61 protein-coding genes and 1 tRNA gene (2 of these 62 only partly in view) are annotated in these 57,671 nt (G+C 43.4%); 45 read left to right on the top strand and 17 right to left on the bottom strand.

Annotated elements, in window-relative coordinates:
- The 7 genes from mnmG to MHH52_RS28790 all read left to right on the top strand — a co-directional run.
- On the top strand, window positions 1–118 hold the end of the coding sequence (gene mnmG, locus MHH52_RS28820; RefSeq protein ID WP_313639745.1) for a tRNA uridine-5-carboxymethylaminomethyl(34) synthesis enzyme MnmG. The gene continues 1,769 nt to the left of window position 1, outside the view; 118 of the gene's 1,887 nt are visible here — the last part of the coding sequence; its start codon lies beyond the left edge, outside the window; its stop codon occupies window positions 116–118.
- A gap of 3 nt (window positions 119–121) precedes the next feature.
- A complete protein-coding gene (gene rsmG / locus MHH52_RS28815) occupies window positions 122–847 on the top strand; it encodes a 16S rRNA (guanine(527)-N(7))-methyltransferase RsmG (RefSeq protein ID WP_340005909.1) in 726 nt (241 codons plus the stop codon).
- A 415-nt stretch (window positions 848–1,262) separates the two neighbouring features.
- A complete protein-coding gene (gene noc / locus MHH52_RS28810) occupies window positions 1,263–2,078 on the top strand; it encodes a nucleoid occlusion protein (RefSeq protein WP_340009871.1) in 816 nt (271 codons plus the stop codon).
- 213 nt (window positions 2,079–2,291) lie between these two features.
- The gene (locus tag MHH52_RS28805) at window positions 2,292–3,053 is read left to right on the top strand and encodes an AAA family ATPase (protein WP_094869725.1); all 762 of its coding nucleotides are present in this window, start codon (window positions 2,292–2,294) and stop codon (window positions 3,051–3,053) included.
- Window positions 3,046–3,888, top strand: coding sequence for a ParB/RepB/Spo0J family partition protein (locus tag MHH52_RS28800; protein ID WP_313639748.1), 843 nt, complete (start codon window positions 3,046–3,048; stop codon window positions 3,886–3,888). Before MHH52_RS28805 ends, MHH52_RS28800 begins: the two co-directional genes overlap by 8 nt.
- A 198-nt stretch (window positions 3,889–4,086) precedes the next feature.
- Entirely contained in the window at window positions 4,087–5,247 is a 1,161-nt protein-coding gene (locus MHH52_RS28795) for an aminotransferase class V-fold PLP-dependent enzyme (protein WP_340005908.1), read from the top strand.
- Window positions 5,248–5,267: 20 nt separating this feature from the next.
- A complete protein-coding gene (locus tag MHH52_RS28790) occupies window positions 5,268–5,768 on the top strand; it encodes a DUF4446 family protein (RefSeq protein ID WP_340005906.1) in 501 nt (166 codons plus the stop codon).
- Here the strand turns inward: MHH52_RS28790 and yyaC are convergent.
- A complete protein-coding gene (gene yyaC, locus MHH52_RS28785) occupies window positions 5,743–6,348 on the bottom strand; it encodes a spore protease YyaC (protein ID WP_340005905.1) in 606 nt (201 codons plus the stop codon). The two genes, MHH52_RS28790 and yyaC, sit on opposite strands and share 26 nt — an antisense overlap.
- Before the next feature lie 118 nt (window positions 6,349–6,466).
- Here yyaC and MHH52_RS28780 point away from each other — a divergent pair, with 118 nt between their 5' ends.
- The 4 genes from MHH52_RS28780 to MHH52_RS28765 all read left to right on the top strand — a co-directional run bounded on the left by MHH52_RS28780 (window position 6,467) and on the right by MHH52_RS28765 (window position 8,108).
- Window positions 6,467–6,718 (top strand): DUF3343 domain-containing protein, encoded by a 252-nt coding sequence (locus MHH52_RS28780; protein WP_340005903.1) that lies wholly within the window; start codon window positions 6,467–6,469, stop codon window positions 6,716–6,718.
- A 15-nt stretch (window positions 6,719–6,733) separates the two neighbouring features.
- The gene (locus MHH52_RS28775) at window positions 6,734–7,762 is read left to right on the top strand and encodes a mechanosensitive ion channel family protein (RefSeq protein ID WP_340005901.1); all 1,029 of its coding nucleotides are present in this window, start codon (window positions 6,734–6,736) and stop codon (window positions 7,760–7,762) included.
- Window positions 7,762–7,974 (top strand): DUF951 domain-containing protein, encoded by a 213-nt coding sequence (locus MHH52_RS28770; RefSeq protein WP_076132917.1) that lies wholly within the window; start codon window positions 7,762–7,764, stop codon window positions 7,972–7,974. Before MHH52_RS28775 ends, MHH52_RS28770 begins: the two co-directional genes overlap by 1 nt.
- A 43-nt stretch (window positions 7,975–8,017) precedes the next feature.
- Window positions 8,018–8,108 (top strand) — tRNA-Ser (locus MHH52_RS28765).
- Between the two features lie 467 nt (window positions 8,109–8,575).
- Here MHH52_RS28765 and MHH52_RS28760 read toward each other — a convergent pair.
- Complete coding sequence (locus MHH52_RS28760) at window positions 8,576–8,773, bottom strand: YjzC family protein (RefSeq protein WP_042131720.1); 198 nt, start codon at window positions 8,771–8,773, stop codon at window positions 8,576–8,578.
- A gap of 216 nt (window positions 8,774–8,989) precedes the next feature.
- Between MHH52_RS28760 and rpsF the strand changes: the two genes are divergently transcribed.
- From rpsF to MHH52_RS28655, 21 genes are all read left to right on the top strand, one after another.
- The gene (gene rpsF / locus MHH52_RS28755; RefSeq protein ID WP_036677776.1) at window positions 8,990–9,274 is read left to right on the top strand and encodes a 30S ribosomal protein S6; all 285 of its coding nucleotides are present in this window, start codon (window positions 8,990–8,992) and stop codon (window positions 9,272–9,274) included.
- A gap of 48 nt (window positions 9,275–9,322) precedes the next feature.
- Entirely contained in the window at window positions 9,323–9,829 is a 507-nt protein-coding gene (gene ssb / locus MHH52_RS28750) for a single-stranded DNA-binding protein (protein ID WP_313639754.1), read from the top strand.
- 21 nt (window positions 9,830–9,850) lie between these two features.
- Window positions 9,851–10,123 carry a 30S ribosomal protein S18 gene (gene rpsR / locus MHH52_RS28745; RefSeq protein ID WP_036651767.1) on the top strand — a complete coding sequence of 91 codons (273 nt, stop codon included), beginning with the start codon at window positions 9,851–9,853 and terminating at the stop codon, window positions 10,121–10,123.
- A gap of 563 nt (window positions 10,124–10,686) precedes the next feature.
- Complete coding sequence (locus MHH52_RS28740) at window positions 10,687–12,639, top strand: DNA mismatch repair protein MutS (RefSeq protein WP_340005898.1); 1,953 nt, start codon at window positions 10,687–10,689, stop codon at window positions 12,637–12,639.
- A 191-nt stretch (window positions 12,640–12,830) separates the two neighbouring features.
- Window positions 12,831–14,561 carry an oligopeptide ABC transporter substrate-binding protein gene (gene opp4A / locus MHH52_RS28735; RefSeq protein WP_340005896.1) on the top strand — a complete coding sequence of 577 codons (1,731 nt, stop codon included), beginning with the start codon at window positions 12,831–12,833 and terminating at the stop codon, window positions 14,559–14,561.
- Between the two features lie 74 nt (window positions 14,562–14,635).
- Window positions 14,636–15,541 carry a D-alanyl-D-alanine carboxypeptidase family protein gene (locus MHH52_RS28730; protein ID WP_313639757.1) on the top strand — a complete coding sequence of 302 codons (906 nt, stop codon included), beginning with the start codon at window positions 14,636–14,638 and terminating at the stop codon, window positions 15,539–15,541.
- Between the two features lie 354 nt (window positions 15,542–15,895).
- Window positions 15,896–16,921, top strand: a complete 1,026-nt coding sequence (locus MHH52_RS28725) for an LCP family protein (RefSeq protein WP_340005894.1) — start codon at window positions 15,896–15,898, stop codon at window positions 16,919–16,921.
- Between the two features lie 193 nt (window positions 16,922–17,114).
- Window positions 17,115–17,540, top strand: a complete 426-nt coding sequence (locus MHH52_RS28720; protein WP_042131716.1) for a CBS domain-containing protein — start codon at window positions 17,115–17,117, stop codon at window positions 17,538–17,540.
- 213 nt (window positions 17,541–17,753) lie between these two features.
- The gene (locus tag MHH52_RS28715) at window positions 17,754–18,056 is read left to right on the top strand and encodes a MazG-like family protein (protein WP_170880353.1); all 303 of its coding nucleotides are present in this window, start codon (window positions 17,754–17,756) and stop codon (window positions 18,054–18,056) included.
- Between the two features lie 6 nt (window positions 18,057–18,062).
- Window positions 18,063–18,980, top strand: a complete 918-nt coding sequence (locus tag MHH52_RS28710; protein ID WP_340005892.1) for a DUF2232 domain-containing protein — start codon at window positions 18,063–18,065, stop codon at window positions 18,978–18,980.
- 11 nt (window positions 18,981–18,991) lie between these two features.
- The gene (locus MHH52_RS28705; protein WP_340005890.1) at window positions 18,992–20,998 is read left to right on the top strand and encodes a DHH family phosphoesterase; all 2,007 of its coding nucleotides are present in this window, start codon (window positions 18,992–18,994) and stop codon (window positions 20,996–20,998) included.
- On the top strand, window positions 20,995–21,441 hold the full coding sequence (rplI, locus tag MHH52_RS28700) for a 50S ribosomal protein L9 (protein WP_313639761.1): 447 nt from the start codon (window positions 20,995–20,997) through the stop codon (window positions 21,439–21,441). The genes MHH52_RS28705 and rplI overlap by 4 nt, the downstream gene beginning before the upstream one ends.
- A gap of 1 nt (window position 21,442) precedes the next feature.
- Window positions 21,443–22,804 (top strand): replicative DNA helicase, encoded by a 1,362-nt coding sequence (gene dnaB, locus MHH52_RS28695; RefSeq protein WP_313639762.1) that lies wholly within the window; start codon window positions 21,443–21,445, stop codon window positions 22,802–22,804.
- Between the two features lie 211 nt (window positions 22,805–23,015).
- On the top strand, window positions 23,016–24,302 hold the full coding sequence (locus MHH52_RS28690) for an adenylosuccinate synthase (protein WP_060626292.1): 1,287 nt from the start codon (window positions 23,016–23,018) through the stop codon (window positions 24,300–24,302).
- Between the two features lie 165 nt (window positions 24,303–24,467).
- The gene (locus tag MHH52_RS28685; protein ID WP_340005888.1) at window positions 24,468–25,118 is read left to right on the top strand and encodes a hypothetical protein; all 651 of its coding nucleotides are present in this window, start codon (window positions 24,468–24,470) and stop codon (window positions 25,116–25,118) included.
- 314 nt (window positions 25,119–25,432) lie between these two features.
- A complete protein-coding gene (locus tag MHH52_RS28680) occupies window positions 25,433–26,983 on the top strand; it encodes a M23 family metallopeptidase (RefSeq protein WP_340005886.1) in 1,551 nt (516 codons plus the stop codon).
- A 190-nt stretch (window positions 26,984–27,173) separates the two neighbouring features.
- Window positions 27,174–27,905 (top strand): response regulator YycF, encoded by a 732-nt coding sequence (yycF, locus tag MHH52_RS28675; RefSeq protein WP_313639765.1) that lies wholly within the window; start codon window positions 27,174–27,176, stop codon window positions 27,903–27,905.
- Entirely contained in the window at window positions 27,905–29,734 is a 1,830-nt protein-coding gene (walK, locus tag MHH52_RS28670) for a cell wall metabolism sensor histidine kinase WalK (protein WP_340005884.1), read from the top strand. Before yycF ends, walK begins: the two co-directional genes overlap by 1 nt.
- Complete coding sequence (gene yycH, locus MHH52_RS28665) at window positions 29,731–31,023, top strand: two-component system activity regulator YycH (RefSeq protein ID WP_340005882.1); 1,293 nt, start codon at window positions 29,731–29,733, stop codon at window positions 31,021–31,023. Before walK ends, yycH begins: the two co-directional genes overlap by 4 nt.
- 38 nt (window positions 31,024–31,061) lie before the next feature.
- Window positions 31,062–31,802 (top strand): two-component system regulatory protein YycI, encoded by a 741-nt coding sequence (yycI, locus tag MHH52_RS28660; RefSeq protein WP_313639768.1) that lies wholly within the window; start codon window positions 31,062–31,064, stop codon window positions 31,800–31,802.
- Between the two features lie 14 nt (window positions 31,803–31,816).
- Entirely contained in the window at window positions 31,817–32,626 is an 810-nt protein-coding gene (locus MHH52_RS28655; protein WP_340005879.1) for an MBL fold metallo-hydrolase, read from the top strand.
- Here the strand turns inward: MHH52_RS28655 and MHH52_RS28650 are convergent.
- Complete coding sequence (locus tag MHH52_RS28650) at window positions 32,592–32,801, bottom strand: hypothetical protein (RefSeq protein WP_313639770.1); 210 nt, start codon at window positions 32,799–32,801, stop codon at window positions 32,592–32,594. The genes MHH52_RS28655 and MHH52_RS28650 overlap by 35 nt on opposite strands.
- Window positions 32,802–33,270: 469 nt before the next feature.
- On the opposite strand from MHH52_RS28650, the gene MHH52_RS28645 reads away from it, so the two are divergent.
- The 11 genes from MHH52_RS28645 to MHH52_RS28595 all read left to right on the top strand — a co-directional run bounded on the left by MHH52_RS28645 (window position 33,271) and on the right by MHH52_RS28595 (window position 44,834).
- Window positions 33,271–34,515, top strand: coding sequence for a trypsin-like peptidase domain-containing protein (locus MHH52_RS28645; RefSeq protein ID WP_340005878.1), 1,245 nt, complete (start codon window positions 33,271–33,273; stop codon window positions 34,513–34,515).
- 418 nt (window positions 34,516–34,933) lie between these two features.
- Window positions 34,934–35,134, top strand: a complete 201-nt coding sequence (locus MHH52_RS28640; RefSeq protein ID WP_019914582.1) for a cold-shock protein — start codon at window positions 34,934–34,936, stop codon at window positions 35,132–35,134.
- 92 nt (window positions 35,135–35,226) lie between these two features.
- Window positions 35,227–35,457 (top strand): cold-shock protein, encoded by a 231-nt coding sequence (locus tag MHH52_RS28635; protein ID WP_042131698.1) that lies wholly within the window; start codon window positions 35,227–35,229, stop codon window positions 35,455–35,457.
- Window positions 35,458–35,680: 223 nt separating this feature from the next.
- Window positions 35,681–37,084 (top strand): cytochrome ubiquinol oxidase subunit I, encoded by a 1,404-nt coding sequence (locus MHH52_RS28630; protein ID WP_340005877.1) that lies wholly within the window; start codon window positions 35,681–35,683, stop codon window positions 37,082–37,084.
- Window positions 37,071–38,087, top strand: coding sequence for a cytochrome d ubiquinol oxidase subunit II (gene cydB, locus MHH52_RS28625; protein WP_340005876.1), 1,017 nt, complete (start codon window positions 37,071–37,073; stop codon window positions 38,085–38,087). Before MHH52_RS28630 ends, cydB begins: the two co-directional genes overlap by 14 nt.
- Window positions 38,087–39,829: a thiol reductant ABC exporter subunit CydD gene (gene cydD / locus MHH52_RS28620; protein ID WP_340005874.1), complete on the top strand. Its 1,743-nt coding sequence runs from the start codon at window positions 38,087–38,089 to the stop codon at window positions 39,827–39,829. Before cydB ends, cydD begins: the two co-directional genes overlap by 1 nt.
- Entirely contained in the window at window positions 39,826–41,577 is a 1,752-nt protein-coding gene (gene cydC / locus MHH52_RS28615) for a thiol reductant ABC exporter subunit CydC (RefSeq protein ID WP_340005873.1), read from the top strand. The genes cydD and cydC overlap by 4 nt, the downstream gene beginning before the upstream one ends.
- A gap of 230 nt (window positions 41,578–41,807) precedes the next feature.
- Window positions 41,808–41,975 carry a CxxH/CxxC protein gene (locus tag MHH52_RS28610; RefSeq protein WP_076120603.1) on the top strand — a complete coding sequence of 56 codons (168 nt, stop codon included), beginning with the start codon at window positions 41,808–41,810 and terminating at the stop codon, window positions 41,973–41,975.
- The gene (locus MHH52_RS28605) at window positions 41,953–42,093 is read left to right on the top strand and encodes a hypothetical protein (protein ID WP_340005871.1); all 141 of its coding nucleotides are present in this window, start codon (window positions 41,953–41,955) and stop codon (window positions 42,091–42,093) included. Before MHH52_RS28610 ends, MHH52_RS28605 begins: the two co-directional genes overlap by 23 nt.
- Window positions 42,094–42,205: 112 nt before the next feature.
- Entirely contained in the window at window positions 42,206–42,685 is a 480-nt protein-coding gene (gene rlmH, locus MHH52_RS28600; protein WP_340005870.1) for a 23S rRNA (pseudouridine(1915)-N(3))-methyltransferase RlmH, read from the top strand.
- 136 nt (window positions 42,686–42,821) lie between these two features.
- A complete protein-coding gene (locus MHH52_RS28595; protein WP_340005869.1) occupies window positions 42,822–44,834 on the top strand; it encodes an AAA family ATPase in 2,013 nt (670 codons plus the stop codon).
- Between the two features lie 61 nt (window positions 44,835–44,895).
- Here the strand turns inward: MHH52_RS28595 and MHH52_RS28590 are convergent, their stop codons facing one another.
- The 12 genes from MHH52_RS28590 to MHH52_RS28535 form a co-directional block, all read right to left on the bottom strand.
- The gene (locus MHH52_RS28590) at window positions 44,896–46,551 is read right to left on the bottom strand and encodes a recombinase family protein (RefSeq protein WP_340005868.1); all 1,656 of its coding nucleotides are present in this window, start codon (window positions 46,549–46,551) and stop codon (window positions 44,896–44,898) included.
- A gap of 4 nt (window positions 46,552–46,555) precedes the next feature.
- A complete protein-coding gene (locus tag MHH52_RS28585; RefSeq protein ID WP_340005866.1) occupies window positions 46,556–48,109 on the bottom strand; it encodes a recombinase family protein in 1,554 nt (517 codons plus the stop codon).
- Window positions 48,110–48,117: 8 nt separating this feature from the next.
- The gene (locus MHH52_RS28580) at window positions 48,118–48,273 is read right to left on the bottom strand and encodes a hypothetical protein (protein WP_340005864.1); all 156 of its coding nucleotides are present in this window, start codon (window positions 48,271–48,273) and stop codon (window positions 48,118–48,120) included.
- A 60-nt stretch (window positions 48,274–48,333) separates the two neighbouring features.
- Entirely contained in the window at window positions 48,334–48,744 is a 411-nt protein-coding gene (locus MHH52_RS28575) for a JAB domain-containing protein (protein WP_340009869.1), read from the bottom strand.
- A 53-nt stretch (window positions 48,745–48,797) separates the two neighbouring features.
- On the bottom strand, window positions 48,798–49,199 hold the full coding sequence (locus MHH52_RS28570; RefSeq protein WP_340005862.1) for a hypothetical protein: 402 nt from the start codon (window positions 49,197–49,199) through the stop codon (window positions 48,798–48,800).
- Between the two features lie 192 nt (window positions 49,200–49,391).
- Window positions 49,392–50,972, bottom strand: a complete 1,581-nt coding sequence (locus tag MHH52_RS28565; RefSeq protein WP_340005859.1) for a hypothetical protein — start codon at window positions 50,970–50,972, stop codon at window positions 49,392–49,394.
- A gap of 48 nt (window positions 50,973–51,020) precedes the next feature.
- Window positions 51,021–51,560, bottom strand: a complete 540-nt coding sequence (locus MHH52_RS28560) for a hypothetical protein (protein WP_340005856.1) — start codon at window positions 51,558–51,560, stop codon at window positions 51,021–51,023.
- Between the two features lie 155 nt (window positions 51,561–51,715).
- Window positions 51,716–51,922 (bottom strand): hypothetical protein, encoded by a 207-nt coding sequence (locus MHH52_RS28555; protein WP_340005854.1) that lies wholly within the window; start codon window positions 51,920–51,922, stop codon window positions 51,716–51,718.
- 409 nt (window positions 51,923–52,331) lie between these two features.
- On the bottom strand, window positions 52,332–52,958 hold the full coding sequence (locus tag MHH52_RS28550) for a hypothetical protein (RefSeq protein WP_340005852.1): 627 nt from the start codon (window positions 52,956–52,958) through the stop codon (window positions 52,332–52,334).
- 139 nt (window positions 52,959–53,097) lie between these two features.
- On the bottom strand, window positions 53,098–53,244 hold the full coding sequence (locus MHH52_RS28545) for a hypothetical protein (RefSeq protein WP_340005851.1): 147 nt from the start codon (window positions 53,242–53,244) through the stop codon (window positions 53,098–53,100).
- Between the two features lie 30 nt (window positions 53,245–53,274).
- On the bottom strand, window positions 53,275–53,565 hold the full coding sequence (locus MHH52_RS28540) for a hypothetical protein (protein ID WP_340005850.1): 291 nt from the start codon (window positions 53,563–53,565) through the stop codon (window positions 53,275–53,277).
- A 25-nt stretch (window positions 53,566–53,590) separates the two neighbouring features.
- Entirely contained in the window at window positions 53,591–54,103 is a 513-nt protein-coding gene (locus tag MHH52_RS28535) for a hypothetical protein (protein WP_340005848.1), read from the bottom strand.
- A 179-nt stretch (window positions 54,104–54,282) separates the two neighbouring features.
- On the opposite strand from MHH52_RS28535, the gene MHH52_RS28530 reads away from it, so the two are divergent.
- Window positions 54,283–54,654, top strand: a complete 372-nt coding sequence (locus MHH52_RS28530) for a helix-turn-helix domain-containing protein (RefSeq protein WP_340005846.1) — start codon at window positions 54,283–54,285, stop codon at window positions 54,652–54,654.
- A 409-nt stretch (window positions 54,655–55,063) separates the two neighbouring features.
- Here the strand turns inward: MHH52_RS28530 and MHH52_RS28525 are convergent, their stop codons facing one another.
- Both MHH52_RS28525 and MHH52_RS28520 read right to left on the bottom strand, forming a co-directional pair.
- Window positions 55,064–56,101, bottom strand: a complete 1,038-nt coding sequence (locus tag MHH52_RS28525; RefSeq protein WP_340005844.1) for a hypothetical protein — start codon at window positions 56,099–56,101, stop codon at window positions 55,064–55,066.
- Between the two features lie 148 nt (window positions 56,102–56,249).
- Window positions 56,250–56,576: a hypothetical protein gene (locus MHH52_RS28520; protein ID WP_340005843.1), complete on the bottom strand. Its 327-nt coding sequence runs from the start codon at window positions 56,574–56,576 to the stop codon at window positions 56,250–56,252.
- A gap of 394 nt (window positions 56,577–56,970) precedes the next feature.
- Here MHH52_RS28520 and MHH52_RS28515 point away from each other — a divergent pair, with 394 nt between their 5' ends.
- Window positions 56,971–57,671, top strand: the 5' portion of a protein-coding gene (locus tag MHH52_RS28515; protein WP_340005842.1) for a hypothetical protein. 418 nt of this gene lie beyond the right edge of the window; 701 of the gene's 1,119 nt are visible here — the first part of the coding sequence; it begins with the start codon at window positions 56,971–56,973; the stop codon falls past the right edge of the window.

The raw sequence follows: 57,671 nt of genomic DNA, 5'->3' as shown, positions 1-57,671 counted from the left end.
AATACGTCCTATCTCCATAGGTCAGGCTTCCCGGATTTCCGGAGTAACACCTGCTGATATTTCCATTCTTCTCGTATATCTCGAGCATTACAACCGGGTAACTGCGGCGAAAGGATAATCTATGGATAATACGGAAGTTCAATTCACACAGCTTTTACAGGAACGAGGCATTACACTTACAGCAGAACAATTAGAGCAATTCGATCTCTACTATAAAGAACTCGTATCCTGGAATGAAAAAATGAATCTCACTGGAATAACTGAGCGCGAGCAGGTATATACCAAACATTTTTATGATTCGATCTCACTAGCTTTTTTTCTTAATATCAATGAGATAAACAATCTAGCTGATATCGGTTCGGGAGCTGGGTTTCCAGGGATACCTCTTAAAATTTGTTTTCCACATTTGAAGCTGACGATCATTGATTCACTGAGTAAAAGAATCTCTTTTCTGCAGCATGTCTGTACTAAATTAAAGTTAACTGATGTTCAATTGATTCATGGTCGTGCGGAGGATATTGCCCGGCAGTTCACTCATCGCGACGCCTATGACTTGGTTACTGCACGTGCAGTGGCTAGATTATCCTTGCTAAACGAGTTTTGTCTTCCTTTTACACGTAAAGATGGAGTTTTTGCTGCCATGAAGGGAAACGATCCTTCTGAAGAATTAAGTGAGGCAAAGTACAGTTTGAAGGAACTTCGTGCTCAACTTGGTAAAGTAGAGTCGTTCAGTTTGCCTGTGGAAGAGTCGGCTCGACATATTGTCATTATTCGTAAGACAGGTGCAACTCCTGCTAAGTATCCACGAAAAGCGGGAATTCCTTCCAAAACACCGCTAATCAAATAATGTTTCACGTGAAACATTATAGATAGGCAAACATATTAAAGATCATCCTCTATGTTTAAGGAGGGTGATCTTTTTTTGAGAAAAATCACGATGACGATCACAACTAAACGTTAATTTAATGATAAACTAGATTCATATGATTATAGAGCGAGTATGTCCATGAAAATGCAGGAAAAATAGGTCTTTACGGAGAATATGATTATGTACAGAAAAGTGATAGAATAGCATAGTAGACTTTTAATTTTGTATATAACTCCTTCTCTGTACTCTTGTTCGAAAGAAGGAGAGATTATGATGCCTGATAGCATCAGGTGATTTCATAATATCAGAATGTTTTTTATTGCTGTACGATACGCTTTCCGAGAAGAAGGTCAAGAAGATCGTACTATAACGAAATTAGGTGGTTATGAACGGAATGAAAGAACAATTCACCAAGCTATTTGGATTTAACGAGCGGAGCAGCGGAGAAGAAATTAAACAAATACCAGTTCATGATGTCATTAGCAGTCCTTACCAACCACGGACTATATTCGATGACGACAAGATCGATGAATTGTGCCAGACGATTAAAACTCATGGGGTCATTCAACCCATAGTTGTACGTATGCGCGATTCCGTGTATGAGATCATCGCAGGCGAACGGCGCTGGCGCGCGGTTAAAAAGCTTGGTTTAGAGACGATCCCAGCTATTGTTCGTGAATTCAATGATTCGCAGGCCGCATCTATAGCGCTTATAGAAAACTTACAGCGTGAAGGATTGACCTCCATTGAAGAAGCTGTTGCATATCAAAAGTTAATTGATCTTCATCAATTGACTCAAGAGAGCTTGGCGCAACGATTAGGTAAGAGTCAGTCCACCATAGCTAATAAGATTCGCTTACTCCACTTGCCTGAAGAGGTTAAGCAGGCATTGATGGAGCGTCAGATTTCCGAAAGACATGCACGTTCACTATTATCACTAGATAGTGTGGAAATGCAACTGAAGGTCTTGGCAGAGATCATTGCAAAAGGACTGAATGTTAAACAGACGGAAGCTCGCATTGCTTTCTACAAACAAGTCTCACAAACTAAAAAATCCAAACGGGTCTCCTATACCAAGGATGTTCGTCTAGCTCTTAATACAATTCGTCAATCTATTGATATGGTGTCAGGCTCAGGTATGGAAATCAAAACGTCAGAAAATGACCGCGGTGACCATTACGAGATTGTAATCCAAATCCCCAAAAGATAAATTGTTTCAAAAGCTGAAGGCGGCCTTGAGGTGATTGGCCGCCTTTTGTGTGACTAGAACCGGGATGAGTTGGCCAGACCTATAATTGAAAGTTCCAGTATAATAGTCGTCTGTATTTTTCACAAAGTGTGACGCTATAATAAAAAAAGCGTCAGGAATATTTGTACTTGCGATCTACGAGAAGATTCTTCCTAACTATTCGAGGTGAAATAAGTGTCCAAGATTATTGCCATAGCAAATCAAAAAGGCGGTGTCGGTAAAACAACAACCTCCGTGAACCTAGGTGCCGGTATGGCTACATTAGGAAAAAGAGTGCTTCTAGTTGATATCGATCCTCAAGGTAACACTACTAGCGGCGTTGGCATCAACAAGGCGGACGTGGCGAATTGTATATATGACATTCTTATAAATGAGGTAAATCCTCTAGAAACAATACTGGAAACTCAAAATGAAGGACTGCATATCATTCCGGCGACGATTCAATTGGCAGGTGCGGAGATCGAATTGGTATCGACGATTTCCAGAGAACTAAAGCTAAAGAAGGCGCTGAATGCGGTTAAAAACAATTATGATTATATTATCATTGATTGTCCTCCTTCACTTGGGATTTTGACAATCAATTCCCTTACAGCAGCTGATTCTGTAATCATCCCGATCCAGTGTGAGTATTATGCGCTTGAGGGTTTGAGTCAACTTTTAAACACCGTTCGTCTAGTGCAAAAAAATCTCAACCCGCATCTGAAGATAGAGGGAGTACTATTAACTATGCTTGATGCCCGGACCAACCTGGGAATTCAAGTGATTGAAGAGGTTAAGAAGTATTTCCAAGAAAAAGTGTATAGAACCATTATTCCTCGGAATGTCCGGTTAAGTGAAGCGCCGTCACATGGGCAATCCATTATTACTTATGATCCTCGCTCTAAAGGAGCAGAAGTGTATTTAGAGTTGGCAAAGGAAGTGATTTCTTATGAGTAAACGTTTAGGAAAGGGTCTGGATGCGCTGATTCCATCTTTATCTATTAACGAAGATGATAAGGTAGTTGAGATCCCTTTAGGTCAACTACGTGCTAATCCATATCAACCACGCAAAGATTTTAATGAAGAGGCGATCCAAGAACTGGCTGAATCTATCAGACAACACGGTGTGATTCAACCGATCATTGTACGTAGCGTATTGAAGGGATATGAGATCATTGCCGGCGAGCGTAGATTCCGAGCTTCGCAATATTGTGGCAAAGCTACAATTCCAGCAGTCGTTAGAAATCTCAGTGATCAACAGGTCATGGAGATTGCCTTAATTGAGAACTTGCAACGGGAAAACTTAAATGCGATGGAAATCGCAGTGGCTTATCAAGGTCTGATGGATCAATTTTCGCTTACACAGGAAGAACTATCGCTTAAGGTGGGAAAGTCCAGATCGCATATTGCCAATTTCCTAAGATTACTTGCTTTACCTGAAGAAGTAAAAGAACATGTTTCACGTGGAACAATGTCGATGGGGCATGCGCGGGCAATTGTTGCTTTGAAGGATCCGGAAGTGATTAAACAACTGGCTGAACAATGTGTGGAACAACAGTGGAGTGTAAGAGAGCTAGAAGAAACGGTGAAGAACCTGGACCGAAAACCCACAAACGGAGTTAAGGTTAAAGTTGTTAAACGTGATCCCTATATTAATAATGTAGAGGAAGTATTACGTGAACGTTTCAAAACCACGGTGAAGATAAAGCAAGGTAAGGAAAAAGGGAAGATCGAACTGAATTACTACAGTGCTCAGGACTTAGAAAGATTGTTGGAATTATTGGGTAACTAAATGGGTATCTATGCCAAGAACATATCCTGAGATATCCTTAATCGGATAAGCAAGGGTATGTTTTTTTGGAATATAAGAATGTATAAGTTACACGCTATACATTATCCTTATATTTTTGCGAGAAACGGTTGTCATCAATAAAGGATGATATCGTCGTTTCATTTTAACGAAAAAGAGTGTTAGACGAGGAGCGGGGTTATGGAAGACTTCGTATATCTAGATCATGCGGCTACCTCGTGGCCTAAACCTCCGGAGGTTGCAGCTGCGATGATGAATGCTCTACAGTCAGGAGCAAATGCTGGCAGAGGTAATTACTCGCTGGCAATGGGAAGTGGCCGAGTGTTAGTAAGGACGCGGAGTGCGCTGGCTGAATTGTTCGGTGTATCTAATGCGCAGGATATAGCTTTTACCCATAATACTACGATGAGTTTGAATATGGCGATAAGAGGGACGCTTAAAGCTGGAGATCACGTGATTTCAACAATGACAGAACATAATTCTGTGCGGCGGCCACTGGAATATCTGCGTAAGACTCTTGGGATAAACGTCGATTATCTGAAAGTAGATCAAGAAGGACAATTGGATTTACACGAACTCGAAAAAACTTTTCGACCAAATACCAAAATGTTGATCTGTAATCACAGCTCCAATTTACTTGGGAGTATACTACCTATTGGTGATATTGGCGATATCGTTAAATCGCATGGTGCTGTATTTCTGGTGGATGCTGCTCAAAGCGCAGGTTCACTTGATATTGATGTTAAAAAAATGAATATCGACTTGTTGGCTTTCCCGGGGCATAAAGGGCTGCTTGGACCACAAGGTACCGGTGGACTTTATATATCGCCAGAATTGGATCTCGAACCCTTAATGCATGGAGGAACTGGCAGTCAGTCAGAAAATAGTGATCAACCCTCTGTTCGTCCAGATCGGTATGAGGCGGGAACACAAAATACGGTAGGGATTGCCGGTTTACTAGCAGGTGTTCAAAAGGTAAAATCTTTAGGGACGAGTATTATCCATGAAAGAGAGTGGGCATTAACTCAAAGACTGATAGAGGGGTTGTCCCACATCTCAGGCGTTAGATTATTAGGACCCTCACTAGGGGCTCCGAGAACCGGGATTGTATCGTTTGTAGTGGATGGAGAAGAATCGGCGAATATTGCTCACCGTCTAGATCGTGATTATAAAATAGCAGTCAGAGCGGGTATGCATTGTACCCCTTTGGCACATAAGGCTGTTGATACGTTAGAGAGTGGTGCTGTTCGGGCGAGTGTAGGCGTAGATACGACAGAGCATAATATAAGCAGAATGCTGGCTGCTATGGATGAGTTATATGGCGATGCCCGCGGCAGATAAATAAAAAGGATGGTCCATTCATGTCTGAAATGAATCAATTAATTAGTGAGCAGTTGCAGTGGTTTGTGTTTGCTTTTACAGTAATTATGTTGGTACTGGTAATCACTGTGATCGCCCAGGGGGCTAAGCTACGTGCTATGCGGCGTAAATATGAGGCCATGATGGCTGGGAGCGGTGTGGAGGATCTGGAAGGCCTTCTGATTGATCTGAAGAACCAAAGCGACATGCTGGAAGAAGAACAACGTGAACAAAAGGTCGTATTGGAAGCTACTCAAACTAGAATGCGTGGCATGAAGTCCAATATCGCTCTGAAGCGTTATAATGCCTTTGGAGAACGTGGCAATGATCTGAGTTTCTCAGTTGCTATACTGGATGCCAACAGCAGTGGTATTGTATTAACCAGTCTTCATAATCGTGAGAATTCTTACATTTACTCAAAACCTATGCAGAACGGGGAGTCACAATATGTCCTATCACCTGAAGAAAAAGAAGTTGTTACTCTCGCGTTGCAGCGGACCTAGCATGAAGATTCCATTGCTTTAAGGCAGAATATAGACTCGTAGCAATAATATCAGATAATCGCATGACTAAACTTAATCGCGTGTTCTGCAATACGAAATACTCCATAAAGCCGCCGACATTAACGATTCCAGTCAAGTGGATATCACCTACCGGCGGCAATTGTTTATTTACGCCAGCTCCTGGTCTCAAAGGCCCTTCAACGACTTGGATGCAGCCGACACTAGTAGAATGACCTAAGCAAGCATCTATACCGATGATGAAGGGGCTACTATATCTTTCATTGATTAGAGATAAAGTTTCTTCAAGGTTAACGGCATGGACAGGCTCTTCAAGAGTGCCGTATAAATGAAAAAGTGGACTATGAAAACGAGATAATGCAGTACCAACAAGAGGACCAAGAGAGTCTCCTGTGGATCGATCCGTACCTACACAAATGACGACAATCTGAGTCTCCGGGCGTGTGCGTGAAAAGTGGAAAAGTAGACGGTGGGTAATCGCGGAATAGATATCGGGATCTGTATGTGATATTTTTAAACAGGACGTTTCTTGCGCTGATGTAGCTTTGGATGAAAAGTTCATACCATCTTCCTTTCTGAAGCTGATTCTATTTGATGGTATCTAGTATATGGATAGAAGAGGGGTTTTATACTACCGCAGCAAGAGATAGGACGATAAACCTATGGGAGGCGTAACGTATATGCAGGAAGAGATGTTAATCGCGTTTGACTCTACCCAGCAGGCGCTTCGTGCTGAAATGCTGCTTGAGTATGCGGGAATTGAAATTGATATATTTCCAACTCCGAAAGAGATTACGGCAGGTTGCGCGATATCGATTCAGTTTTATCAAAGTGCGCTGGGAGAGGTACAGAAGATTGTAACTGAGCAGAATATCGAAATACGTGGCATTTACGGAAAAAACAACGAGAATTACATACTGATAGAGGGATAGGGAGGATTACATGATATGAACATGTGGATATTGGAGGTTACTACAGCCGCTGATGCAGTTAAGGGCGCCCTACGATTCAAAGATACAGTGTGGAATTGGGTTACTGATACAGCGATGTGGGCTGACGTACTATTCTCGGGTCTGCGGATTCTTCTTATTTTTCTCTTAACCCGGATTGTTATTAAGGTCGTCTACAATGTAATTGATCGTTCGCTTGAACGCAAAACTGGTGGTAGATTAATGTCTAATACAAGAAGGTTTACCACAGTAGGTGAATTGATGAAGAATGTAGTGACTTTTATCTGCAATTTTGTAATGATCATGCTCATCTTATCTGAGTTTAATTTCGATTTGGCACCTTTGTTAGCGGGTGCAGGCGTACTAGGACTTGCGGTAGGTTTTGGGGCTCAGAGTTTGGTGAAGGATGTTATTACAGGGTTCTTTATTATTTTGGAGGACCAATTTGCGGTTGGTGATGTGATTCAGACGGGTACTTATAAAGGAACTGTAGAATTAATCGGATTGCGAACAACCAGATTGCTAAGTACTACTGGTGAGGTATTTATTATCCCTAATGGCTTAATTACGAACGTGACCAACTATTCTCTTTCCAACGCTTTGGCTGTAGTTGATGTTCCGGTGAAAATGGAGCGAAGCCTAGAGGCTACACTTGGATTAATTGGAGAGGCGCTAAAAGGGATAGAAGAGCGTAACTCCAATGTGCTTGCTTACCCCAATGTGCTCGGCATACAGTCCATGAGTACTTCGGAATATGTGATTCGTATAGCGGCCAGCTGTTCACCTAATGCAAGAGATGCAGCGGAAAGACAAATTCAAAATGACATTAAACAGGCATTAGAGAAACAGAGCATGCTGGAACAGGCCCAAGCTGAAGAGGAAGTGCGTAAGAAGGCAGAAGCAGAGGCAAAGGCTGAATTGGATCTTGAAAAGATAGAAAATGCACTAGAAGTGACTGAGTCGCCAAACACTGGATCAAGACGGCAGATCGCAGCTACACAAGAAGGAGAAGAGGGGGAAGAATAGTGGAACGTAAAGTTTTTCAGCTTGGGGATATTGTGCAGATGAAGAAGCAACATCCTTGCGGATCTAATGAGATGGAGATTATTCGTATGGGAATGGATATTCGAATTAAGTGTACAGGCTGTCAGCATAGTGTTCTGATTCCCCGTGCCAAATTCGAGAAGAATATGAAGAAGGTACTGCGTTCTGTAGAGGGAAATACAGACAATAATTAAGCTTGCAAATGGCATGTCTGCATGATACAATTATTTTTGCTGCGGAGAGGTACCCAAGAGGCCCAAGGGGGCTGACTCGAAATCAGTTAGGCGTGTCACAGCGTGCGTGGGTTCGAATCCCACCCTCTCCGCCACTTCAGCATAATATAACTTTTAATGAATCCTTCGTTCCTGTAACGGAGGTTTTTTTGTGTCTATAATAGCCGTTGAACGGAATATACAACGCAAAAAGAAGGGCCCTTTCGGGTCCTTCTTCAGGAGGCAGTACATCAATGATGTTGGAATTTCTCTGTAAATAGCGACTAAAGTGATTTAGGCGTTGCTGAGGTTAATGCTTTTTTAAGGCAATAACCCACTACTCTTCCCAGCTTACAATAGATGCTGAATCAGATCTCCTGTGATTGTGTTCGTCTACGACGGCCAACGGAACCACACCTCTCTTTTGTACTGCCTAAGTATAGTATGTGCAGTGTCATTTTTTTTATACACATCTTATTTTAAAATATAAGGATTTATATGTTTCACTTCATCAATCATCCTTATATTTCTCGTTTAAAGGCTTTCCATCCATATAAGGACGCCGAAAGCGTTTATGCTTGAATTAATGTACACGTGCTTTTTCAACCTTTTTCCACTTTCGATTTTTGTTGGTGGTTTCGGGGAAGGTGTCCCCTTTTTCCATCTTGATGTGCTGTGGATTCGAAATCTCAGTATGGAAGCTTCGCGCTTCGCCTACCTCTGTGTACATGCCTGGATTGGGAGCCTTGTCGCCTTCTTCATATTCCGTCTTCTCACCCATCATTATTCCTCCTTTTTTAGTGTAGATGAATTCGTTAATTATTGTGCTCAGGTAGTGATTTTTTCATGTAAAAAGAGGGCGAAGAGTTGTCCTGTATTAATATTGCTTGCACTCTGCTGTTCATTTTGGTATATTAATCAGGTGCGAGTCTATGTTTGTGCTCGTTCCTTGCTCCTGACGTGATTAGGGGCCTCAGACCATAAGGAGGTGAAAATTATGCGCAAATATGAAGTGATGTACATTATTCGTCCTGACATTGAACAAGAAGCCGTTCAAGCAGCAGTCGATAAATTCCAAGGCATCATCTCCAATGGCGGGGAAATTACAAAGCACGAAGTGCAAGGTAAACGCCGTCTTGCGTATGAGATCAAGAAATTCCGTGATGGCGTTTATGTTTTGGTTAACTTCAATGCAGAACCTGCAGTAGTTACTGAATTAGAACGTCTTATGAAGATTTCTGACGAAGTTATTCGTTATCTCATTACGAACGACGTTGCTTAAGATCTTGACAAGCTTTGTAATGAATCGCTCTAAAGGAGGGGACCAGAATTGTTGAACCGTATCATTTTGATCGGACGGTTGACCCGTGACCCGGAACTTCGTTATACTCCCGCTGGTGTTGCCGTAACGCAATTTACGCTAGCCGTAGATCGTAACTTTACGGGCCAGAACGGTGAACGTGAGGCAGACTTCATCCCGGTTGTTACCTGGAGACAGCTAGCAGAAACCTGTGCCAATTACTTGCGCAAAGGTCGTCTGGCAGCAGTGGAAGGACGCATCCAAGTGCGGAATTATGAGAATAACGAAGGCAAACGTGTATACGTAACTGAAGTTATTGCTGATAATGTTCGTTTCCTGGAATCTTCACAGAGCCGTGAAGGTGGAAATACCTCAAGTGGTGCAAGTAGTATGCCTGAAGAGCCAGCATATGGTGGCGGTGGTAACGCTGGACGCGGAAATAACAACAATAATTTCTCGCGTAACAACAATACTCAAGATCCTTTTTCGGGCGATGGTAAACCGATTGATATATCGGATGATGATTTGCCATTTTAATTAGGAAGGACTGAAAAGAATATGGCTTTTAAACCAAGAGAAGGCGCCGACAACGACAAAAGACCGGCACGTCGTGGTGGACGCAACAAGCGTAAAAAAGTTTGCTTTTTCACTGTGAACAAGATTACTCACATTGATTATAAAGATACCGAACTTCTTAAGAAGTTCATCAGCGAACGTGGAAAGATTTTGCCACGTCGTGTAACAGGTACTAGTGCAAAATACCAACGCGCTCTTACCATTGCTGTAAAACGCTCGCGTCAAATCGCGTTGCTTCCTTACACAACGGAATAGGACGTTTTATAAAAGCAGTCGGGAAACCGGCTGCTTTTTTTGTATAGAAAAGGAAGCACCAATTGATGGATAAGTAGTAAAGTCGAATCACTTGGGTGTGAAGTGCTTTTTTACCGTTTGACGCCAGATCTGTAATGTGTTAAATTACAGCTATCCTATAACTAAAGGGGAAATTTTGATGTTGGTGACCGTTCTTAACTAGCAATTTCATAACACTTGATTAGGAAGGCTTTATCAGGCTCGTCTTTTGGCGTTTACGTGCTCTATTTGAGTCCGTCTCGCGCAGAAGTCTGTTATTCCTAACGGTGGATGATTTAGTTAAGAACACACGAAGCGTCATATGGCCTCTTTACGGCTATTGTTCTCTTTGTAATTAACCGTGCTCTTAGAGCACGGTTTTTTTGTTTTTTGGCCATCCTGGCTTTTTTGGGGGCCCATAAAACGTCAGAGAGCATTAGCGTAAAAAGAAGGGCAAGGACTGCCATAGTGGCATTCTTTGCCCTTCTTTGCGTTAGGGAGAATTAGATCTAAAGAATAGTTAGATAATTGAAGGAGGATTTGCTGTGAATTTACAAAGTCTGAACACACTGGAATACGAGATCATTAAAGCCGAACTTGGGCGTCACGCAGTATCTTATGTGGGAAAGAAGGCTGTAGAAGAGCTTACGCCTATGAACAATTTGTCGACGATTCAAAGAGCAATGGAGGAAACCTCTGAAGCTAAAGAACTGCTAGAACGAGGATCAAGTGTACCTATTCCTTCATTAGAGGGTATTGAATGGATCATGTCGTTAATGGGGACTGGATATTTGTACAGTGAGCAAGATTTCACTGCGGTTGCTACATTCCTTAAGAGCTGTAGTCAATTGCGCAAATATATGGCCTCTAAAGAACAAAGTGCTCCACGGATTGCTGCCTATGCTTCCTCACTACTGGAATTAAATCATGTGAGGGAGACTATTGATCGTTGTATTCGTTTTGGTGCGATTGATGATGGGGCTAGCAAGGGGCTAGAGCGAGTTCGTAAAAGGATAGGGGTGGCTAAAGAACGTCTTCATAAAAAAATTGACGGGATCATGTCACGTCATCAGTCGATTCTACAAGAGAATATTTATAGTCAGCGAGGTGGGCGTTACGTTATCCCCGTAAAACGGGAATATCATAAGCAAATAAAGGGATCGGTGCTGGATCAATCCACAAGTGGACAGACGGTGTTTATCGAACCAGATGAGATCGCTGCCCTCCAGATTGAGCTTGATTTGCTATTAGGAGAAGAGGCGCGAGAAGAAGCTGTAATCCTCAGCATGCTGACCAGCTTGGTAGAACAGGAACAGACCGCGCTGCGCCTTAATATCGAAGTTACGGGCACGTATGATTTTATTTTTGCTAAAGCTAAATTTGCACGAACGCTGGGAGCAACTGCTGTTACTCTGAATGCGAGGGGCTTTCTAAGGATGAACGGAGGCAGGCATCCTATGCTGAAGGGCATGATTCCGATAAGTCTGGAGATTGGTAAGGGCTATAAATCCCTCATCATTACAGGCCCGAATACGGGCGGTAAAACTGTGGTTCTCAAAACGCTTGGGCTGCTGACGATCATGGCTCAATCTGGGCTGTTGATTCCGGTCGAGGAGGGTAGCGAGTTTACTGTTTTTACGGATGTGATCAGTGTAATCGGTGACGGGCAAAGTCTGGCACAATCACTGAGTACTTTCTCAGCGCAAATGAAGAGTATAGAGGGGATGCTGAGAGATGCGTCTAAGGGGGTGCTGCTGCTCATTGACGAGCTGGCGGCAGGTACAGATCCCGGGGAGGGCATTGCGCTCTCTATCGCGATTCTGGAAGAGCTGAACCGTAAAGGGGCGAATATTATTGTTACAACACATTTTAATGAGCTAAAAGCTTTTGCAGCTGCGACAACTGGCTTTCAAAACGCACGAATGGAGTTCGATAAAGAGACTCTGCAGCCGTTATACCGCCTGACTATCGGAGAAGCGGGGGAAAGTTATGCACTGCAAATCGCTAAGAAGCTAGGTATCCAGGATGACGTTATAAAGCGATCGTGGCAAATTGTTGAGGCGCAGCAGGAAAGGTTGCAGAAAGGTAGCGGCGAGGCATGGGGGAGCCTTTTTAATAAAGATGTAGAGAAAGGGAATGCTACACTTACAGCAAAGGAACATGAGAATGTAGAAATCGATGCTACTGAATCCATCCGCAACAAGGAGAAGCTGGCCCAATTTGAAATTGGAGATGCAGTCGTTGTAACTTCACTGGGACGAATAGGAATCGTGTATGAGAAGAGAGATAACTTAGGAATGGTCGGAGTAATGATCCAGAAGCAAAAAATGAAAATTAACCATAAGCGTTTGAAGCCTTACCTTTCAAAAGAAGAGCTATATCCGGAGGAATATGACTTTGATATTATTTTTGAGAGTAAGGATACTCGTAAAAAGCGAAAACTGATGCAGCGTAAACATGTTGAGGGTCTGAGGATCACGCATAGGGATGAAGAATAAATTCTAAGGAGGATCTGCCCACGAGGCAGGTCTTTTTTATAGATAAAACGAATTATGTGAATTTCAAGCAGGAGTAAAGGCCTAGAGCTTAGAAGTTATTGTAACCACCGTAAAACTTTGTTACAGTAAAAATATTTATATTCCATAACTTATATGTAGATATATGTTCAACTAGAGAAGGGAAGAAACACATGAATAATAAGAAGATGTGCAGGTTGTTATTAACGCTGCTCGTGATGGCGACCCTATTGTCAGCATGTAGTAGATCAACTTCCAGCAGTAATTCATTATCTTTTCGCCATAATTTGAAAGACAATAAGCCACAGGCTGGTGGAGTAGTTACTTACGGATACTCCTCACCGTTTACAGGCTTGTTTGAACCTGCTTTTTATGAAGGTGAAGATGATTTTCGTGTGCTGGAGTTTATTACTGAGCCTATGTTTACGTTAAATGATGATTTATCGATAATTCCTAGTATCGCCTCTTGGCAGGAATCTGACGATCATAAAATATTTACCTTTAAAATCAAACCGGGAGTCCGTTGGCATAACGGTGATGAATTAACGGTGGAGGATTGGAAATTTGCGATTGAAACTATCGCTAGTCCAGATTATACGGGCTCGCATTATTATAGTGTTGAAATGATTCAAGGGGCAGAAGCCTATCATAAGGGAGAAGCAAAGACCATATCAGGCCTGAAGGTCATAGATCCTTATACTTTAAAAATAACAGTAACTGCTGCACGGGTAAATACAATCGATAATCTGTGGCCCTATCCGATGAATAAAAAATATTATACTGGTGTCGCCGTTAAAGATATGCCTCAGAGTGATCAGATGCGAAAATCCCCTATTGGTATTGGCCCTTTTGTGGTTGAATATATTCAGCCTGGCGAGAGGGTAGAAATGAAACGCTTTGACCAATACTATAAGGGCAAAGCGTTATTGGATGGCGTACTGTATAAGGTATTTGACGACAAAGAAGTGACCAAACGCTTTGAACAAGGAGAAATTGATATAGAGACAGCCCCTCGGGATGCTTATGATGATCTAAATAAACTGGGGAATGTAAACATTCTGCAAACAGCTGAGCTTGGCTATGAATATATAGGTTTCAAATTCGGGCATTGGGATACGAAAACCGAGACAATCGTAATGGATAACCCTAAATTTGAAGACAAAAGATTACGCCAAGCTATGTACTATGCTTTAGATCGTGAAGGTATCATTAAAGCATATTCCTATGGTCTAGCTGAGCCTGTAGAGACCCCAATATCTAGTACAAGCTGGGCGAAGATCCCTGACGCTGAGATTAATACTTATCCATATAATCCTGTTAAGGCCAAGGAGTTGCTGGATGAGGCTGGATTTCTGGATCTTGACGGTGATGGATTACGGGAAGATTCAAAGGGACAAAAACTGGTTATTAATTTTGATTCTATGCTGGGTAGTCAAACGTCAGAGCTACGTACGGAGGCTATTCTAGGGAATTGGCGTGATGTTGGACTCGATGTACAGCTAAACGGGGGAGCATTAAAGGAAGTCCACACCTTCTACGACGCTGTGGAATCTGACGATCCGTCCATCGAACTATTCTATGGAGTATGGGGACTAGCGAGTGACCCCGATCCAACGGGTCTGTGGAGAGAAAATGATCTATGGAACTATCCACGTTGGTCCTCAGAGCGAAACGAAGAGTTGATTCGTGAAGGAGTAAGTATGAAGGCATACGATAGGGAATATCGTAAAGAAATATATTATGAGTGGCAGAAGCTGGTCAATGAAGAGGTACCTATGATCTTTTTGGCTGAGCGGAAAACCATTATTCCAGTAAATAAGCGTCTACAAGGCGTTCGTGTGAATTCTATAAGTACGATTATCGACCCTTATAAGTGGTGGATTAAGGAACAAAGTGAAAAATAAAATAAAAATATTTTGTGAAAAGTGTAATCAAATTGTAGTTTCATTCGTCATATATAGTATGGAGGATGACAACGATGAAGAGACGGATAGTAGTGGGGGCAATTGCAGCTGTTTTAGTCGTTGTCTTGATTGCGGTGTGGAAGCCAACCGAGCTTGGTTTTAAACCAAATATTGACGCGGAATCAGCAGTGCTTCTCGATATGGATACTGGAGATATATGGGTGGATATAAACGGCGATGTACCTATGCCACCAGCCAGTGTGTCTAAATTAATGACAGAATTGATTGTGCTGGATCAGATCTCCTCCGGAATGCTTAAATGGGAGGATAGAGTTCCCATTAGTGCTTACGCAAGTGAAATGGGTGGCGCAAATCTCTCATTGAAACGGGGAGAATTCTATACCATAAGAGAATTATTTGAAGGAATCGCCATATATTCTGCCAACGATGCAACTGTTGCATTGGCAGAATATATGGCAGGTTCAGAGGCTTCTTTTGTGCTTATGATGAACGACAAGGCACGCAGTCTAGGCTTATCTTCCAGCACAATATTTACTAACTCAACGGGACTATCAGGTAAGGATCTTGGTTTCATTCGTCCGAATATGAATATCAGCGGTGAGACAATGATGACAGCTCGGGATACCGCCAAATTGGCTGCCGCACTAATCTATAATCATCCGGATATTCTGAATATTTCTAGCCGTACACAAATGCATTTAAAGGATAAAGGTCTGTATGTTAGTAACAGCAATTTCATGCTTCCAGCTATGGGCGGTATTTACGCTTATGAGGGTACAGATGGTTTAAAGACTGGACATGATAACCAGGCGGGATATTGCATTGCAGGCTCGGCTCAGCGAGATGGTCATAGGCTTATTGCGGTCGTTATGGGAGCAAAGACTTATGAGAGCCGATTTAAAGGTGCTGCAAAATTGTTTGATTATGGATTTTTCCGCGGTTTACAATTATGGAGATAGGGTTAAACATATGACACACCCCCTTAGAATTGGGAACTAAAGTTGGAGCGCCATACGAGTATTTATTACTTGGTCTGGTGCTTTTTCCCTATTCATGTCGTTATTTGTTGTTTCTTTTTATCCATTTAGTGATTACAATAGAAATATTGTTTTATCCACATTAATTTAGGACCGCCAAAAACTTTTTTTTCTATAATTTTGAATGACCTGAATTTCCTGAAAGGGGGGACAATAAGATAATGGAATAGGGGACAGCCGATCGCCGTGAGAAATAAAGTCATGACTGCCTGATAAAGATCAGGAAGCATTATATATATGGCAAGCAATTATTCTACAATAAAGAAGGAATCAAAGATGAAAAAAATAAAGAAAAGATACATTGCACTCATAGTTCTTGTCGTTATTATAGCGGGAGGATTTCTGTTTCGTAATTCCCTGGCTGTATTAGCTTTCGACCTTTTTTTATCTGATCAGGTTGAAAGTAAGCTGAAGGAAGAATCTTACCAGCCGCTTAAGGATGAGAACAAGGTTAAGCCAGAGCCCGTTGCGTACAAGAGCGATCCCTTCTCAATTATGCTTTTAGGGACCGATCAACGCGATAATGAAACGGCACGTTCAGATACCATGATGTACGCTGTTGTTCGCCCTGAGGATTATAAGATCCTGCTTATCTCTATTCCGCGTGATACGTATACGGAAATTATAGGTCATAAGGATAATAAAAAGGATAAGATTACACATGCCTATGCCTTCGGGGGGCACCAAATGGCCAAGGATTCCTTAGAAGCGTTGCTCGGTCATGATATTCAATATTATGCTAGCATTAATTTCAAAGGGCTCAAGGATGCTGTAGATGCTATTGGAGGCGTTCCGCTGCCGATTAAGAAAGACATTGTGAACAAGGGCAAGGATCATGAAAAGTTTACAATTAAAGCTGGAAAGTCGCTTTATAACGGACAAGAAGCGCTTAACTATACGCGTTATCGTGAGGATAGCGACTTTAACCGCACCAAGCGTCAGCAGGTTTTTATTGATGTTGTAGCTAATAAGATGTTATCGATCAGTCAAATCGGCAATATTCCGAAGTTGCTGGATATCATGGGAGATAATTTCAAGACTGACATAGAGCCTTCCACGATCATTAGTCTGGCCAAGAAGTTTATGGGCGGAAAAGGCATGGATATCTCAAGCTTCACAGTTATGGGTGAAGGTAAGCGTATGGATGGTATTTATTACGATATCGTTGATGAAGAGGATCTGAGTGAGGCTAAGGCAATGATTGACAACTGGATGAACGCAGCAACACCAGTAGATCAACTAATTGAGCCTGGAAAAGCAAGTAATGCGCTGGAACCTAAAGCAACAGCAGTTACGCAATAATTCTAAAGTGGAATCTAAACTCATATAAATAATTGCAGCAGCCATTCACATTCTCATGGCTGCTGCTTGCTGTCTTCATGCTATAATGTATTGGAACTATTATTAAGCTGCCACGTATAAATAATTTTGCATGGCAGTAAAAGGAAGTTAAAGAACCGTAATTCCTTCGGAACTCTTTGAGGAGGATCAAGAGATGAATATTGCATTTTTTTTACTTCCGAAACAGGAAGTCGCTTGCGTAACGATCGATTCAACGCTACGCCAAACGCTGGAAAGGATGGAGTTTCACCGTTATACTGCTGTCCCTATTCTGAACCGAAATGGAGAATATGCTGGAACGGTTACAGAGGGTGATCTGCTCTGGTATATGAAGGAATCCGAAGGCAAGGTTACTTTTGAGAATGCTTCAAAATTCTTGCTTAAAGATTTGCCGTTACGGATGAATAACAGACCTGTCTCGATTGATGCGGATATGGAAGACCTGATTAATTTGGCTAAGGTACAGAACTTTGTTCCTGTAGTCGATGATATGAACCGGTTTATTGGCATCGTTCGCCGGAGTCAAGTCATAGAATATTGTGAGAAATTTGTATCAAAACAATCACAAGAGTCATTATAGCCCAATTTATTCGCGGTAATAGAAGCAATCGGAACGAGGCCTGTATTTCCGGCGATAACGGAAAACAGGTCTTTTTTTAAAATGTAAGAAGTAATTAGTTCATCCATTGTTGAAGCATACTTAAGGTGCGTGGGGCGTCCTGTGTGACACAGAAATTTTTATGCTATAATGGAGAATAAAGCTTTTTGCCGGAGGTAGAGAGACGTGTCCAATGTGCCGAAGGATCTAGATGTAGCTAAACGCGCCAAGGTAATTGAATGGCTAAAAACTGAAGTGATTGACCAAGTTTCACGGTTATTTAAGGCGTTATGGGAAGGCAGTACTACCCGTGTGGGCGACAGCCTGGCTAGTTTGATTATGAGCTCTTATATTTTGGGCCGCAGACTAGGAATTCCCTATCGTCAATTAGATGACTTGCTACTCGAGAAGCTCAGAAAGCATAAGCAGGAAGGGCATCAATTGGAAGAATGGTATCAAGATATATCTGCTTTAGAAGAACATATGCGTAAGAGGTGAATACTGTTGAAATTTCGCTGGTCATCTGTGGCTTGGAGCGTAGCATACTTACTTTTGCTGCTTAGTTTAACTACTCCAATGCTCATCATCACTACCCTATTTATGATTGTTCCGGCAGTAGTGTTGTTCACTACACTGAACACCAAACAATTCGTTCTACACGTATTGCCTGTGTTGCTGATTGTTGGCCTGATTACACCTATTTATGTACTGATTGCGGTGTATTTCTTAATACCGGCTCTGGTTATGGGACGTTGGTATAAAAGACATGCCTCAGCAATGTCAACCGTGATTGCAGGTACGGTTACGATCCTTGCAGAGTTTCTGCTACTCTTACTGCTCGGTACGGCGTTATTTAATTTTGATCTGTCTAACTATGTGAACGATGTGCTGCAAATGGTAAACTCGCCTCTGTCTGATCTCGGTACCACTAATCCACTGTTTACTGACCTTGGGTTTACGACTGAGGATGTAAACAAGCTAAGTCATATGACGGTTCAAATGATCCCAATGACTCTAATCGTAAGTTCTTTCATGATAGCTGTCATTACGCATTCTATCGTCCGTCCGATTCTGAACAGTATGAATTACGCAGTGCCTAAGATGAAGCCTGCACGTGAGTGGAGACTTTCGAGATCGTTCATTTGGTATTATTTGATTGGTGTGGTTCTTCAGCTCTTCTTCTCAGGATCGGAGAACAATTACATCCTAATGATTTCTGCCAATCTTCTGCCGTTGCTACGAATTGGCTTTATGATTCAGGCGATTGGATTTTTCTTCTTCCTGGCGCATGAACGCAAATGGAACAAGATGGCTGCCATTCTGCTAGCAATACCGGTCATTTTGCTGCCGCCGCTACGCATTATCGGTATCATTGATCTTGCTTTCCCACTGCGGGAGTATGTGACGAAATCGAAACGATAGGGTGAGAGTTCATGCCTAAATTTCTGCAAAGACGCTGGCACGGCTATCATACCGTATGGGCGTTCATGCTACTGTTGGCCCTTATTATAATTGTCAGTATTTATAACTGGGCTCTTGGGGTCGCTAGCCTGTTCCTGGCAGGTACATTATGCTTCTATATGCTAAAGACGGAGATTTCGTTCCGTCGTAATCTGGTGGAATATATTAATGGATTAACTTTTCGTATTAAGCGGGTTGAGGGAGAAGCGGTCAGCATGCTACCCCTCGGAATCATTCTGTTTAGCGAAGATCGAACAGTAGAATGGAATAACCGCTATGCCGGTGATGTTTTTGCGCGCAAGTCTTTGGTTGGGGAACCGCTGCAGGAATTGCTGCCTGATATGCAGTCTTTTTTTACGACAAATGTATCGGGAAAACGGGATATCCTCAAAGAAGGTGTATTGAACGACACTCGCCTTGAGCTCACTGTGGATGAACGATATTATCAAGCCGTCATTATTCCAAGTGAACGTATTCTTTACATGTATGATATCACTGAGCTTGTGGTGTTACGTGAACGTTATGAGGATGAGAAGCTGGCGATCGGCATAGTGATGATGGATAATCTAGATGAATCTGCTCAAGGAATGGATGATCAACAGCGTACTTCTCTGATTGCCAAGGTGGCGAGTGAGATCACTGAATGGAGTAAACAGTTTGATGTTTACTTGCGTCGGTTGTCGTCTGAACGTTATCTAATGCTACTTAATCACCGTAGCCTGCAAGCGCTAGAAGAGAGTCGATTCGTTATTCTCGACGAGGTTAGGGAAATGACGGCGGATCTTAAGGTACCGATGACACTGAGTATAGGCATGGCTTTTGGAGCGGATTCTGCAAGTGAGCTAGGAGCTCTAGCTCAATCCAGTTTGGATATGGCGCTAGGCCGAGGCGGAGATCAGGCAGCTGTAAAAGCAGGCCAGAGGTTGTCTTTCTACGGTGGAAAGAGTAATGCCGCGGAGAAGCGTACACGAGTGCGGGCACGAGTCATTGCGCATGCACTGCGTGATCTGATGCAGGAGAGCGACCGCGTGCTGATCCTCGGTCATCGGACACCAGATATCGATGCTGTAGGTGCTGCAATTGGCCTTCTGAGGGCTGCACAAATGTATAATGTAGAGGCCAACATTGTGATGGAAACCCCTAATCCTTCTATAACAAACATGATGGAGCAGATTCGTAAAGATGATGAGTTGTTTAAGTCATTCATCACAACGGAGCAGTCCTTACAAGTGATGACTGAGCATACCTTGCTTATTGTTGTGGACACACATAAGGCGTCTATGACAATGGAGCCACGGCTTGTGCAATATGCCAGTAGAATTGTGGTGGTGGATCATCACCGTAGAGGTGAAGAGTTCATCAACGATGCTGTACTGGTATATTTGGAACCTTACGCTTCATCAACCTGTGAGCTGGTGACAGAGTTGCTTCAATATATCCATGAGAAGGTAAAGATTTATCCGCTGGATGCTACAATGCTATTAGCGGGGATTACTGTAGATACGAAGCACTTTGCGCTTCATACAGGCTCACGTACATTTGAAGCTGCAGGATTTCTGCGCCGAAATGGTGCGGATACCGTCCTTATTCAGCGTATGCTGAAGGAGGATTTACAGGAGTATATTTCAAAAGCCGAAATTATCAAACATGCGCGTATGATTTATGATCAAATCGCATTGGTTGTGACGGCACCAGGCATGAAGATTCCGCAGTTACTTATTGCTCAGACTGCGGACACGCTACTAGGGATGACGAACGTAGTCGCTTCATTCGTCATTAGCGAGCGACCAGACGGCCTGATTGGCATTAGTGCTCGATCACTTGGGCGCATGAATGTACAGGTCGTGATGGAGAAATTGGGTGGCGGTGGGCATCTTTCCAACGCCGCAGTACAGCTAGAAGGAACATGTAAAGAAGCAGAAGCCAGACTGCTGCAGGTGCTGGCTGAAATCGAATCGAAAGAGGGTTTATTCGAATGAAGGTCATTTTCATAAAAGATGTTAAGGGTCAAGGTAAAAAAGGTCAGGTTAAAGAGGTATCAGAAGGTTATGCTGCCAACTTCCTATTACCACGTGGATTAGTTCGTCCGGCAACGGAAGGAAATGTTAAGACGCTCGAGAACCAAGCAGCTGCTGAACAACGCCGTAAAGATAACGAAAAAGAAGAAGCACAGCAACTGGGCAAGAAGATAGATGAGCTTACACTGACTATGAAAGCAAAAGCAGGTGAAGGCGGCCGTCTATTTGGCGCAATTACAAGTAAACAGATTGCTGAGACGCTAGCTTCTACTCAAGGCATTTCCATCGACAAGCGCAAGATTGAACTAGGTGAGCCAATCCGCCATATGGGAGTGTTTCAAGTAAGTGTTAAACTGCATACTGAAGTAAAGGCTACCCTTAAGGTCCAGGTAACGGAGGAGTAACATGGGTGGAGATCTCTTTTTCGATCGGGTTCCCCCGCAGAATCTTGAAGCGGAGCAAGCGGTAATTGGTGCTGTTCTGTTGCAGGATGAAGCGCTCATTACTGCAATGGAGCGGGTGAATACCGAAGACTTCTACGATAAAGCGCATCAAATGATTTTTGAGGCGATGGTGCAGCTCGGAGAAGAGAGCCAGCCGATTGATCTTGTTACGCTTACTTCTAGACTGCAGGACAAGGGAGAGCTTGAAGATATTGGCGGTGTTAGCTACTTAGCTAAGTTGGCGCATGCGGTACCTACTGCGGCTAACGTAGAATACTATGCGCAGATTATTGAAGAAAAGGCTATGCTTCGGCGCTTGATTCGCACAGCAACGCAGATCGTGAGCGAGGGCTATACAGGTGGCGAAGATGTAGCCGATATGCTGAGTGATGCAGAACGGCGAATTCTTGAAATCTCCAACCGGCGCAGCGGCAGTGGGTTTATCGCGATCCGCGATGTTTTGATGGAAGTATTCGACAAGGTTGAACTACTTCATCAGAATAAAGGTGGTACGTCAGGTATTCCAACTGGATTCGTGGATTTAGACCATATGACTAATGGATTCCAGCGCAACGATCTGATTATTGTAGCGGCGCGTCCTTCTGTAGGTAAAACTGCGTTCGCGCTTAATATCGCTCAGAACGTGGCAGTACGTGCCAAAGAGACTGTTGCCATATTCAGTCTGGAAATGTCAGCGCCGCAGCTAGTACAGCGGATGATCTGTGCAGAAGCCAATCTAGATGCCAATATTATGCGTACCGGTGATTTCAAGAGTGATGATGATTGGTCCAAGCTGACCATGGGGATTCAGTCACTATCGGAAGCGGAGATTTATATCGACGATACACCCGGTATCACGGTGACGGATATTCGTGCAAAATGTCGGAGGCTGAAGAAGGAAAAGGGCCTTGGCATGATTGTCATTGACTACTTGCAACTCATTCAGGGCCGCGGCAAAGGCGGGGAGAACCGTCAGCAGGAAGTATCGGATATATCCCGTACACTGAAGCAGATTGCCCGTGAATTGGACGTGCCGGTCATCGCCTTGTCGCAGCTTAGCCGGGGTGTGGAGCAGCGTCAGGATAAACGACCGATGATGAGTGACTTGCGTGAATCTGGTTCTATCGAGCAGGATGCCGACATTGTTGCGTTCCTATATCGTGATGATTATTACAATCAGGATACTGAGAAGAAAAATATCATTGAAATTATTATAGCCAAACAGCGTAATGGTCCCGTAGGTACGGTAGAACTTGTCTTTCTTAAAAATTTTAACAAGTTCGTTAACTACGAGCGAGCACATGCAGAACCATTTGCTGGTTAAACTTGTCATGTATAATATCCGAACGATTGCACATTTCCTCGTGTAATCGTTCGTTTTATTTGACTTTGAAAAAAACGGCTGTTACACTGAGTATTGTCCTTTAGTGGGTTAAATCCGCTTGGAGTCCGGAGGGCTACGTACATAAGAATGACGTACAGGGCCCATATTATGAAAATTAATGGTGCTGGCTAGCACCTACGGAGGAATGAACATGTCAACGGTAGTCGTCGTGGGAACACAATGGGGAGACGAAGGTAAAGGGAAAATCACTGACTTTCTAGCTGAAAGTGCAGATGTGGTCGCCCGATATCAAGGGGGCAATAATGCCGGTCACACGATTCTGATTGACGGTGAGAAGTTTAAGCTCAGCTTGATCCCTTCTGGTGTATTTTATAAAGAAAAGACTTGTGTAATTGGTAACGGGATGGTTATTAATCCAGCTGCCTTGATCCAAGAAATTAATTATATTCACGAGAACGGTTTTGACACTAAGAACTTAGTGATCAGCGACCGGGCTCATGTTATTATGCCTTATCATATGGTGCTAGATGCTCTGGAAGAAGACCGCAAGGGTCCGAACAAGATTGGTACAACACGTAAAGGTATCGGTCCATGTTACATGGATAAGGCTGCACGTAACGGTATTCGTATTGCTGACCTGATGGACGCTGAGGAATTCGAATTGAGACTCCGTCACTTGATGGAAGAGAAGAACCAAGTCATTACACAAGTATATGGCGCGGAAGCTCTTGACGTTGAAGAGATTCTTACTCAATACCTGGAATATGCGGAAGTGCTGCGTAATTATGTGACAGACACATCAGTCATTCTTAATGAAGCCATTGATGCAGACCGCAAAGTATTGTTTGAAGGTGCACAAGGGGTAATGCTTGATATCGATCAAGGTACGTATCCGTTTGTAACTTCTTCTAACCCATCTGCAGGTGGAGTATGCATAGGTTCCGGCGTTGGACCTTCCAAGATTAAACAGGTTATCGGGGTTGCTAAAGCTTATACCACTCGTGTTGGAGATGGCCCGTTCCCTACAGAACTGAATGATGCAACTGGTGATTATATCCGTGAAACGGGCCATGAATATGGCACAGTTACGGGACGTGCTCGCCGTGTAGGTTGGTTCGACAGTGTAGTTGTAAGTCACGCTCGTCGTGTAAGTGGAATCACAGGTTTGTCACTTAACTCGTTGGATGTACTGAGCGGACTTGAGACTGTGAAGATCTGCACAGGCTACAAATACCGTGGTGAAGTAATCACTCATTACCCAGCTAGCCTTAAGATGCTGGCAGAGTGTGAAGCGGTGTATGAGGAGCTTCCAGGTTGGAGCGAAGATATTACTTCTGCAAAAACACTGGACGATCTGCCAGCAAATACACGCAGATATGTTGAACGTGTGTCTGAGCTTACAGGGATTCCGATTGCCATCTTCTCAGTAGGACGTAACCGTGAGCAGACGAATCAAGTAACGCCAATTTATATCTAACAACATAGTCAATTTATAAGGGGCCTCGGGAGAGGCCTTTTTTTTTATGTTTACTTTTACACTCGGACGTTTCCCAAAGCCGGTTCTAGTCAATACTGGAAGTATAGAAGAACATGGAGATGATCTACCAGATAGACTTGAACATAGGTGAGAGGAGAGACGAAGATGAAGATCGTGAAGCGTACACTGGGAGTATGTCTAATTGTAGTACTCGCAAGTACACTTTCAATTCTAACAACGGGCGTGGTTGTAAATGCTTATATTCAGTCGGTGCTGGCGAGCTTTGATATTAAAGTGGATAGTCCAGGCCCAGGTTTAGGTGGGATGGTCAAAAGTATTATTGGCATGGATAGCCAATCGGACCCCAATAAAGCGAATAAAGAAGCGACGACAACAGGCAGCACGGTAAACAAGGATAAAGATAACAGTAAGGATACACCTGCAAAAGATAAAGGGGAGCCGGTGGAGGAAAAGGCACCCGCGGATGCTTTACCGGTTATGGGCCAAGCCTCAAATGAGTCCTCTACTAACGAAAGCCAGAGTGGAAGTATAGAGGATCAGCAATTGGTAATGACACCTGAGGCAATAGGTGACTTAAAAGATAATCTACCTTCGGCGGAGAAGGTAAATATATTTAATATCCTGATGTCTAAACTACCGCAGGACGAGATGCAAAAGATCTCTACGGCTATGGAGAATGGACTAACGGAGAATGAGGTTAAGGAACTGCAACAAGTCATCGCTAAATATGTTGATCCAGATGAATATGAGAGTATAATGAAAATGCTTACACCAACTACAGGAACTTCGCAGTGAGGATAGTGATTGTCACTTTATAGACACAAGAAAAAGGTTAAAATTTCATATTTGCGCAAAAAACCCGCGTTTTTCGTGGGTTTTTTTATGTGTACAAAGTTGAAATTTTTCGCTCAGCTATGGTACATTAGACAAGGACGCCAAACGGTTAATTTTTTGTAACCTCTTGTAACCTTTTTGAGGGTCCATTAGAAGCAGGAATTTAGAACTAGGATAAGCAGAAATATTCATGGTCGTAATCTATATAATCGAGATCGTACAACTAGCTTGGCCGCTCATATCGGATGACAGAGCGGACTGAAAGGGAGAGTTTCATGAAGGGATTTAAGTTCATGCGCCGGATGGGGAAACTGCAGGATAATCACAAAGCAGAATCCGGAGCAGATGTTCAGCAGAGCCACAATTTCGATCACGACTCCACACACTTTCATCAAGAAAAAGGTACTCGTAGATTCCGGCGCTCTTGGATTTTGGGAGCTGTTGGCCTGGTACTTCTAACCACTGTGTTGATTGGTGCAGAGAAAAAGTATGTAGCAGCCAATACTGAAACCTACTATCAAGTGTTAGTGAAGGGTAAGGAGATCGGGAAGCTTAACGATCAGGCACAGCTTAACCAGCTGTACGATAAGAAGCAACAGGAATATCAGGACAAGTATCCTGATAGAGCGATGGTACTTCAGACAGAAGGCATTACAATTAAACAGCAGAAAGCGTACAAACCAGAAGTTGATAGTGAAGCGACGCTTAATAAATTAGATAGTATGCTGAAGGCCTATGCCGTAGGTGTACAATTAATGGTAGATGGCAAGGCCGTTGGCATTGTTAAGGATCAACAGACCGCGAATGCGGTACTTGAAGGGGTAAAGAATCATTATGTTCCGCAAACTGAAGTAGCAACAGCTAGTAAGCTCACAAGAACCGCTGCCTCAAGTTCAAGTGCTGCGAAGGCGAAAGCAAAAGCTGCTAAACAAGTGGAATCAGTCAAGATTAGTGAGGAGGTCTCTGTTGTTCCTGTAAAAACAGATCCTAATAAAGTGCTGGATGTGGCGGAAGCGGTCAAGACACTTACCGAGGGCAAAGAGGCGCCACTTCTTTATACCGTTCAAGAGGGCGATACGATTTCGGGGATTGCCAAACGGTTTGAAATTACACAAAAAGAGATTTATAGTAACAACCCCGATGTGAAAGAGCTAACGTTGAAGATTGGGGATACGCTGAAGCTGAAGGTACCACAGCCAGATGTTACAGTTGTTACTGTGGAACAAGTGTCAGAGCAGGTGGTTACTGAGCCCGAATTGATCGTACGCAAAAGCGACCAGTTACCGGCAGGCAAGAGCAAGGTTGTTCGTCCAGGGCAAACTGGCCTTAAAGAAATGCAATATCGGTTAACGAAGAAGAATGGAATGGTCGTACAAGAAGAGTGGTTGGGCCAGACGGTTATACAATCTTCGCTCCCTGAAGTGGTTTATCGGGGTACGAAGGTAGTTGGTGAAGGAACGGGCATGTTCAGTTGGCCAGTAAGCGGAGCAACACTTACTAGCAGTTTCGGAGAACGCTGGAGCCGTGCCCATAAGGGGATAGATATGGTATCTGGCAACCGGACCATTAAAGCCTCTGATGCCGGAACTGTAATTTTTGCAGGTGTGAAGAGTGGATATGGAAATGTGGTTATCGTGGATCACCGTAACGGATACGAGACTTATTACGGTCACTTAAATAGCATCTCAGTCTCTACGGGACAGCGCTTGGAGCAAGGCGCCAAGATTGGCGTAATGGGCAACACTGGACGTTCGACGGGAACACATCTGCATTTTGAGATTCGGAAGAATGGCACTGCAGTAAATCCAATGAAGTATTTGCAATAATTCATACGTTAACCTCAACTGCTCGATTAAACTCGAGCGGTTTTTATTTTTTTTGATATATGAATGACGATATAGCTGTTTCTTTTTGCTGGGGAAACCGATTCCTTATTTCGTAGGATGTGACGGTAAGACAGGTATGTTAAAATAAAGGAATGATCTTTAAGTAGGGATAGGAAGGTGAAGCTGAGACATGCAGATGGGAACGATTCTGGTAGTAGACGATGAACAGCCTATTGCTGATATATTGAAGTTTAATCTAGAAAAAGAAGGCTACGAGGTTATTTGTGCTTTTGATGGTAACAGTGCAGTGGAACTGGCATTGTCCAGAAAGCCTGATCTTATGCTGCTTGATCTTATGCTGCCTGGTAAGGACGGGATGGATGTTTGTCGTGAGGTTCGTTCTGCGCACTTGGACATTCCTATCATTATGCTTACTGCCAAAGACGGAGAGATTGATAAGGTGCTTGGTCTAGAGCTTGGTGCGGATGACTATGTGACCAAACCTTTTAGTACACGTGAGCTACTCGCCAGAGTTAAAGCCCAAATGCGGAGACAGCACAAACCGTCACCGCCGGGAATGGCGAATGAACCTGCAGAGACCAGACAGGGTATTTACCATTTTGATCTATTTATTGATACAGATATGTATCTGGTATATAAGGGTGGGGAGCCGCTTGATTTGACCCATCGAGAATATGAGTTGCTCTACTATATGATTAAACATGCGGGTAAGGTGATGACCCGGGAGCATTTACTGCAGGCCGTGTGGGGATTCGAGTATTTCGGCGATGTGCGGACCGTAGACGTGACGATCCGTCGTCTAAGAGAGAAAATTGAGGAGAATCCCAGCAAGCCCGAATATATTTATACTCGGCGTGGACTTGGCTATTTGATGCATAGCCCTAAAAGCGGAGGACTGTGATGAAATGGTGGTCCTTTTTCCGGACAATTCAGGCAAAGCTTATTATTATTTATGTGCTGCTGATTCTGATAGCTATGCAGTTAATTGGAGTCTATTTTGTCAGCTCGATGAAGAACTCGTTAACGGATAACTTCACGAAGGATCTTAAAGCACGTGCGGAGATGCTATCCATCCTGACTGCTGATAAATTTGGTAGTGAGGCTGGTACCGCGGACGAGGAAACGGCTGTAGAAAGTCTGCGAGGCATGGTCAATAACCTGTACATTAACGGGGCCGAGATTCAAGTGCTTGATGCCAGTGGCAAAATAATCACCACCTCCGTTCCCTCGCAGAATGACTATGTCGGACAGCGCAACACCCAGACCGTAGTGAATCGCGCCTTGCAGGGGATCAGCGATAATGAAGAATATATTATTGCCGATGATAATGTGCGTAAAAAGGTTGTGGCCAAGCCGGTGCTCTCCGGTGACAAGGTAGTGGGCGCTATTTACATTGCTGCTGACATGAAAGATTTATATGCAACCATGGGCAGGATTAACAGTGTATTCATCTCAGGTTTGCTGCTAGCCTTGGCACTGACAGTTGTCCTATGTGTTATTCTTGCACACACCATTACGCAGCCGATTAAAGAAATGACTAGGCATGCAACAGCTGTTGCTGAGGGCCGGTTCAATCGTAAAATGCCCGTACTCGGCAACGATGAAATTGGACAACTCAGTCAGGCATTCAATTATATGACAGGTAGACTGCGTGAGGCGCTCTCGCAGAATGAGGAGGAGAAGGAGAAGCTTACCTCCATTCTGACGAACATGAGCGATGGTGTGGTGGCTACGGATGAGAATGGGGTAGTGATTCTCATGAACCTTCGGGCAGCACTTATGCTGGGAACAGAAGGTCCATTGCCGGAAGGTGCTCCACTGGATAAATTACTTGGTCTTGACTATGAGCAGAGCGGCTCCTTGGCTAAAGGAAATGCTCAATCCGCTATGCTTCACCTGACACATATGGGTGGTGAAGATTCTAATATCGTGAGAGTAACGTTTACTCCGATTCATCGTCGTGAAGGTGGGATTGCAGGCACCATTGCTGTGCTGCAGGATGTCACGGAGCAGGAGAACCTGGAGGAATCACGTCGAGAATTCGTAGCGAACGTTTCGCATGAGCTAAGAACACCACTTACAACAATTAAGAGCTACGTGGAGGCACTCGATGATGGAGCGCTTGAGGATCCGCAGTTAGCCGTTCGATTTGTTGGGGTTATTCGTAACGAAACCGAGCGTATGATTCGTCTGGTTACGGATCTACTGCATCTTTCGCGTCTGGATTCCAAGGAGGCACTTCTCAGAATTCAGCAGACGGATATTGCCGAGATGCTGGAGGATGTAGCAGACCGCTTTTCTTTTCAGATTCGGCAGAAACGTATCGATATTAGCACAAGGGTGCGCAGAGATGTTACCACGGCGTGGCTCGATCGTGATCAAATCGATCAAGTCCTGGGGAATTTAGTCTCGAATGCGCTAAAATATACGCCAGAAGGCGGTACAATTGAATTGGAAGCCTTGAAAAATGAGGATGGAATGCTCTCCATTTCTGTACGTGATTCCGGGATTGGTATTCCGAAGAAAGATATCGAGCGGATCTTCGAACGCTTTTATCGGGTGGACAAGGCGCGTTCACGGAATATGGGAGGCACCGGACTCGGTCTTTCCATTGCCCGGGAAATTGTGAAAGCACATGGAGGCTCTATTTCCCTGCAATCCGAGCTTAATGAAGGCTCTAAGGTAACCTTTACGCTACCTCTGAATGAGCAAAGGGGGAGTGAGGCATGAAGGAGAGATTGAAGTCATGGATTCTAGCCTTACTCGTGCTGGGAAGTCTAGTTGAGAGTTATTATTTGATTTATCGCTTGCCCGGTGCAGACTCTGCGGTACTCTCCGAGAATCTATATGTGAAGACAGATAATATGGGATCGAAAGAAAAAGTCGAGAACTTGTTGTACCCTGACAAAATGATCATCCATATGGGCGATAACAAGCATACGCTTTTTTATCCGGACTCAACGTTCTATAGTTTAATTATGAATCGGTTAAAAGGGCGTGGATTTGAAAGCTTCCAGCGGCACTCGGTGCAGGATTATGACTGGGAAAAGATTCGCAATGAGAATCCGGGTATTGAGCTTTCGTTCGGATCGGGCATTCCGGTAACGTTATTGCAGCGGGTTATGCAGCTGTCGCCTGATTCCCTATTTGAAGGAGAAAGTATCGATCGTATTTGGATCTACAACATTAAGAATGACTCCAAAGCGCATGCCATTTTCTTCAGTACGAGAGGCGATATTATTTATGAAGCGGCAAAAGCGGATTTAACCGTTCAAGACGTGCAGCAGCATGTGGATTTCGGCAAGAACTGGACGCCTTACAAGTCAATAGACGGAGATTATTATGTGCCTGACAGCAAGATTTCTCTGGTTCAGGTTGAGATGCCTTCAGGCATGTATACCATAGAACAAATGCAGAACAATCTTTTCTTCGATGTTGGAAGCACTAGATATATTCGCGAGAAAAATGGCTCGGAGATTTATACGGACAGCAAACGGAGTCTTCAGGTCGATAAGGAAAGGAATTGGATGAGCTATAGCGATCCTGCCGCACTTCCAGCTGGAGAAAGTACACCTGCCAAGGATGCGCTGGAAGCCGTAGAATTTGTGAACCAGTATGGTGGATGGAATGGGACTTATCGTCTTGAAGCCACCGAGGAGGGGAGACAGGACAGAAAGGTCTCTTTTCAACAATATTATGGCTCCTATCCTTATGGCTCCTATCCGATCATGAGTAATTCGCAGTTGCAGTATGGCGTAATTAATCTGGAATTGCAGCAGGGTACCGTATCCTCTTATGAACGCTCATTAATCTATATGGATGAGAGTAAAGCACAGAAAAAAATAGTAGAGCTATCTGGGGGCGCAGAGCTAGAGAATCAATTGTCTTTGGTCAGCAAAACTTCGGCAGTGAAGGATTTGACGCCTGCGTATGTACCTGTAGTGAAAGAAGATAAGCTGCAACTGCTCCCAGTCTGGAAGGTTACACTTATTGACGGCAGTGTTCTTACTTTAAATTAATTTACAAGTGGTTCAAATAACATTTAGGAGGTAAGGGTATGGATTGGGGAAGAGCCAAAAATGTACTGATTTGCGCCTTTTTAGGTCTAAATCTGCTGCTATGTTATCAGCTGTGGATTGATTTGCGCGATCAGGTTAGTGCCAATCTCGATTTCACTTCCCTGTCCGAAGAAACCCAAGCGGTAATGGAGCAGAAAGGGATCCGTGTGTTGTGTCCGATTCCAGCGTCTACCCCGCAACTTCCTAATATAACTTATCGATATTCTGCTGAAGAGCAGAATGAACCACCCATTAAATTAGATGTTCCTATAGACAGCAAGCTGATCTATTCTTCATTCACCGACCTTAGCAAGGCGCTTGAGAGTCAAATTCCGGACATCGCAAATTATCGCTTCGATTCACAAGAAAGTGAAGTTGGGAAGTTCGTTCTTCATCCGCTGGTTCAGAACCAGTGGTCGCTATTCCGAGTTAGACTAGAGCTGATTAACAGTGATCAGAAGATTGTAGCTTACCGCTGGCCGAAGATTGAAATAGGGGCAAGCAGTAGCGATAAGGAACAGAAGGTACTTCCGGCATCGCAGGCGCTTAGTAGTTTGATTGAAAAATATTTTCCGGCAGACTCCGTAGTGAAGGAGATTGAGCTTGGTTATTATGGTGAGCTGTTCAATTCCGAAAGTCAGGTAGCGTCGCCGATGTGGCGGTTCATGCTGGAGAACGGCAATGCCTATTATGTGGATGCTATTAGTGCGGACATTATCAGTCCCAAGACAACAGAGTAGAAGGAGTAAGGAAAATGGGGATTTCATTTACAGTACTGTCCAGTGGTTCTACCGGGAATGTAACGGTGGTACGGAACGGGGAGACAACACTTATGATTGACGCGGGCCTAAGTGCCAAGCGGATCGATGAGCTGTTGGCCATGCGCGAGCTAACGGGTAATGATATAGACGGGATTCTAGTCACACATGAGCATTCCGATCATATCAAGGGACTCGGGGCAATGGCCCGTAAATACGATCTTCCGATCTATGCAAACACCAATACCTGGGGAGCCATTGAGAAAGGCATTGGGAAAATACCCGACTATAACCGAATTATAATGGAGTCGGGACAGCATAGGGATTTTGGCAGTCTACGAGTAGAATCATTTGCGATTTCTCATGACGCGGCGGAGCCAGTGGGTTACAACTTTTATGATGGGAAAGAAAAGCTATGTGTAGCTACAGACCTGGGTTATGTTAGCGACAAGGTAAGAGGTGCGATTTCAGATGCGGATGTATTGGTGTTGGAAGCGAATCATGATATCGAAATGCTGAGGATGGGGCGTTATCCGTGGAATACGAAACGACGCATACTTGGCGATATGGGTCACCTTTCTAATGATGCAGCCGGGGCAGCACTTAGTGAAATTCTCACAGGACGGACCAAGCGTACCTATTTGGCGCATTTAAGCCGGGATCATAATATGATGGATTTGGCTAAAATGTCGGTACGTTGCGCGATGGAGGATCGGGGCTGTTTCTTCAAGGATAGCGAGTTTAAGCTGTGTGATACGTATTTTGATCAACCTACGCCATGGGATAAGCTGAGCCAGTTGTCATAAGCTGGTCCAGTTCGGCAGTCTTTCGCTCTAGTTCTTGGCGGGAGATCAGACCTTTATCGATCATTAATTCGATCATAGCGCTGAAGGCAAGGGTCATATGATAGTGTTCATCCTTCAAATCACCAAGCTTACCGATAAACTCAACCAGATCCATACTTGTGGAAAAAGAATTCATAATTATACCTCCTCATATAGTAAAAGCAGAACTGAAGTTGTAAAAATTTCGCAGGCTTTTTACCTTAGGAAAATCACGAATTGGGGGTTGCCTGTGATACAATTATAAACATGATGGGCAAAGCCTAAATTTAAGGACCATTTCTATTATTGTAGTCTTTTAAGTTACAAAATATTCCTAGTAGAGAAGATATATTGAAAGATTCTAATATTCTTTCGATAAACTGAAACTATTGTGGGATTAATGGATAAAGTGAAACTTTTTAGTGATTGTTGGAGTCTAATGGTTGCAGAGGTATATGCTCAAATATAAGAACATATAAGTTTTGCACCTATACGTTCTTATATTTCTACGAGAAACGGTTGTCATTAATAAAGGACGACAACGTCGTTTCTTCTTGGGACGTGGTTGCTATAGGTTCAGGTTTTAGATACTGTGAACGCTTGGCAATAGAAGGGGGAGATTTTCGGTGGGATTGTTTGATGACGATTTCTATTCAACTAAAGTATCGCGGTCCAGAGGGGATGAAGCATCAAAGGGATCATTTGCTAACCGCAAACATTCTGTGCGAAGATCGCGCAAGGGTTTGTCAACTTGGCAAATATCCGCCGTCTGCTCCTTAATCAGTGCTGTCGTGGCAGTGTTTTTATTCAGTGTGCTTACAGGCCAAATCAGCCACGAGACTGCCCCGAAGTCGGTAGTAACAACTGGGGAGGTTGCCCCAAGCAGTGATCCATTTGACCGGATCATTCAAGCGGCTGCTACGGTTCGTCCTGCAGTAGTAAGTATTATCAATCATAAAGAAGATAATAAAGAATTGGACATTCTGGATGAGTCAGCATTAGGCTCTGGAGTGATTTATAAAAAGGTAGATAATAAAGCATTTATCATTACCAATAACCATGTCATTGAAAACTCCAGCAATCTCGAAATCGTTACAGTGGATGGCGAGACACGTAAAGCTACACTCGTTGGAACGGATAAAGTGAGCGACATCGCGGTTCTCTCCATTGATGCCAAGGGCATCAATACGATTGCACAACTCGGGGATTCCTCTAAGCTTCGCCTAGGTGAAACGGTCATTGCCATCGGTAACCCGTTAGGACTTGGAGACACATTGACTTCAGGCATTGTCAGTTATACCGAACGGAAGGTTCCCGTTTCACTAAATCAGGACGGAGTATATGATTGGGAACAAGAGGTCATTCAGACCGATGCGGCAATTAATGAAGGAAATAGTGGCGGCGCGCTTGTTGATCTGGATGGTAAAGTCATTGGCATTAACACAATGAAAATCTCCGATGCAGGTGTAGAGGGTTTGGGTTTTGCTATTCCAGCCAACCATGTGATAGATACCGCCAATGAACTGGCTGAGAAAGGGCGTATTGCCCGTTCCTACTTAGGTGTATATTCTGTGGATTTAAACAATCCGTACGTTCCTCTCGCAGAGGATCAACGGAGCGAACTGAACCTACCGAACAATGTTAAGGATGGGGTAGTCGTTCTGGATGCTGTTGGACCTGCAAAGGAAGCCGGACTGCAGTTCAATGATGTAATTACGAAATTTAATGATGAACCTATTATATCTACGCTTTCCCTTCGCAAGTATTTATATAATCATACGAAGATTGGTGAGGATCTGAAGATTACCTACTACCGAAATGGGAAAATCAATCAAACGACGGTTAAACTTCTTGAAAAACCAGAGGAATAATATGCTGGAAGTCGGCATATAATGATATAGCAGTAATGACAAGTAGAGCGGACTACCCCTTCGTTTTGAAGGGAGACCTTCCTGAGATAGCGGTACTTTGTATCGCTATCGGGAATCTGGTTCTTCTAAAATGTTGATAAATATGGCAAAAGTAAGCTTATTTAATGAATTTTGACCTGACTGGCAACCCTTACATTGGAAGGTAATACTTATTAGGGTAGAACCGGATAAATTAGTATGCTTGCTTGCCTTTGCTAATCAGGTGTGGTAATATGATATCAATCATACATTTAGTCCCTAATTTTCACATTGAAAAGGGCTGTTATATTTGGTAATACAACCTTTTTCAATGTGTGAATTTTTTCTTTGTTTGAAGATAAAAAGAACATATTAATTTAAATTTGTGGAGGTAACACACATGCAAACAGGTACAGTTAAATGGTTCAACGCAGAAAAAGGATTCGGATTTATCGAAGTTGAAGGCGGAAGCGACGTATTCGTTCACTTCAGCGCAATCACTGGCGACGGCTTCAAAACTTTGGACGAAGGCCAACGCGTTGAATTCAACGTTGTTCAAGGCAACCGTGGACCACAAGCCGAAAACGTTGTAAAACTGTAATAATAGAAGAAACCGTCCCAGCTTGTGAAAGTTGGGACGGTCTTTTTATATCTAGTTAGTCACTATTGACTTACAGGATGGGAGGAACGGCAATGAACTACCGGAAGAAACCTTTGGAAGAAATACCGGAAGAAAATACCGCGATTTGGGCGTGTACCAATGATGGATGTAACGGATGGATGAGGGATAATTTCGCATTTGAACATGCGCCTTCTTGCCGTCTATGTGACTCTCCAATGGTTCGCAGCACGAAGATGCTACCACAATTGCTTAATTCGAATGGCGATCTCAAATCGCTAAAGAAGGGTATTTCCATTACCTAACCAATGCCTTTATGAGTCAAGCTTTTTATAGAGCGCTGAACAACTCCAAGACGGTCAAACCGTCTTATTTTTTTTGCTTTTTTTATCGCAAATTGTGATTTTTGTCACAAATCATTTGAATTTCACCGTTAAATGGACCTCTTTGTGTGACATTTATCACACATAAAAGATTAAATTTTTGACAGAATATAATTAACGAAAAGGGGAGAAGGAAGGGAAAAATATGGATACAGTAATGCTGTCGCGTATACAATTTGCGTCGACGACAATATTCCACTATTTCTTTGTACCGGTATCAATCGGACTAGCGCTCTTGATTGCGATCATGGAGACAATGTACGTTAGAAAAGGCAATGAAGAGTACAAAAAAATGGCGCAGTTCTGGGGAAAGCTATTCCTCATCAATTTTGCAGTAGGGGTAGTTACAGGGATATTGCAGGAATTTCAGTTCGGGATGAACTGGTCTGATTATTCACGTTTTGTTGGTGATGTATTCGGGGCTCCACTTGCAGTTGAAGCACTGGCAGCCTTTTTTCTGGAGTCTACTTTTATTGGAATCTGGATATTCGGCTGGGACAAGGTGTCCAAAAGAGTACATTTGATGTCCATCTGGCTGGTAGCATTCGGTACGATGTTATCCGCTTTCTGGATCCTAGCAGCGAACTCCTTTATGCAGCATCCTGTGGGATTTGCGATTAATAATGGCCGTGCAGAAATGAACGATTTCTTCGCGCTTATTACGAACGGACAATTGTTGGTTGAATTCCCGCACACGGTTCTTGCTGCGTATGCAACAGGCGCCTTCCTCGTAACGGGTATTAGTGCGTATAAGATATTGAAGAAACAAGATGTCTCTTTCTTTAAGAAATCTTTTCAAATTGCAGCGATCGTAGGTATTATTTCTTCTATTGGTGTAGCCGTGGCAGGCCATGCGCAAGCACAGTATTTGGTTGAGACTCAACCTATGAAGATGGCGGCTTCCGAAGGACTGTGGGGTAAGAGTGGTGACCCAGCACCTTGGACCGTATGGGCAAACATTGATCCTGAAAAGCAAGAAAGTACTGGAGAATTTCAAATTCCGTATATGCTGAGCTTCCTTTCATACAGTAAATTTTCCGGTGAAGTTAAAGGTATGCTTGAACTGCAAGCTGAGTATGAGCAAGCCTATGGCCCCGGTGACTATATTCCACCTGTACGTACGACATTCTGGAGTTTCCGGATCATGGTTCTAGCAGGAACATTAATGATTGTACTGGGTATGTACGCTATGTACTTAATGTGGCGCAAAAAAATGGACCGTCCAAACACTTGGTTTATGCGGTTTATGTTATGGGGAATACTGCTTCCTCCAATCGCGAATACAGCTGGTTGGGTCATGACCGAATTCGGGCGTCAGCCATGGACGGTATTCGGACTAATGACAACGGAAGACAGTGTATCGCCTAATATTACGAGTGGTCAGGTTCTATTCTCTGTTATTTCTTTTACAACGATTTACGCAATTCTCGGATTAGTAATGATTGGTTTGTTTATGAAAGTGATTAAAAAAGGTCCTTATGAGATGGATAACGATCACGGGGATTCGCATGATCCATATAACGAGGAGGGCTCCGATGTTATCTCTTAATGAATTGTGGTTTGTGCTGATTGCAGTTCTGTTTATAGGGTTCTTCTTCCTGGAGGGTTTTGATTTCGGCGTAGGGATGGAAACACAATTTCTCGCTAAAAATGATACAGAGCGCCGGGTACTGATTAACTCCATCGGACCTTTCTGGGATGCTAATGAGGTATGGCTACTAACGGGTGCGGGCGCAATGTTCGCGGCTTTTCCGGAATGGTACGCAACGCTGTTTAGTGGATTCTATATTCCCTTTGTCTTTGCTTTATTAGCTTTGATTGCGCGTGGTGTCGCTTTTGAATTTAGAGGTAAACGGGATTCTGTAGCTTGGAAAAGAACTTGGGATGCTTGTATCTTTATCGGCAGCTTTCTCCCACCGTTCCTCCTTGCTGTAGTGTTCGCCAGCTTTATCAAAGGTTTGCCGATCGATGCTGATAAGCAAATGTACGCGGGTTTCACAGATATCGTGAATGTGTATACTGTAGTAGCAGGCCTTACTGTAGTTCTTCTCTGCTTGGTGCATGGGCTGATGTTTACAACCCTTCGCACAGTAGGTGACTTACAAGCTCGCGCTCGGAAGATGGCACAAAGATTGCTTTGGCCACTTGCGGCTCTACTGCTTGCGTTCGTAGTAATGACTTATTACATGACGGATATATTTGAACAACGCGGTACAGTTCTTATGATTATTGTAGCGCTTGGAATTATCGCTTTTGTGCTATCGGGTTATTTCATGACGAAGAAGAAGGATGGCTACGCTTTTGGAATGACAGGAGCAGTAATGGCGTTGTCGGTAACTTCTATCTTTGTAGGATTATTCCCACGTGTTATGATTAGTTCTATCGATCAAGCCTTTAATTTGACGATCACCAATGCGGCTTCGGGACATTACTCTTTGAAGGTAATGACGATTGTGGCACTGACCATCCTTCCGTTCGTCTTGGGATATCAAATTTGGAGTTACTTTGTCTTTCATAAACGGGTTCACGAGAAGGAGCATCTTGAATACTAATGGATAAAAATTTGCTTGGGTATAAAGGAGTTAAGCCGGTCTTTCTGATCGTCGGCCTCCTTACCTTGGTGCAAAGCTTGTCCATACTTCTGCTGGCCAAATGGTTGGCAGAAGTCATCTCTGCGCTATTTGCGGGAGAACCTCTGAAGGAACAATGGGGCACTGCGCTATTGTTCCTTCTTGCATTTCTAGTGCGCCATGCTTGCGCCATGCTGATGAGCCGTGTCTCTTACCGCTTTGCGGAAGCAACGGGCAGCAACATGCGGAGGGAAATGATGGATAAGCTCTTCCAGCTTGGACCCAGAATGGTGGGCGGGCGTGGAACCGGGGATCTTGTCACACTAGTGCTGGAAGGCGTAACAAAGTTCCGCACATATTTGGAAGCGATTATCCCTAGAATGGTAGGGATGTCAATTACACCGATTCTGGTGCTTATTTATATCTACACGATGGATACCGCGAGTGGGATTATTCTTACGATCACCATGCCGATTATTATTGTTTTTATGATCTTGATCGGGATGACAGCTCGTAAGCAGATGGACCGTCAGCTGAAATCTTATCGCACATTATCTAATCATTTCGTAGACTCCCTCCGTGGGCTAGAAACGCTGAAATTCCTGGGTCGCAGTCGTAGTCATAGCACGAGTATTGCGACCGTCAGCGATCGATATCGCTCTGCGACGATGCGTACATTGCGAGTGGCCTTTTTGTCTTCGTTCGCGCTAGACTTCTTTACGATGTTATCGGTTGCTTCCGTAGCGGTAAGCCTTGGTTTGCGGCTGGTGAACGATCAGATGACGCTTGTTACGGGCTTAACCATTCTGATCTTGGCTCCGGAATATTTCTTGCCTGTAAGACTGGTGGGTTCGGATTTCCATGCTACTTTGGATGGTAAGGAAGCTGCTGAGGCGATGAAGAGCATTATAGACCAGGATGAAGTAAAAGCTGAAGTAGTGGGTCCTGCATCGAAAACATCACAAGAAATATTCACTTGGCATGAAAATAGCCAACTTACATTAAAGGATGTCAGTGTGAAATACGAGGAAGCGGGTCTTTCTTCGCTGGAAGCGGTGAACCTGCAATTTAAAGGGGCCAGCAAAATTGGAATTATCGGAGAGAGTGGAGCCGGTAAATCTACATTAGTCGATATATTAGGGGGCTTCTTGCACCCTACTTCAGGAAATATCACAGTTAACGGTACATCGGTTAGCGCCTTAACGGATGAGGCTTGGCGAAAACAGACCTCGTATATCCCGCAGCGCCCTTATATTTTTAGTGGTACGTTAGCAGATAATATTCGCTTCTATTACCCTGAGGCTTCTATGGAAGCAGTGGCTGCTGCAGTGAAGGCTACTGGATTATCTCAGCTAGTGGATACTCTTCCGAATGGCCTTCATGAGATGATTGGTAGCGGTGGTCGTTCATTCAGTGGTGGACAGGAGCAGCGGGTAGCCTTAGCCCGGGCCTTGCTCAGCAGTCGTCCGATTATGTTATTAGACGAGCCAACGGCACATTTGGATATTGAAACGGAATATGAGCTGAAGGAGACGATGGTGCCTCTTTTTGAAGGAAAGCTGGTCTTTCTAGCCACACATCGCCTGCACTGGATGCTCGATATGGACGTTATTGTAGTAATGAAGCAAGGACAAGTGGCAGAAATCGGTACCCATCAGGAGTTGCTTGCCCGTAAGGGTGCGTATTATGAGTTGATTGGGTCGCAATTGGAGGGAATCCATTGAAACGTGAAGGATGGTTTGCTCCGTATGTATCGTCGTATTTTTGGCGTTTTGTGCTTATTATCGTGCTTGGGGCGTTGACGATTTTTACAGCCTCATCATTAATGTATACCTCAGGATTTCTGATCTCCAAAGCGTCTACACCCGTCGAAAATATCCTAATGATCTATGTACCGATTGTAGGTGTGCGTACGTTCGGAACGAGTCGGGCTGTAATTCATTATGTGGAACGTCTAGTTGGGCATGACACTATTTTGCGGATTCTTTCTAAGATGCGTGTGCGTTTGTACAATATTTTGGAGCCACAGGCTTTGTTCCTGTCATCGCGTTTCCGTACCGGGGATATTCTCGGGATGCTAGCGGATGACATTGAATATTTGCAAAATGTATATCTGCGCACCGTATTTCCAAGTGTCATTGCTTTGCTGATCTATGGAGCGGCAGTGATTGCGTTGGGGACTTTTGATATCGGTTTTGCGCTGTTGATGGCTCTGTATATCTTGGTGTTAGTAGTGGTGTTGCCTTTCTTATCTCTGTTGTTCACACAGAAGCGCCAACGTGAAGTCAAAGTAGAGCGTAATCGTCTCTATCAAAAGCTTACAGACGCCGTACTCGGCATGGGTGACTGGGTCATTAGTGGACGGCAAAGCCAGTTCGTAGAGACTTATGAAGCAGATGAGAGGAAAGTAGCCAAAACCGATGCAGCGCTGCGCAGTTGGGCACGTCTTCGTACATTCATTGGGCAAGCAGTAATTGGGATTGGCGTGCTTTCTATGGTATATTGGGCTGCTGGAGAGTTTGCGGATGGTGCTATTGCAGGTACATTGATTGCAGCGTTTGTTTTGGTTGTATTTCCTGTGGCAGATGCCTTTTTGCCAGTTTCCGAAGCGGTAGAGAAAATTCCGCAGTACCGTAACTCCTTGGAGCGATTGTCTGGTGTAGACGGATCTGAGCAGAACATAGTGTCTGAAAAAGCATCTGTAGTTGATGCTCTACCTCAGGCGATGAAGAGTACTCACATTAAGCTGGAGAACCTAGGTTATCGCTATGGATCAGAGGTTAACTGGTCGGTTCGCGATCTAAGCCTCGATATTCCACAAGGTAAAAAGATTGCGATCATCGGCCGAAGTGGTGCGGGCAAGTCTACGTTATTAAAGGCCATTCAAGGCGTTATTGAGCTTTCCGTAGGTTCCGCTACGATTAATGGAATCGCTGCTGCTGCCTATGGCGAGCATATACCTTCTATTATAGCGGTGTTAAATCAGAGCCCACACTTATTTGACACTACGGTAGCGAACAATATTCGTATGGGTGATCCGAAGGCTTCGGAACAAGCGATCAAAGAAGCTGGGGCATTAGCTAAAATGGATACGCTGATCTCCTCGTTACCAGAGGGATATGATACCTTTGTCCGTGAAGCGGGGCAACGTTTCTCCGGTGGAGAGCGTCAGCGGATCGCGTTAGCTCGTATTTTGCTGCAAAATACGCCTGTCGTGATTCTTGACGAACCAACCGTAGGGCTGGACCCGCGGACGGAACGTGATCTTTTGAAGACGATGTTTGAAGCGATGGAGGGTAAATCCCTGATTTGGGTAACGCATCATTTGGTGGGTGCGGAGCAGATGGATGAAGTGATATTTATGGAAAATGGCTCGGTAGAAATGCGCGGAACCCATGCGGAGCTAATGGAGAAAGAACCGCGTTACCGCAGATTGTATGAGCTGGATCGTCCGGTGGAGTTTCTAGGGTAGGATGGAGAGTTTAAGATAACATTTAGAGAAGATAGAGAGATATGAGTGATGAGATTCCTTTTGCCCTCTTGGGGTGGGAGGAATCTTTTTTTGATGTAAGGCAAGAATATAGACAATGGATAAATAGATCGCTGGAATGGGCAGATAGGAGTTCCTTTTTCGTGGGAAGTATGGTAGAACAATAGAAGGAGTATTAGGCCGTAGCGGCACAGAAAGGGATGCTTGGTTGAATGTATGTAGTATGTAAAGAACATGTAGAATTAGCGATTGATTTGTTTGTGGACGAGTACGAAGATGCACCAGATGTAGTGGATTTAAAAGAAACGGAATTCTCTGACTGGGATCCGCCGGCAAAGTGCACCCAATGTGAGAAGAATGCTGAATATCTGGTGGTCTAAAGGGCAGTCTGAAGTGATAAATGTGGGGTATGTAAAAGGACGTCGTGTACGTCCTTTTGTTGTTTCTATAGATGGGAATAGAGCGCTTATGATGGCTCTGCTTAGCGGCACTGCTTAAAGGATTAAGGGCGGCTGTAAATCGAAGGTACTCGGACGGACATGGGTTTGTGGATAGAGGATGGATGAGAGAGTATGGAAAGTTATATTAGATATTAAACGGAGGTAGTATTATGCTTATTCAGATTATTGGTGTAGGGAAGTTGAAGGAAAAGTATTTGATCGATGGCATCGCGGAGTATGCTAAACGGCTGACACCGTACCTGAAATTTCAGGTGATTGAGGTGGCAGATGAAAAAGCACCCGACTCTCTGAGCGAAGCAGAGGTTGGTTTGGTGAAGACACGCGAGGGCGAACGCATCCTCGCGCAGATTAAGAGCGAGGCGCATGTCATTGCGCTCGCGATCGACGGCAAGCTGTGGAGCTCGGAAGAGCTTGCCGCAGAAATTGACCGGCTCGGCACCTACGGGACGAGCCATGTCGTGTTCGTCATCGGAGGGAGCCATGGGCTCTCCGACGAGGTTATGCGCCGCGCGCAGCAGCGCATGAGCTTCGGGCGCATGACGCTGCCCCATCAGCTCATGCGCCTGGTGCTGGTGGAGCAGATTTATCGCGCGGTGAAGATAAATCGGGGGGAACCTTATCATAAGTAGGGCGAAATTTTCATTCAAGTATTCAAGAAACTAGCCTAGAGAGCTTTTGGACCTCACTGGATTCAAAGATCAAGAGAATATATTTTGGTACATTCTGTATGATATAATGACATTAAGATGATTAGGGGGGATCCCGTTGAGACTTGTAGAGGCTCGAGTGCAAAATTATAGAAGCATAATAGATACAGGCTGGTTTTCTGTTGAAGAAAACAAGCTAATTTTAGTAGGTCCTAATGAAGCAGGAAAGACAGCTATCTTACAAGCACTTCAACAATTGAGTCCTCCTGAAGGTGTAAAAGAGTTAGATGAGCTTAGGGATTATCCAAGGTCTAAGTATAATGATATTAGCACAAAGAAAGTCCAATCAAGTAGCATCACAGTTGTAGAGGGCAAATTTAAAATTGAAGAAAATGATAATATTGACATCTCAGAAGGATTTGAGGACTGTCTCTATGTGCTTGAGAAGAGAATGGATAATCAGTTATACTATCGCTTAGAAAATGTTCCGCCTAAGGTAGTGTATGCAGATATCTCCAAGGATCTGAAAAGGTTAGCGGCCCATGTGGACAAGCCAGTTGATGAGCTAGTTGAGGGAACGATATCCTTAGAACATAAGCTCTCTGAAATTACAGTAGACTGGATTGGATCAACTACAATTACTAAGATCAGAGCACTATTGTTAGACGAGTGGTTGGAGCTCGCTTTTAAGCATATTGATGAATCTAATGTTACAGAAGAAGAAAGATATGACAGACTTAAAACTAGCATTAACTCCTATAAAATAGAAGAACAGCTATTAAATATACTTAGAGAACACGTACCGACTTTTGTATATTTTAATAACTACGCCAGGGTAAAGCCCCTTATCCATCTTGAACATTTAGTTCAAAGAATTGAAAATAATATTTTGGACGATATCTATTACGATTACGGGAATATTTGCTTGCTTAAGCTACTTGGATTTGAAGCAAGATACCTTTCCGATTTAGGAAAGGCCACAGCAAATAATTTAAATGAACAAAGTTGGAAAAATTACAGAGACCAACTCGATAAAAGGCAATATCAACTTAATGCTGCAAGTGTTAAGTTGACAACAGAAATAAATAGAGTTTGGATGCCGGATGAAAATCGCGCTGAAGCGTCTCGACTTAGAATTATAGCTGATGGTCAGTACTTAAAAGTCGTTGTGGAAGATGGAATGGGTGTTGAGATTGAATTAGATCAAAGATCTGAAGGATATCAATGGCTCGTATCTTTCTTTATTATATTTTTTGCTGAAGCTGAGGGGAAATATAAAAATGCTATCTTGCTATTGGATGAGCCAGGGCTAAATCTACATGCACTTAAACAAGCAGAGTTTAGAAAAACAATTTCTAGACTAGGAGAAGCTAACCAAACTATTTATACTACCCATTCACCTTTCATGGTAGGTGCTAACGAGCTAGACATTGTACGTGTAGTTGAGATGGTAAGTAGAGAAGAGGGTACGAAAGTCCATACAACTGTGACCGCATCAGACTCAAATGCTATCTTGCCATTGCAAGAAGCACTTGGCTATGACTTGGCTCAAAGTTTATTCACACAACAAAGAAATCTTGTTTTCGAAGGTCTTACCGACTACTGGTATATAGAAGCAGTTTCTGAAATGCTACGTAGCGATAATGTTGTTAGCTTAAATGATAAAATCGCCCTTATTCCCGCGGGAACTGCAAGCAAAGTTGTTTTTTATGCAACTATTCTAAAATCTCATAATCTTAAGGTAGCAGCTTTGTTTGACTCTGATCCTGAGGGGGAGCAAGCCGCGAAGCAAGATAATCTAATAATTTTATTGAAGAATACTAATATTTTTCAGGTGAAGGATTTCTATCAAGGTACTGCTAAAAAAGTAGAAGTAGAAGATTTGCTAAGAGACACACTTGTAGCTGTTGCGAAGGAGGAGCTTGGCTGGGATGTAAGCGAAATAGCGAATTCTCAAACATCAAGACCAATAGCAGATGTGTTTTCTTCTCAAATTCAAGAATTTTCAAAATACAAGTTGGCTAAAGCGTTCCTTAGATGGGCTCGTAATAACAATGCGAGCGCGTTAACAGGGGGCGAACGAGAACAATGGAAAGCTTTCATAGAGAAAGTGAATAAAGCTCTAAAATAAGCATTTGAAGCTACCAAGCAGCTTAATAGTTTTGAGTGACCCAGTGATAGTTCGACACACTCTATAAAATAAGTGTGAATCGTCCACTTAATTGAGGGGCTTTTCCCGACAAAGGAAAAGCCCCTTCCGCTATATTATCAGCGGAAGGGGCTGCGCTTAAAAAATGCTTTTCGGTCTCCGAATTGAAGCTAAGTTCTACATCCTTGACCATTCGCTTGTCGTCTAGGGTAATCTTCTTGACGATTAGGTGCAGGAGCGTCTTACGCTGCTCAAATGGGGATTCTCGGAGTAGACCGTCGAACCGTTCCATTAGGGAACGCACAAGTTCATATGATACTGGTTCTGCCTCGTCACCTCGCAACTCAAGCTCCAATCTGGACTTTCGGGTCAATTCATCGTCCAAATCGCCATTGATGCCATCCAGACGCTCAGAGAAAAGATCGCGGTCGATTTGGTCCATTTCGTATAAGGAAAGGTATTTACGCTTGTTTTCCTCTAGTTTGGCGATTCTGACTTTCACACCGGAGAGTTCCTTCTCTAGGGGCTTAATCCGTCCTATTTTTCGTTCATTTACGCCTTTCACAATCGCTTTTAGCAATTGGGGCTTGATCAGAACATTCTGAACTCTATTCATTACTGTCTGCTCGGCTTCCACCTTACGAATACTATTTGCATGACATACGGAGCTTCCCTTACTGCGAAAGCTGCTACAAGAATAGTACATCCGAGTTACCTTGGAGCCATCCTTCATCTTATTGACCGTCCGGCTTGCCGTCATGGCCGCTCCGCATTCGGGACAGCGGATGATTCCAGTCAGTAGATACTCTCCCTCGAAGCGCTTTTTGGGCATAGAGCTCTTCTTCTGCCGGAGTAGACGAACCTTGTCCCATAGATTTTGGTCAATGATTGCTGAATGGAGTCCATCAACGAGAATAGGGTTTGCACTTTTACCTTTGCGCCGCTTTTCACTCCAGTTCTCATACTGGTTGTAGCGTATTTTCCCTATGAACATCGGATTATCCAACAAGTCCCGAATGGAACAAGTGGAAAAGGGACCTTTGGTCTTGGTTGTATAACCGTCCCTATTGAGGGCATTGGCGATATATTTTAGTCCTTTGCCTGACGCGTACAGTTCGAATATCTTACGGACAAGCATGGCCTCATCTTCTACAATAACCACTTCCGTGTTTCTGCCTCGACCATCAGCTGATCCCTTGACCACGCGGTAGCCCAGTGGAACCTTTCCATTATGACTGCCTGTTTTGGCTCGTTGCTTATGGCCCATCTTCACGTTATCTACAATGGTGTTTCGCTCTAGTTCGCCAACAGCTCCCATCATTTGTAGCGCGAAGCGGCCCATAGGTGTTTCCGTTTCGAAATTCTCGGAAAAAGAGCGGAAGGCAATGTTGTTTTTGTCCAGTAGATCAACGATTTGGAGTAGGTCGATATTCTTGCGAGCCATCCGGTTGATCTTCCAGACGATGACTTCATCGAACAGCCCGTCCTCGGCATCCTTCAGAAGCCGCTGAAGTTCATATCTGCCTTTCGTGCTCTTTCCGCTGACTCCACGATCTACGTATTCTCCGATGATTGGTTTGTTGTATAGTGCACAATAGTTTCGCAGGGTATCCAGTTGAGCATCAATGGAGTATCCGTGCTCTGCTTGCTCATCGGTGCTTACTCGGGCATAGATAGCGACTCGTATTATTTTTTCCATAGGGTTATTCGCCCCTTTGCTTTAGATTAGGTGGGATTTCTAGATCGAGTAGGGCAGTATTACCGCAAATGACGGTCTTTTGTATGTCTCGATCAGGCGAGATAGAGATGCTCTTGATCAGGCTGCAATATAACGCCTTTTGTTGCTCTGGTTGTGCAGCACTTAGGATTGTTCGTATTTCTTCAAGCGCTTTTTTAATGCCCGCTGGGGCATAGGCTTGTTCTGGAGTATGCGCCTCTATGATGTGTTCCAACTCTGCTCTCTCCTGTACAAGGTTGTCTGACTCCCCTTTGATCTCATCCAGGCGTTCTTTCAGCGTATCATTATTGATATGTCCGTCTTCAAAAAGTTCAAAGCAACGAAAGCTACGACTCTTTAATGAAGTAAGCTGTGTATCAATCTGCTTCATCTTCCTTAGATGTGGTCTCAATGCTTTTTCGCGTCGCTGGTTGATTTCGGTGATGAGCTTTGCAGCAATAGATGGATTGCCCAGAAAATGTCCGATCTGTTCGCTAACCCAATCTTCGGCTTCTGGAGCTCTGACATGGTTGGATCGGCAGATAGATGATCCGTGAGCAGAGGACCGTCCACAGATATAATACTCTGAAAGGGATATCATGCCATTTTTGCGATATCTTCGTACATGTCCAGGAACCATCCCTTGCCCGCACTCCGGGCATTTGAGCAGCCCAGATAGGGGAAAGAGACGGAGATTGGTTTTGTTTACAGGATGCGAACGGCGTGATAACTGATGCTGGACTTGCTCCCATAACTCTTCTGTGATGATGGGTTCCTGGCATCCGGTTACACTTTTTCTTTGATTACTATTAGCAGTGAATTTGACCTTGCCGATATAGTTGCAGTTGTTCAAGATGCCACGTACAGAGGCAACACTAAAAGGGTTACCGCGTTTGGTGAAAAGACCCTCCTTGTTCAGTCGGTTAGCAATGGATTTGTATCCCTGACCGCTTGCGTAGGAATTGAAGATATCTTGAACCAGCTTTGCTTCCTCGGATACAATTTCCACACGGGAAAGGTTGGGATTAACGGGATGAGGAAGCCATGTATAGCCCAAAACTTGGTTTCCGCAGTTCCATTTTCCCTGTCTGCTGCGCTCACGCATGCTAAGCTTAACGTTCTGAGAGATTTGTGATTGTTCAAGTTGAGCTGTTGCGCCCATCATCTGCAGGACAAACTTTCCCATTGGCGTATCCGTTTCTAGTCGTTCTTTGAGACTATAGAGTCCGATTTGATGCTTTTCCAGAAGCTCCACAATGGTGAGAAGGTCCTTCAGATTACGGGATAGCCGATTGAGGCGCAAGCAGATAACTCTATTGAAGCAGCCTTTTTGTGCATCGGTCAGCAGTTCCTGGAGAGCTGGTCTACCCTCAATGGACTTACCGGAACGTCCAGCGTCTACGTACACCTTAAAAACATTGGTCTGAATTTTACGGCAGTGGTTTAGGAGTGCTTCCCGCTGAGCATCAAGGCTGTATCCTTCCACTTGCATATCAGTTGACACGCGGATATAAAGGGCCGCTATGATTTTGTTTGTCATACGTTGACCTATGCTGCTTTCGGTATTTCGTCCGTCTGAATTTGAGCTATGGACGGTATGGATTCTATAAGAGTGGATGGATGGGTATCTAGGTACTGGCAGATCATATCAGAAAGAATGTCGATGAATAAGGTCATTTCGTTGGTTTCAGTCATGATTTCCATGTATGATTCCCCCTTGAGGTTGGTATGAATAATGGCTTTATAGATATGAAGGTTGAATTTCTACATTAGGCCTCGTTCCTTCATACTGATATGATTTTGATGCCCTAATACAATATGGTCGAGTAGGTCTATGCCCATTAGAGTTCCTGCATCACGAATTCTCTCTGTTAGTTCAATATCCTCAGAGCTTGGTATTGGATCGCCGCTGGGATGATTATGACAAGCTATAATAGAAGCGGCATTGGAGAGAATCGCAAGCTTGTACGTCTCCCTTGGATGAACAAGAGATGCATTCAATGTCCCGCAGGATACTTGATGCAAGGCTGTGGGCTGATTCTTGGTGTCCAGCGTAAGAATACAAAAAGATTCTCGGTCACAATCACCAATGAACTGTCGGAAAAGTTCAGCTGCATCGGTTGGACTATTGATTTTGCGCTGCGGATATAAAATAGATGTTTGTTCTCGAACCATACGGAGACTGAGTACCTGAATTCGCTTAGCTGGAGGTTCTTTATCTTTGCCCTTCACAGGTATTCAGCCTCCCCTTGTATGGATTGGTCCGCAAGCCATTCCTCCAATTTAGTATTCTGGGTTCCCTTTACAGAAAAGACCGTTGTAAAGCTTTCGTTGTCATACATGAGTAGAATTCGATAATACTTCGCTTCTGGTAGCTCATAGATTTCCACATACTCTACATGCAGAAAAGGGTATGTGAGTCCTAAGGTTGCTAGGTTGGATTGAGATTCATGATGTTCCAGACAGGTAATGGTATGTCCTATGGTGTCTAGTCGATACTTATCGTCTCCCTCGTCAAAATTCAGTATCTGGCATAGCTGAGAGTGTTCTTGTGACACTACCTCTAGCAGAAAGGGGGATAAGGTTTGACCGTGCTTTACAATATCAGATGTACGTTGGATAGTGAGCAATATGTTCGCCTCCTTACGGATATGTGCCTCCTGTTACTCCAGGGGTACCAATATATAATATATATTTCAAAATATTTACATATCGTAAGGTGTACGTTCCTCACTACCCATAGACTACTTCCGAATACTGCCGTAAGTGACCTTACCGCCTATAGTTCAAGGCGTAAAGGACACTACGGACGATATTTTTAACTATTCAAGTAAGGAGTCTGATTCGGCATAGGTATGGTAAATGCTTCGTTTTTTACGGGGCTTTATTTTACTTTGTTTGGCATTCTCATTCGTGATGGTGATTGTTCTCGCCCCATTCTTTCGGCATTCAAAGAAGATACCAGCTTGTTCTAGATTTGAACGTAGATTGTTCATACGCCTTGTGAGAGAGTTGGGACTCTCAGGCCAATTTTTACCGACTTTTCGAATTCCCATATTCATGCATGTGTGGTCCAATGCGAAGAGGAGAGTTGTAGCACTTCCCGTCCATTTTTCTTGGTCCTCCATGAATTTTAGAATAGATGAAGCTACAGGGTTATTTGACAATATCTCCGTACTGGCATGCTTTTGATTGAACTCGTAATACTTTAGAAAATTATCGCCATGGCCGCCAAGAGCTTCACCAATTGCATATCCCCATTTTGCAAAGTCAGCCATTCGGGGTAGCTTGGAGAGTTGGACTTTAGGATGGATACTCATAGCCTTGGAGAGAGCAATGAAGCAAGCTCCAAGAATATCCGGTAGATCCGCTTGGAATGAATCCCATATTGTTCTTTCATCCTTGCGATCTTCGGGAGAGATGCGTTTCAATTCTATAACAATGGAGCGGTCTAAAAGATCCGATCTTGTGACGATAGAATTAATGCCATTAAGCATGACACAACGCTTAAGATTGAGGACAACCTCTCCGTCGTCAGTATAAAGCTTACGCTTGCTGATACTCCCACCTGTAGCAGCCATACAGAGTAAGTCTGAGCGCTCTGGTGATAGGTAATCCAGATTGTCGAATGCTGGCATGTAGTTGTTATTGAGCATTAGCGCCAGAGCCTCGTTGCTGTTAGGCATGGATAGCAGATCAATCCTTGAGGGGTCGACAATAGATCTTACCATTCTCATGGTGGTTGATTTCGCAGCACCTTTCTCTCCTATGAAAACAAGAAGAGGATGTGAGATATCCGGCACAAGACAGGAAATGATGTAGATAGCCAGTAGGAGTATGTCTGATTTTCGCTGTGTCCGAAAATGCTTGGATAAAAGATTGATTAAATTATGGGTGCATGAGAAATTAGGCTTAAACTGTGGAGACATGTTTTTGGTCCTATAAAAGATGCACGGATCTCTAGTGATGATTTTGTATTTCGATGCTGATATCATTACAGTACCTTTTTTCGGATCACACAGGTCATAGAAATAGTGGCCTTGAGTTTGGGCTACTCGTCGTTCAAGCCTTTTGACCTTACCATCAAACATAGCCATTGCCTCAAAGTGATTAACAGCTTGCTTGAGTGCATCAGGGCTTGGTGGTTTACCGTCAGAAAGATAGAACGCCTTACTAAGGTTCAATTTGAACTCCTTGCTACACACTTTGAATATTCTCGTCTCGCCGTTGTCAACTAGCTTACAGTATGGTTCGTTATACTGGTCAACGAAAAAGAGATTATTTGAAAAGAGCGAAATAAGCTCTTGGGCTTCGGTTTGCCTCGGGCTTTTTTCATTTCCGGTTTTGGATAAAGAATCTTGCGAGAAGCCTTTTTTAGGTCTGGGTTTTTTCTTGTTATCCATAGAGCTACCTCAATTCTATTAAGTTTAGGCTTTAGCATTCTGGGTAGATTAGTCTTCCCAGATAAAGTCGTCATCAAGATCGAGAACAAGGCTGTCTTCTTCTCTGTCCATATCAATCTCCTCTTCAAGGTCATCGTTATGAGCGAAATCGCTAAATACGTCATCAAAATCAGTAGAAAGATCCTCTTCATCAAAATCCGTTCGAGTAGCCTCTTGCTCAGTGGCTGACCGCATTTCCAGTACCGTATATACTCTGTAACCCAGTTCATCTTCGACAGCTTGAACATCCAACATTATCGGCAGACCTACAAGACTGCGTGGATCAAAATACGACCCTGGACTCATAAGCACCCCAAGATTTGTTAGCGTGGTAGTAAATTCGCTTCCTGGCCTCCAATCTTCAGAGATTCTATAGGTTATCCGATGTTCATGGTCATGCCCTTCCGGCAATATTGAAAGATTCATAACAAGAGAACGATTTCGTTTTCTGGATTTGCAAATCATCCCTAAATGGATGCCATTATCAATAGGTAGAAGCTCATACGAGTTTGGTGTCGGGTCGGCAGGACACTGAAACATAGAATTCATAGTTTTACTTCCTCTCAGGTTCTATTGCTATTCTCGATCCTTACCATGAACAACTATTTTGACAAGGTAACCAGGGTATGGATTGAGGATAGTTAGGTATTTGCTCTTGGTTTAAACGATATCTTTAAAGTCGTGATGTATGTCCAACAGGATCTTCACAGAGCAACAGGCAAAGAGGTACGCATCGAAATACTGGAAATGCTATACATGAAGCCTTTCGCATCGTCTACGTGTTCCTGTATCTCGACGATGACATCCATATTCACTAAGCTGTACGTTTCAATACCTGCTCCCTTTCTTGGAATTACACCCAGGCCAAGCAACGTCTGATAGAAGGTGCTGTAGGGTTGCCAGTCGACCATCGCTCTGAAGGACATTTGGTAAGGGGGAATGTCTCCCTCGTGAAAGACATTTACCTCTAGGAGAAGTTTTTCGTTCTGAATGACTTCGGCATTGGTAATTATGCCGAAATGTTTACCTGGGATAATGCTGGAAACATGGATTGGTGATGGTTGTCTACTGCTAGAGCATTGAACGAGATGAAGTTTTGACATGGGCTAGAACATCCTTTCCTTATGATATTTTTGTACAAGTGGATAACCAGTTAGTATCTCTCGGTGTTTCGCCGATAAGTTCATCTTAAACTAAGAGGAATGTCAAAAAAATATAGACAAAACTACGAAAACCAGGATTTATATACACAAACATACGTTCTTGCTAAGCGCAAAAAAAAGAAGAGTCCAGTTGGACTCTCTTCTTAGGTGTTAGATTTCATTGATTTAGTTTCCCATTGGTCATTGCTCTAACAATATTTCTGATTTTTTGTAAATGGAACATTGCTTGATCGTGATAAGTCTCACTATAAAAAACAACCCGATCTTCAGGAGCATTTTTTTGGATATAATCAAAGTCAGCAGCTACATGATCAACTATGTATTTTTGATAGTAGTCTGATATAGTATTTTGCTTTCCATCAGGCGCGTAAAAAAAATCCAGAAATGTAGCGTTGTCCTCCAGGGAAAACTCAGGTGGGGTATCAGCTAGATTTTCTATGGATTTTCTTGTTTGCAACAACTTCATGAAATACTCATCAATCTCTTCAATTTTCGGCTCTGCTTTCTTCTCAATCAAGTCAATACTCGTGATAAGGCTTACCCAGGTTGTCTTTGCAGTTTGAGGAATATTATATTGACGACCTGATAGGAAATCTTTGTGGTCTAGATTATTTTGCTTACATGCTGCTTTAAAATTGGAGAGGGTTTTTGTATAGGCATAATCCTCGTTGTGATGAGGATATACTTGCTTTGAAAGTTCCCTCAGTGAAATAAAGGGTTCTAACGTATCTTTTTCTTTAGTTTTGTAGTGTGTTCCTTTTTTTTGTAATAATATCCCTTCCATATTTCTACTCCTTTACAATGGGTTTCTAAACTCTTACCAATTATATCAAAAGGGAAGGGAGTGAACAGAATGAAAAAGAGGAAGACAAAAGCTCTCTTCCTCGTCCACTGAATAGATACTACATCTTTTATTTTCCCATCTACTGTTTAAGCCACTTCTGCCAATCAGCATTCACTTTGTCGAAGCTACCGTAGGTTTCGGTAAAAGCATTAAATGCCCGTTGATCACTACTGAAAGGTTGGATGCCGCGCTGGCTATAGTCGCAAAGCTGGCATGAAGGAGACATAAAAGCATGATTTTAGCGGATTTTTCATAATTATAGTTGCTCCTCATGGGCTGGCATTTCGTCCTCAGTAGTTGACTTGCCGACCCACGCCGCAATGATGATTACCAAAAGAAGGACTCCGATAATGCTCGCCCATACAGGATGAGACTGTATCCAGTCCAATGTGAAGCCAATAGTCAGCAATGAGGCGACAAGGCATCCTCCCACAACTTTAAAGAATCCTGAGAATCCTATGTAGGTAATGGAAAATATCTTATTTAGTATGATATAGTAGAAGGCTCCGAGCCCCAGGATTAGTGCGCCTGCCAAAAAGTCTAACATGATTCATCTTCCTCTCAATGATAGTTTAGTTTTTATTCGATTCGATTCCCAAAAAACGAAGTCCGATAGCGAAAGCCTCATTCTGGTCCAGTGTCCTAAGCTGATAGTTGAACTCCATCTCCAGCGGTGTAAGCTGTCCACTTAAGAAATTCAGTTCAAGCGCAGCCAGACTCAGGTATCCAAAGGCTTGAATTTCAGAAATAACATGGTTGTTGAGACGTTCACCCTCAGCGATTTTTTTCAGAACAGCTTCGGCAACAGGGCTATTCATGCGGGACTTGGCTTTATTCCACTTTATGAGTTCCCCTACGCCCCAACCCTTCTTTTTGCTCAGCTCACTCGCGTTGTAATAAGCAGCTTCTGCTTGCTTGGTACTGATCTTCATGATCTGGCTGGCGGCCTGCGCGGCGAGGTGCTCTCCGTGAAGCTTGTCCATACCCAACTCTTTACAGGTGACAAGGAAATACCCGATGATTGAGTAAACGGAAATAAGTTCATCGGTTAGGGGGGATTCCTGTATAATTTCCATACGAGACATACTGTATCTTCCTTTCTTTTTGAAATGCGATTAGTGGTTAATGAGTTCTTTGAGGCACTAACCGTTCGATATTCCCATTATACGAACTTATAAGTTATATTTACAACATTTTCTTATAGTTTGATGACCTGTCAGGCGAGTGATCTATTCCTTACGCTTGGAAGTAGAGGTGGTAGGGAATGACGGACTTTTTGATACTGGTAGGGGCTAGAATCAAGCAACTCAGGATACAAAAGGGGCTTTCACAGGCGAAGCTAGCTGAAATGGCTGATTTGCAGGATACGTATATCGGTGGAGTAGAACGGGGGAAGCGGAATATCTCTCTCAACTCACTGGAAAAGATTATGTCAGCCCTGGAGGCCGACCCGTCGGAAGCGCTCAAATTTGGCCGATTGGATGTTTTGGAGGAGGAAGTGGATAAGCAAAACATTCTAGATATTCATGTCTCCTTGCTCCGTGAGCGTAGCCTGGCTGAGGTGAAGTTGGTCCAACGTATGATCAGAGATATGTTTGAAACGCTGGATCAGGATCAGGAGAAAAGTGAAGGTTAAATGGTGGGGGCGGGCGATTAGCATATGCTAGTTGGCTCGCTTTTTTACGTGTCGGCATGTGCATGGCTTTTCAAATAACTTTGCTTGAGGCGGCACTTCAAAAGCTTACGAACAGCCCGAGCAAACAGCCTATGAGTTTCTGAAATAATAAAAAGGGCTGATTTATAATCTAAGGTGCCTTACTTTTCTAAATGACTAATGATTGCTGTAAGCAAATGCTGGGTAGTCCCCACCTGCTGTAGCAGACAATCTTCCTTCTCGGCAAGGTGTACTACACCTTGTCGTATTTTTTTCTTCATCTCTGTACGCTCCATTACTGATTGATATTAGCAAATACAATTTTAGACTTCAAATATCGTCCGTGTCGTCCCTATCGACTTTGACGGAATGGACGCAACTTTGTGGAAGGTTAGGCTTTGGTATATTTGGGATTGATACTAATCTTGGCATGCTCATGCTTGCGATAAAAGCGCATGTCCCTGGTTGAATTGTTGGCCTGCTCTGTGAAGGCAGCAGAGAGGGCCTCATCCTTGAATACGAAAAAATCACGCCCCTTTTGTCCACTGAACATAGCGATCATGGCATAGTGGTAGCTGCCTGGATTACAGATCCCCCCACTACCTAATGGAAGAAGCTTTACGACCTCTGCTATGGTCGATGTAGAAGCCTGTTCTGGATTATTATCTAAGGCGATCAGTAGACATGCAAAAAGGATATCGGCATTGGAGCGAGAAACGATGCTTTCAGGATGGAAATGCTTGCAGGTTATAGCCTCCCATTTTACATAAGGAACTTGTGGTTCAATAGTGGGACATGTCTTGCCAGCAACCTTGGCAAGTACCTCTCGATTGCCGTACGCTTTTAGAAAGCGATCAAGCTGTACATGTCCTCGGTCTTCATGATTCGCCTGCATTTTGGGAAGGAGCGCACGAAAAAACTCCGTGAAATGTGTTAGATCGGACAGAACAAGGGTTGTCTCTTGTGCAGTAGTGTCATGCCCCGTTTCTTTCAAAAGGTTACGAATAGCAGTCAGGCGGTGGTTATCGACAAGTTCAAAGACATCGGGTTGGAGTAGGTGTAGTAGGAAGGAAGCTGCGTCAAATCCTTGGGTATCACGAGAGAACTTCTCTATCCAATAGTCCAATATTTCTGAAGGATCGGTTAGGGCTTTCTCTATGAACTCAGGCCATGATTTGATGGCGATAATGGCGATTTTCTTATAGATATGAGGCGCATCTTTGCGCTGCCAATAGCCGCACTGCCAAGAAAGGGCAGAGCGGAGCATATCTGGACGGACACTACTGGGATTGGCGAATTGTTTCCGCCAGATATCAAGCGGTTCAGCTGGGTATTTAGCATAGGGGAAGCGGGACATGTGTTCTTCAAAGTGTTGATTAATGAAATTGATCAGTACCTTTTTCTTATTTTCGCTGAGATTGATGGTCATATGGATGCCTCCGTTTTTTGAAGTCGAGTATGTCGAAAAGGACAATATTCTGAAGCATTGTAACTGTCACCGAAAGTCCCTCGGGGGTTAGCTGATTATATCTTTTTTACGTTCTGTGGGGAGATAGTCATCAGCGTATATGTTGAGGCTATTCGATATCTGGGAAGAGAAAGGGGTCTTTGAATTGTGTATAGAAAGGTTCAGCAAGCTCGTTTATCCATTTAAGGGCATCGGGTATTGTACCACCATCAAAAATGGGAGGACCCTCTATCCAAAGGTCCTCCCACATTAATTTAGTTTCTTGAGTTGCTTCATTTATGTTTATGAAAATGTCAGTTCCATCAACGTAATCATTCGCTCCGTCTTCATCCGTAGTTCGAAGTATGATTCTGACAGTATGCGTGGGTACGCATATACTTGTGTCTATAGTACTGGGGTGATGAAATTCGGAATAGGGGGCTAAGGATGCTGCCATGATCCAGACGTTCTGTGTGCTTATTCCATGTAGGTCATTGTGGCAAAATCGGTTTTGTAACAGTTCTAGTAAGTGGGTAGTTTGAGTGTGCATATAAGGCTCCTTTAGATATGGAATAGTTATTGGGCAATAGGTTTAATGTTTATTTAGATCTATTTGGTATGTATAAAAGGTCCCCCTTAAAAACAGAATAAGCTATTTGTATACGAACAGCTTTCAAAATAATAATATATATTCCTTTTTTTTGAAGATACATATTTTTAAGTATTCCTACTATTCACTATAGCTATGAATCGTAGAGCAATATGTAATAATTAACATCTTTTTAGTAGATAGAGATAGCATTATACTGTTACAATATATGGAGTAAATAGTAATATTAATAGGAGCTACAATGAGCAGAATTAAGCAAAAAGAGTATGACATCATTATTGAAAAGATAAGACGGAACTATAAAGAAGTCACTTTGGCGGAGTACAAGCTTTTGGTCGAGTTCATATGCGGTAGGTATACAGGACATGACCCTATTCTAAGCACGCTTAGCAACCAGCAATTACGTTTAAACAATGATTATTTTGGCAGATCGTATTATGATTCTATGCAATATAGAAAGCGCTGGGGGCCAAGCTCCAAACACTATATTTTGAGTAATTTATACAAGTCCAGTTACGGTCTCACTTCGGAAAGCAGGAAGAAGATCTTCGTAGAAGAAGAAATGGTGATCTTTCAAGATAACGTGAGTTTCGGCAACAGAACAGGGTTTGCCCTATTCAAATTTTTCGTGAAATCTGATATTCCATACCTTCTGATGGTCCATGAGTATGGATATAACAGTATTACTAACAAGATTGAAGAATTAGTTGCCAAAATAGAAAATGAGTACCTTTCTGATTTTGGGTTCGGGGTTATCGAAGATAACGTGCAAATATATTATAAGGAATCGAAGGATTTTTACGATCAGGTTACCTTGGAAAAAGGATTAAAGCAACCCAATTGGAGAACGTTAGACCCGCATGAACGACAATGGTTTGATCAAACATGGGATTCTATTGAAAGCGAATCCAAGGAAGAGCAAGAGCAGACTACTTTCTTTTT

The organism is Paenibacillus sp. FSL K6-0276 (genome assembly GCF_037977235.1).
GTDB lineage: Bacteria > Bacillota > Bacilli > Paenibacillales > Paenibacillaceae > Paenibacillus_AQ.
Note: the sequence above shows the minus strand (reverse complement) of the source record. Positions and strands in the feature narration are given on the sequence as shown.

Coding starts and splice junctions, on each gene's coding strand:
- rsmG (WP_340005909.1), top strand. CDS start 122: ATGGATAATACGGAAGTTCAATTCACACAGCTTTTACAGGAACGAGGC.
- noc (WP_340009871.1), top strand. CDS start 1,263: ATGAAAGAACAATTCACCAAGCTATTTGGATTTAACGAGCGGAGCAGC.
- MHH52_RS28800 (WP_313639748.1), top strand. CDS start 3,046: ATGAGTAAACGTTTAGGAAAGGGTCTGGATGCGCTGATTCCATCTTTA.
- MHH52_RS28795 (WP_340005908.1), top strand. CDS start 4,087: ATGGAAGACTTCGTATATCTAGATCATGCGGCTACCTCGTGGCCTAAA.
- MHH52_RS28790 (WP_340005906.1), top strand. CDS start 5,268: ATGTCTGAAATGAATCAATTAATTAGTGAGCAGTTGCAGTGGTTTGTG.
- yyaC (WP_340005905.1), bottom strand. CDS start 6,348: ATGAACTTTTCATCCAAAGCTACATCAGCGCAAGAAACGTCCTGTTTA.
- MHH52_RS28780 (WP_340005903.1), top strand. CDS start 6,467: ATGCAGGAAGAGATGTTAATCGCGTTTGACTCTACCCAGCAGGCGCTT.
- MHH52_RS28775 (WP_340005901.1), top strand. CDS start 6,734: ATGAACATGTGGATATTGGAGGTTACTACAGCCGCTGATGCAGTTAAG.
- MHH52_RS28760 (WP_042131720.1), bottom strand. CDS start 8,773: ATGGGTGAGAAGACGGAATATGAAGAAGGCGACAAGGCTCCCAATCCA.
- rpsF (WP_036677776.1), top strand. CDS start 8,990: ATGCGCAAATATGAAGTGATGTACATTATTCGTCCTGACATTGAACAA.
- rpsR (WP_036651767.1), top strand. CDS start 9,851: ATGGCTTTTAAACCAAGAGAAGGCGCCGACAACGACAAAAGACCGGCA.
- opp4A (WP_340005896.1), top strand. CDS start 12,831: ATGAATAATAAGAAGATGTGCAGGTTGTTATTAACGCTGCTCGTGATG.
- MHH52_RS28730 (WP_313639757.1), top strand. CDS start 14,636: ATGAAGAGACGGATAGTAGTGGGGGCAATTGCAGCTGTTTTAGTCGTT.
- MHH52_RS28725 (WP_340005894.1), top strand. CDS start 15,896: ATGAAAAAAATAAAGAAAAGATACATTGCACTCATAGTTCTTGTCGTT.
- MHH52_RS28720 (WP_042131716.1), top strand. CDS start 17,115: ATGAATATTGCATTTTTTTTACTTCCGAAACAGGAAGTCGCTTGCGTA.
- MHH52_RS28705 (WP_340005890.1), top strand. CDS start 18,992: ATGCCTAAATTTCTGCAAAGACGCTGGCACGGCTATCATACCGTATGG.
- rplI (WP_313639761.1), top strand. CDS start 20,995: ATGAAGGTCATTTTCATAAAAGATGTTAAGGGTCAAGGTAAAAAAGGT.
- dnaB (WP_313639762.1), top strand. CDS start 21,443: ATGGGTGGAGATCTCTTTTTCGATCGGGTTCCCCCGCAGAATCTTGAA.
- MHH52_RS28690 (WP_060626292.1), top strand. CDS start 23,016: ATGTCAACGGTAGTCGTCGTGGGAACACAATGGGGAGACGAAGGTAAA.
- MHH52_RS28685 (WP_340005888.1), top strand. CDS start 24,468: ATGAAGATCGTGAAGCGTACACTGGGAGTATGTCTAATTGTAGTACTC.
- MHH52_RS28680 (WP_340005886.1), top strand. CDS start 25,433: ATGAAGGGATTTAAGTTCATGCGCCGGATGGGGAAACTGCAGGATAAT.
- yycF (WP_313639765.1), top strand. CDS start 27,174: ATGCAGATGGGAACGATTCTGGTAGTAGACGATGAACAGCCTATTGCT.
- walK (WP_340005884.1), top strand. CDS start 27,905: ATGAAATGGTGGTCCTTTTTCCGGACAATTCAGGCAAAGCTTATTATT.
- yycH (WP_340005882.1), top strand. CDS start 29,731: ATGAAGGAGAGATTGAAGTCATGGATTCTAGCCTTACTCGTGCTGGGA.
- yycI (WP_313639768.1), top strand. CDS start 31,062: ATGGATTGGGGAAGAGCCAAAAATGTACTGATTTGCGCCTTTTTAGGT.
- MHH52_RS28655 (WP_340005879.1), top strand. CDS start 31,817: ATGGGGATTTCATTTACAGTACTGTCCAGTGGTTCTACCGGGAATGTA.
- MHH52_RS28650 (WP_313639770.1), bottom strand. CDS start 32,801: ATGAATTCTTTTTCCACAAGTATGGATCTGGTTGAGTTTATCGGTAAG.
- MHH52_RS28640 (WP_019914582.1), top strand. CDS start 34,934: ATGCAAACAGGTACAGTTAAATGGTTCAACGCAGAAAAAGGATTCGGA.
- MHH52_RS28635 (WP_042131698.1), top strand. CDS start 35,227: ATGAACTACCGGAAGAAACCTTTGGAAGAAATACCGGAAGAAAATACC.
- MHH52_RS28630 (WP_340005877.1), top strand. CDS start 35,681: ATGGATACAGTAATGCTGTCGCGTATACAATTTGCGTCGACGACAATA.
- cydB (WP_340005876.1), top strand. CDS start 37,071: ATGTTATCTCTTAATGAATTGTGGTTTGTGCTGATTGCAGTTCTGTTT.
- cydD (WP_340005874.1), top strand. CDS start 38,087: ATGGATAAAAATTTGCTTGGGTATAAAGGAGTTAAGCCGGTCTTTCTG.
- MHH52_RS28610 (WP_076120603.1), top strand. CDS start 41,808: ATGTATGTAGTATGTAAAGAACATGTAGAATTAGCGATTGATTTGTTT.
- MHH52_RS28605 (WP_340005871.1), top strand. CDS start 41,953: ATGCTGAATATCTGGTGGTCTAAAGGGCAGTCTGAAGTGATAAATGTG.
- rlmH (WP_340005870.1), top strand. CDS start 42,206: ATGCTTATTCAGATTATTGGTGTAGGGAAGTTGAAGGAAAAGTATTTG.
- MHH52_RS28590 (WP_340005868.1), bottom strand. CDS start 46,551: ATGGAAAAAATAATACGAGTCGCTATCTATGCCCGAGTAAGCACCGAT.
- MHH52_RS28585 (WP_340005866.1), bottom strand. CDS start 48,109: ATGACAAACAAAATCATAGCGGCCCTTTATATCCGCGTGTCAACTGAT.
- MHH52_RS28580 (WP_340005864.1), bottom strand. CDS start 48,273: ATGGAAATCATGACTGAAACCAACGAAATGACCTTATTCATCGACATT.
- MHH52_RS28575 (WP_340009869.1), bottom strand. CDS start 48,744: ATGGTTCGAGAACAAACATCTATTTTATATCCGCAGCGCAAAATCAAT.
- MHH52_RS28565 (WP_340005859.1), bottom strand. CDS start 50,972: ATGGATAACAAGAAAAAACCCAGACCTAAAAAAGGCTTCTCGCAAGAT.
- MHH52_RS28560 (WP_340005856.1), bottom strand. CDS start 51,560: ATGAATTCTATGTTTCAGTGTCCTGCCGACCCGACACCAAACTCGTAT.
- MHH52_RS28555 (WP_340005854.1), bottom strand. CDS start 51,922: ATGGTCGACTGGCAACCCTACAGCACCTTCTATCAGACGTTGCTTGGC.
- MHH52_RS28550 (WP_340005852.1), bottom strand. CDS start 52,958: ATGGAAGGGATATTATTACAAAAAAAAGGAACACACTACAAAACTAAA.
- MHH52_RS28545 (WP_340005851.1), bottom strand. CDS start 53,244: ATGTCTCCTTCATGCCAGCTTTGCGACTATAGCCAGCGCGGCATCCAA.
- MHH52_RS28540 (WP_340005850.1), bottom strand. CDS start 53,565: ATGTTAGACTTTTTGGCAGGCGCACTAATCCTGGGGCTCGGAGCCTTC.
- MHH52_RS28535 (WP_340005848.1), bottom strand. CDS start 54,103: ATGTCTCGTATGGAAATTATACAGGAATCCCCCCTAACCGATGAACTT.
- MHH52_RS28530 (WP_340005846.1), top strand. CDS start 54,283: ATGACGGACTTTTTGATACTGGTAGGGGCTAGAATCAAGCAACTCAGG.
- MHH52_RS28525 (WP_340005844.1), bottom strand. CDS start 56,101: ATGACCATCAATCTCAGCGAAAATAAGAAAAAGGTACTGATCAATTTC.
- MHH52_RS28520 (WP_340005843.1), bottom strand. CDS start 56,576: ATGGCAGCATCCTTAGCCCCCTATTCCGAATTTCATCACCCCAGTACT.